Raw genomic sequence first — 56326 nt, 5'->3', positions numbered from 1 at the left:
TCCTGATGCGTCAGGACCCGCCGTTCGACATGGCCTATGTGACCGCCACCTATCTCTTGGAAACGATCCACCCTTCGACCCTGGTGGTCAACGATCCGGCCGAGGTGCGTTCGGCGCCGGAGAAGCTCTTGGTCACGCGCTTCCCCGACCTGACCCCGCCGACCCTGATCAGTTCCGACCCCGTCCAGCTGGGCGACTTCCACCGGCGCCACGGCGAGGTGGTGCTGAAGCCCCTGCATGGGGCCGCAGGCTCGGGCGTGGTGCGGCTGAAGGCGGACGATCCCAATCTGGACGCCCTGATCGAAATCCACGCCATGGGATCGCGCGATCCTCTGGTGATCCAGAAATTCATTCCCGCCGTGTCCAGGGGCGACAAGCGCATCCTGCTGGTGGACGGCGAGCCGGTGGGCGCCATCAACCGAATTCCGGCCAAGGACCAGGTCCGGTCCAACCTGCGGGTCGGAGGCACGGCCGCGCCGGTCGAGCTGACGCCGCGCGATCTTGAAATCTGCGCCGCCATCGGTCCGACCCTCAAGGCGCGGGGTCTGATCTTCGTCGGGATCGACGTGATCGGCGACTGGCTGACCGAGATCAACGTCACCTCCCCCACAGGCGCCCAACAGTTGAAGACCTTCACCGGCGTCGACGCCACGGCGCGGATGTGGGAGGTCATAGAAGCGAAACGCGCCGCACAGGTTGCGTAATCGCCACTTGAATTAGAGTTCAGTTCATGGTTCGTTCCTCGCTCCAAGGGGGGACGGAGCCATGGTCGCGCGAGTCGTTACGGTCGCCTTTGACGGGGTCGAGGCGCGGCGTGTGGACGTCGAGGTCCAGCTGGTCGGCCAGGATCAGCAGACGGTGTTCAACATCGTCGGCCTGCCGGACAAGGCGGTGGCTGAAAGCCGCGAGCGGGTGCGCGGCGCCTTCGCCGGGATCGGTCTGGCCCTGCCCTCACGGCGAATCATCGCCAATCTGGCCCCCGCCGACCTACCAAAAGAAGGCAGCCATTTCGACCTGCCCATCGCCCTGGCCCTGATGGCGGCCATGGGGGTGATCGGGCCGGACGCCCTGGACGGCTGGGCCGCCATCGGCGAGCTGGGGCTGGACGGGCAGATCGCCAGGGTCGGCGGCGCCCTGCCGGCCGCCGTGGCCGCCGACGCCCTGGGCCTGGGTCTGATCTGCCCGGAAGCCACGGGGCCGGAAGCCGCCTGGGCCGGCGGGGCGCGTATTCTGGCGCCGCGGTCCCTGATCGCCCTGATCAATCATTTCAAGGGAAGCCAGGTGCTGCGCGCGCCTGAGCCCGGTCCCCTGGCCGGCGGCAAGGCCGTGCCCGACCTGCGCGAGGTCAAGGGCCAGGAAGGCGCCAAGCGGGCGCTGGAGATCGCGGCGGCGGGCGGCCACAATCTGCTGTTCATCGGCCCGCCCGGATCGGGCAAGTCGATGATGGCCCAGCGCCTGCCCGGCCTGTTGCCGCCCTTGACCTCGCAGGAGCTGCTGGAGACCTCCATGGTCTGGTCGGTCGCCGGCCTGATCGAGCGGGGCACCCTGACAAGGGACCGTCCCTTCCGCAGCCCGCACCATTCAGCCTCGATGGCGGCCTTGACCGGCGGGGGTCTGCGGGCCAAGCCGGGCGAGGCGTCGCTGGCCCATAACGGCGTCCTCTTCCTGGATGAACTGCCCGAATACAGCGCCCAGGCCCTGGACTCGCTGCGGGCGCCCCTGGAGACGGGCGAGATCGTCGTGGCCCGCGCCAACGCCCATATCCGCTATCCGGCTCGGTTCCAGCTGGTGGCGGCGATGAACCCCTGTCGCTGCGGCATGGGCGGGGCCGGGCGCGGCGCCTGCGGCAAGGGGCCCCGCTGCCAGCGGGATTATCAGAACCGGGTGTCCGGCCCGATGTTCGACCGGATCGACCTGACGGTCGAGACGCCGCCCGTCACCGCCGCCGACATGATCCTGCCGCCCCCGTCCGAGGGCACGGCCGAGGCCAAGGCGCGCGTCGCCGCTGCACGCGCCCTGCAGGAAGACCGGGTGCGGGCCGCAGGCCTGGATCCCGCCCAGGGGCTGAACGCCCGGGCCTCCGGCGAGGCGCTGGACCGGTTCGCCACGCCGGACGAGGCGGGGCGGATGCTGCTGATGCGGGCGGGCGAGGCCGGGGGGCTGACGGCGCGGGGCTGGACCCGCACCCTCAGGCTGGCCCGCACCATCGCCGACCTGGACGGCTGCGACGGGGTCTTGCGCCGCCATGTCGCCGAGGCCCTGATCTATCGCCGCAACACGGTCGGCGCCGAGGCCGATTTCGACCGCCGCGTCGCCGCCCGCTCCAGCCTGGCCGAGGCCGCCGGTCGGGCGGCCTTCATCCACGATTGATCCAGGGCCTCTTGAAGCGTCCTTAACTCCGCTCGGCTTAGACGTCGTCCCCTCGCAGAGACGGAACAGACCATGGCGCGGCGGGCGGCGACGAAACGAACCGAAGGCTCGGCGGCGACGGCCGATCCGGCCCAGCAGTTCCTGCGCCTGATGAGTCACGAGATGCGCACCCCCCTGAACGGGGTGCTGGGCATGATCCATCTGTTGCAGCGGACCCGATTGGACGGCGCCCAGCGCGCCTATGCCGAGAACGCCCGCCAGTCGGCCGAACACCTTTTGGGACTGGTCAACGACCTTCTGGACTATGCGCGGCTTGAGGCCGGGGCGCTGGAGTTCGACCTGGCGCCGGTCGATGTGGAACCCCTGGTCCGCAGCGTCGCCGAACTGCTGAGTCCGCGCGCCCATGACAAGGGGCTGGAGATCGTCTGGTCCGTCGGCGCCGACGTGCCCGACATCAGGGCCGACGAGGGCCGGCTGAAGCAGGTTCTGTTCAACCTGGCCGGCAATGCGGTCAAGTTCACCGAGACCGGCGGCGTCTACATCGCGGTCGAACGGCGAAACGGCGCCGGCGGGGCGGCGCACCTGGCCTTCATCGTCGATGACACGGGCCCCGGCGTGCCGCACGAAGCCCACACGCGCATCTTCGAAGAGTTCGGCCACGCCGACGTTTCCGACGCCGTGCGACATGACGGGGCGGGCCTGGGGCTGGCGGTTGTCCGGAAACTGGCGCGGGCCATGGGCGGGTCTGTCCAGGTCGCAGACCGCCCGGGCGGCGGCGCCCGCTTCTGTTTCGAGGCCGCCTTCGATGTCGTTCCCGGTACGCGAGGCCAGCCTCTGGCGGGCCTGACCGTCGCCGTCCGCTCGCCCAACCCCTTCGTCCAGGCCGCCGCCATCGCCCAGATCGAGGCGTCCGGTGGGCGGTTCGCCGCATCGGCGCCGGTCGTTCTGGTCGATCACGTCGGCGCCTTGTCCGGCGACTTGGCGCTTCCGCCATCGGACGGCCGGGGCGTGATCCTGCTGAAACCGTCCGAGCGCGATCTGATCGCGCGCTACCGCGCCCAGGGCTTCCACGGCTATCTGATCAAGCCTCTGCGCCGCGCCTCCCTCGCCGAACGGGTGCTGGCCGTCGCGGCCCAGGACGATCCCATGCGCGAGGCCGGCGCCGCCTCTCCGGCGGCTGAGGACGACCGGGTCGTCCCTGCCCGCTTCGCCGGGACGCGGGTCCTGCTGGCCGAGGACAATCCGGTCGGCGCCCTGCTGGCCCGCACCCTGTTGCAGCGCGAGGGCTGCATCGTCGAAAGCGCCGCCAGCGGTCAGGAGGCCGTCGCCGCCCTGGCCCGCGCCCGTTATGATCTGGTCTTCATGGACATGCGGATGCCGGGCATGGACGGCCCCGCCGCCGCCCGCGCCATCCGCGCCACAGGCGACACCACCCCCATACTGGCCCTGACCGCCAACGCCTTCGCCGAAGACCGCCGCCTGTGCCTGGAGGCGGGGATGGACGACCATCTGGTCAAGCCGCTGGACGCCGAGGCCCTGCGCGCCGCCCTGACCCGCTGGACGAAGCGCGACATCCGCGCCAAGGTCGGCTGAGTTAACGGCGTCCGTCTCCGGCCGCCGCCGGAGCCGTGCATGACCGACCAGACCACCCCCGCCGAACCCGCAAGCCGTTTCGGCGGCCTGGCCGTCTATGGCGAGCGGCGCGTCTTCATCATGCTGCTGCTGGGGTTCTCGGCCGGTCTGCCCAATCTGCTGATCTTCGACACCCTGACAACCTGGCTGCGGGAAAGCGGCCTGACGCTGGAGGTGATCGGCTTCTTCGCCCTGGCCACCCTGTCCTATTCGCTGAAGTTCGTCTGGGCGCCCCTGATCGACCGGACCGCCGTCCCTCTTCTGACGCCCCTCCTGGGTCACCGTCGCGCCTGGATGCTGGTCACCCAGGGCGTGATCGTCTTCGGCCTGTGGTCGATCTCCACGCTGAACCCGGCCGACGCCCTGATCGCCGTCGCCGGTTTCGCCGCCCTGGTCGGATTCTTCGGCGCCACCCAGGACATCGTCATCGACGCCTGGCGGATCGAGGCGGCCGACGACAGCCGCCACGGCGCCATGGCCGCCGCCTACCAGATGGGCTACCGCGTCGCCATGATCGTCGCGGGCGCCGTCCCCCTGATCCTGGCCGATCTCTACAACTGGAACCTGTCCTACGCCGTCATGGCGGCCCTGATGGGTCTTGGGATCGCCGGCGTCCTGTTCGCGCCCCGCGAAAAGGCCCATTCGATCCGCCCCATCCCCGTCGGCGACGTGCCGTCGCGGCCTAGGCTGGAGGTGCTGGAGTGGGTCGCCCGTCTGGCGATCATCGGCGTCGCCGCCATGTTCCTCGGCTCGGGCCTGACAGGCCAGTCCGCGCCGCTGAACGCCCTGTTCGGTCTCTTCGGCCTGGGGGCGGAGGGCCAGGCTGCGGTGAAGGCGGCGTTGTCGGCCAAGCCCGAAGGCGTCTATCTGCAGTTCGTCTCGGTCTTTCTGGGCCTGGGCGTCATGGTTCTGGCCTGCTGGCCTCTGCCGGGACTGAAGACCCGCCCCGGCGCCTATCTGGCCGGATCCTTCGGCCAGCCGGTGGCCGACTTCTACAAGCGGTTCGCCGGCGTCGCGACCCTGATCCTGGCCCTGATCTGCGTCTATCGCCTGGCCGACTTCGTGCTGAACATCATGCCGCCCTTCTATATCGACCTGGGCTTCACCAAGACCGAGCTGGCCGAGGTGCGCAAGGTGTTCGGCGTGGTCATGACGACGCTCGGCGTCTTCATCGGCGGCTGGTCGGTGGCGAGGCTGGGCCTGATCCGCACCATGGTCATCGGCGCCTTCATGAGCCCGGTCTCCAACCTGGTCTTCGCCTGGCTGGCGACCCAGGGGCACAGTCTGTCGGCCCTGACGGTGGCCATCGGCGTCGACAACGTCTCTGGCGGCTACGCCGGGACGGCCCTGATCGCCTATATGTCCAGCCTGACCTCGATCGGCTTTACGGCCACCCAGTACGCCCTCTTCACCTCGCTGTACGCCCTGCCGGGCAAGCTGATCGCCTCGCAGTCGGGTCGGATCGTGGAGGCCTCGGCCCGGGCGGCGGAAGGGAACGGCCCCTTCGCGGGCCTGCGCGGCCTATTCGCCAATCTACAGGAGGGCGTGTTGACCACCGGTGCGGCGGCCAGCGGCGTGACGCCTGCGGCCCTGGGCGCCGGCTATGTGGCCTTCTTCCTCTATTCGTTCGTCATCGGCCTGTTCGGCATCGTCCTGGCCTTCGTCGTGGCCGGAAAACAGACCGCGCTTCAGGCCCGTCAGACGGCCGAAGACGTGGATCCCGCCGTGGCGGCGACCGAGGGCCAGCCGTCCTGAAATGCGAAGGCCCGCTGGTACGGACGGGCCTTGCGGATCATCCGATCAGTGTTTCGCCCGTTCCGCGCCCGAGCTGACGGCGGATCCGGCGGCCGAAACGTCGCGGCCGACGCCGGCGATGGTGTTGCAGGCCGAGACGGCCAGGGCGGCGGCGACGAGAGACAGGGTGATGATCTTGCGCATGGCGAACCTCGTTTATGGTCAAGCTCCGCACGAACGCCCAAGCTTGGCCTTGGTTGCGCATCTCTGTCGCAAACAATGGATTTTCGCCGTCGTTCGAGGCTAAAGGGCCGCCATGTCCTTCACCGCCTCCCCTTTTCTGGCCACCGTCCTGACCATGTTCCCCGAAGCCTTTCCGGGCCCGCTCGGCGTGTCGCTGATCGGCACGGCCTGGCGCGAGAAGGGGCTGTGGACCCTGGATACGGTTGACATCCGCGCCTTTTCCACAGATACGCGCGGCTTCCTGGACGACACCCCTGCGGGGGGCGGTCCGGGAGCCGTGCTTAAGGCGGACGTGGTGGCTCGGGCGGTCGATAGCCTGCCGGGGCCGAAACGGCCGCTTTTGTACATGAGCGCCCGGGGTCGGCCCCTGACCCAGGCGCGCGTCAAGGAATGGGCGACAGCGGACGGAATCGTCGTGCTGTGCGGCCGTTTCGAGGGGGTGGATCAACGGGTGCTGGACGCCCGGGGGTTCGAGGAGGTCTCGGTCGGAGACGCGGTCCTCGCCGGCGGCGAGGCGGCGGCCATGGTCGTGATCGAGGCGTGCGTAAGACTGATCCCCGGAGTGCTCGGTTCAGGCGACAGCCTGTCGTCCGAAAGTTTCGAGGACGGGCTTCTGGAGCATCCGCAGTACACGCGACCGCGGACGTTTGAGGGGCTTGAGATTCCCGAGGTGCTGCTGTCGGGCGACCATAAGAAGGTCGCCGAATGGCGTCAGGCGCAGCGGGAGCAGACCACGCGGGAGCGACGGCCGGACCTCTGGCAGGCGCATCTCGCCAACTCACAGGTAAAGAGCGCCAAGCTCGAGGAGAAATGACATGAACATCGTTCAACAGCTGGAAGCTGAAGAAAAAGCCCGCGTCCTGGGCGACCGCAAGATCCCGGACTTCCAGCCCGGCGACACCCTGCGCGTCAATGTGAAGATCAAGGAAGGCGAGCGCGAGCGCGTCCAGGCCTTCGAAGGCGTCTGCATCGCCCGTGACGGCGGCGGCGTGAACGAGACCTTCACCGTCCGCAAGATTTCGTTCGGCGAAGGCGTCGAGCGGAAGTTTCCCATTCTGTCGCCGAACGTCGAGTCGATCGAGGTGAAGCGCCGCGGCGTCGTGCGTCGCGCCAAGCTCTATTATCTGCGCGACCGTCGCGGCAAGTCGGCCCGGATCGCCGAGCGTCAGACGGTTCGTCCCGCCAAGGGCGTGGTGGTCCCGGAGACCGGCGCCGCCGACAAGGGCGACGAAGCCTGATCCCAGGCGCGTTCGCAAAACGATAAGGGCCCCGGCGGCGACGCCGGGGCCTTTTTCTTTGTCCGGCGCGCGCCCCCTTACTGCGGAAACAGCGGATTGGACGCATCCCTCTGGCCTTCCAGACTGTGTTTCAGGCCTTCCATCTGATCATGGCCCGTCTTGATGGAGGCGTAGGCGCGGCGAATGGTTTCGCGGGTGGTGGCCGAGATGGCCGTGTCATCCAGAGCCTTGTCGAACTTTGCGGCGATGAACCCCTCGCCGCTGTTGATCGACCCCACCACGCTGTCGTCATTCCTCAGCAGGGCGTGTTTGACGTCCAGAAAGGCGCGGTGGGCCTTGGCCAGGATGGAGCCGTGAGCCTCGGGGTCGCCGCCCAGTCCGGACACGGCGGCCGACAGATCCTCGACCACCTGGCGGCGCTCCTCGCTGCGGCGTTCGAACAGGCTGCGGAAATGGGGGTCGTTCGTCTCTTCGGCCGCCTGGGCGTAGCCGTCGGCGCTGTCCAGGGTGGTCTCGATCAGGCCGTTCAAGACCTTGATGTCATGGGCGTTGGGATTGCTCATTGCGTCGGCTCCTCCGCTTAGGCGGTCAAGCGGACAATGGCCGGACGCGGCGAAGGTTGCCGGATGCGGCGCCGCGCCCGATCAACAGGCCGTCAGAGGGCGGTCCGCAGCGACCACAGCTCAGGAAAGCACCGCTTGGTCAGGGTCGTGGCCAGATAGGCCGCCCCTTCCGTTCCGCCCGTCCCACGGCGCCGGCCGATGATGCGCTCGACCGTGACGACGTGCTTATGTCGCCAGGTCAGCAGGGCGTCGTCCAGGTCGACCAGCTTCTCGGCCAGCTGATACAGGGCCCACCAGCGCTCTGTGTCCCGATAGACCTCGAGCCAAGCCGCCTCTACCGCCTCGGACGGTTCATAGGGCTGGGTCACGTCGCGGTTCAGCACGGCCTGCGGCACCGGCAGGCCGGCCTTGGCCAACTGGGCCAGGGCGTCGTCATACAGACTGGGCGACGCGATCGCCGCCTCCAGCGCCGCATGGGCCTGGGGTCGGTCCACATGGAACTTCAGGAAGGCGGGGTCCTTCAGCCCCAGCATGGCCTCGAAGCGACGGAACTGGTCGCTCTGGAAACCGGAGGACGCGCCCAGCACGCCCCGGAACCGCAGATAGTCGGCCGGGGTCATGGTCGCCAGAATGTCCCAGCTCTGGGTCATCACCGCCTGGATGCGGCTGACCCGCGCCAGGCTCTTATAGGCGGGGACCAGGTCGCCGGCCCGCACCAGGGTCTGGGCCAGGGCCACTTCGTGCAGCATCTGCTTCAGCCACAACTCCTTGGTCTGGTGGATGACGACGAAGAGCATTTCGTCGTGCTGATCCGACAGCGGATGCTGGGTCGAAAGCAGATCGTCCAACGCCAGATAGCCGGCGTAGGTCATGTCGCGGGATTGGGTCATGCGCCGCTATCGCCCGCGGCCGGGAAAGGCGCAAGTCCGCCTATTGCTGACCCTGGCCCGACACATTGGCGGCCATCTGGCGGCCAGCGTCGAAGGCGTCGCGCGCGCCCTTATAGATGAAGCCGTAGGTCGGATAGACGGTCGTGCCCAGGCCGTTGATCGGATTGTACCAGACCTTGACCTGGGACCAGTCGTTGGCGGGCGAGACGTCCACGACGGTGACGTTTTCCTCGACCTTGCCGCGGCTGCCGCCCCAGTTGGCGTGGGTCACGCGCACCACCCGGTCGGTCAGAATGTCGGAAACGACGGCGACATGGCCGCGGCTCATACGGCCTTCGGGGCGGAAGACCAGGACCGAACCGGTCTCGGGGGCCTTGCCCGTGCGGAACTTCTCGGCGGCTTGACGCCACCAGGTCCAGGCGTCGCCGAAGATGTTGATGCCCGAGAACATGCGGGCGAAGGTCACGCACTGCCAGTAGGGCTCGTCAGCCTTTGCATGGGAGGGAACTGCGCCCAATGCAAAAAAACCGAGGGTCGCCGCAACCGCGGCGGCTTTGAGCCGTTTTGTCATGCTGAGGCCGTATCCCGACTGCCGATGGTGTTTTTAGAACACAGGCTCTCAGGATTCGACAACCGTTTTCGACATACCGCCGTCAGGCGACGGATGATGTGCCGTGGCGCTTGACACGGGTTCGCGTCGCTTAGTCAACCCCCTCAAAGCCTGTCGCGCCGGGCGTTCGACCAGGTGATAGGAGACAGCGGCGACGACCGGTAAAAGGGCCAGAATCGCCAGCCACACGAAAATTTGAAGTTGCTTGTCTGGAGCCTCTGTCAGCTTCGCCGCCAGACCTACGGCCAGCAGATTCCATGGCACGCAGACCATATAGACCGAATAGCTGATCTCCCCCAGATAGACGGCCGGGCGCGAGGCCAGCCAGCCGGCCCTCGCATTGGGCAAGGCGGCCAGGGCGAGGATCAGAGCGCCGGCGCACAGGACAGTGATCCCATCCCACAGCCCCAGGGCCGCACTGCCCATCATCAGGACGAAGGCGATCGCCGCGCCTGCCCCCGCCGCCGGGGCGGACAGCTGCGCCCCGGCCTTGCGATAGACCAGATAGAGGGCGCACCCCAGGGCGAAACAGGGGACGATCCGAAGAGCGCCCCAGCGAATGGTGGCCTCCGTCAGGGGAAAGCCCGCCGTCTGTTCGAACACGAAATAGAGCACCGTCAGAAAGGCCGCCGTTCCCACCACGGCCGCGACCGGCTTGTCGCGCAGACGCCAGAAGACGAAGGCGAACAGGGGAAAGCACAGATAGGCGAACCATTCCGCCGAGATCGACCAGGACGGATGGTTCCAACCGGCCACCGGCGCCAGACCCCAGGCGTGGAGCATCAGCAGATTGGCGGGAAGCGACGACCAGGACAGGACGTTGGCGTCCACGCTCATTCCCGCGATCAGGGCCGCCGCCGCCAGCCCGCCGACCCCGATCAGGGTGGCGAGATGCAGCGGATAGACCCGGGCGATCCGCGCCCACAGGAAGCCGCGATAGGAAAACCGCTTCTCGCCCGCCGCCTGAAGATAGACGTGGCTCAGAATGAAGCCGGACAGGACGAAGAACAGTTCGACGCCCAGATAGCCTTTGGCGACCACGGCCGTCTGCGGCGCCCCGGCCAGATTGGGCCAGAAGGTGTAGACGGCGACCCACAGGGCTGCGGCGAACCGCAGGGCGGTCAGGGGACGAAGGTCGGCAGGCGTCTGAACCGGGGTCATGGTCTCACCTTGGCACGTCAGGCTTTGCGAACCATGAAGGGCGCAAGAACGGCGCCTGCCGCCTTTTGCCCCGACCGGAGCCCTAGCCGACCCATGCCCCGTGGAAGCCGGCCGGCAGGGCGAAGTCCGCAGCCCAGCTGACCACCGGACCCTCCTCGATCCGGGCGGCGTCGAACACATGCAGTTCGGTGCGACCGGCGTCCAGATTGACGGAGGGTCCGATCAGCCAGGCGTCCCGCTCGGTTGTCACGCCGGGCTTGGGCGCGAACAGCACCTCTTCAACGACCTGATGGCGGCCGAAGGTGAAGCCTTCGGATCGACCCGTCTCCCAGTCCTGCAAGGCCAGGCCGGTGGGCAGAGGCCGACCGCGCGTTTCTCCGCCCGTATGGACGGTCAGGCGGCGCCTCAGCCCCCGACGGCGCGGATCGCTTTGGGGAAACTCCCCGACCGCGTTGGAGCGCGTCATTTCGGCCCGCCCGTCAGGTCGAAGGGTGATCAAGGCCAGGGTCGCCGGATCCCCTGGAACTGTGCCCTGCCCCTCCACCAGCACCCTCGCCCCATCGACGGCGAAGCGCGGATCCTCGCCGGCGGCGACGTCGAAGCGAATGGTCCCGTCCGCCTCGGCCCAGGCGTCGCCCAGGTGGAAGTGGAAGAAGCCGGGCAGTTCATAGATCCTCCGCCGGCTCAGATCGTCCTTGTCCAGCACCATGACCTGGGTTCCCGCCTCAGGCCGCCAGACCAGGCCGTTGATGATCGGCGTCGCCTGGGTCTCGAACAGCCAGGGCTGCATCACCAGGATCAGATGCCGGTCCGTCGCCGTGAAATCGTGCATATAGCTGGCGCGCGGCAGACGCAGGACCTCCGCCTGATTCAGTCCCCCGTCGGGATTTAGCCGCCAGATCACCGCCCGATCGCCTGCCGCGCCGACGTTCCAGATCGAGCCGTCCGGTCCTCGACGCGGGTGGGCCTGGAAGGGCATGCCCTTCAGATCGCTCCGCAGGGTGACGAACGCCTGGGTGGACAGGTCGGCGGCGTCCATGGCCAGGGGCGACCCGCCCTCCCACAGGGCCCAGATCCGATCGCCCGCGGGCATGACCCCCGTATTGGCGGCGTTGGCGTCGTCATTGGAGCCGACTCGCGCGCGGGCGTCGCCGCGTGTGCCGAAGCCGGGGGTGACGACGGCGTCCAGCTCCGTCTCGGTTCGGCGCTTCGGCGTATCGGCGAAACGAGCCTCCAGCGTGGCCTGACCGTCCTGAATCCTAAAGGCCCGCATCAGGCCGTCGCCGTCGAACCAGTGGGTCGCCGATCCGCCCGGCCGACGGAAGCGCCCCGGCCCATTGCGATAAAGCACGCCCTCCAGACCCGCCGGCGCGCGGCCGTGGATCAGGCGCAGGGCGTGACGGGGCGCGTCGGCCTCGACATCGCGCGTCGCCAGGGCCCAGTCGGCCTTCAGTTCGGCGACGGCGTTCAAGGCGGCGGCCGCGCGCGTCATTTCGGGTGTGGCCACGGCGGCGGACAGGGCGGCGGCGCCCATCAGAAAGGCGCGGCGGGAGGGGATCATGATCAGGCTCTTGAAGTTGAAAACGGCAGGTCGGCGGCGGGATCTATTTCAGCGTAATCGTCTGTTCGACCGACCCGGCCGCCGGGAAGCGGGCGCGGTCCCAGGAGGCCGGGCCCATATTGCCGACCGCATTGTTGGAGAAGGCGAAGGGCTCGGTCGGCATGCCGAAGGGATTGGTGTTCATCCGCCCGTCTGCGTTCAGATCGTGGAAGGCGCGCACCGCATAGTCGCCGTCGGGCAGGTCGTCGAAGGTGACGCGGGTCTCACCTGCTGCGGCGTCCAGCTGGGCCGCCTTGACCGGTCGGCCCGCCTGATAGGCCTCGGCGCTGTCGAAGACGGCGACCATGATCCGGCCTTCTGCGGCCGCGTCCGGAAAGACGATGGTCAGGTCGGCGGCGAAGGCGGGCGCGGCGGCGAGAGCGGCGACGGCGGCGGAAAGGATGAGGGCGGAGAACTTCACGGCGGCGATCCTGTCGGGGTGAGAACCGACGGCCGGCTCTCGATGACCGAACCGTGCCGCCCGTCAGCCGCCGCCGCCAGCGGACTTGCGGCGCTGGACAGCCGGTTTTCGCCAGTGACCGTGCGCCGCCGCCGGCGAAGCGTGAACGCCCACGTCGGATCCGCCGCGCAAAGAAAAAGGCCCGGAACCTGGGTTCCGGGCCTGTCTCTGTGTGTGCTTGCAAACCCGGACCTAGTCCAGGGTGCGCTTGATCTCTTCGACCGTGAAGCACTCGATGTAGTCGCCTTCCTTGATGTCCTGGAAGCCCTGGAACTGCATGCCGCACTCCTGGCCCGAGGGCACCTCGTTGACCTCGTCCTTGAAGCGTTTGAGCGTGTTGAGCACGCCCAGCTCCAGCACCACCACGTCTTCGCGGATGATGCGGACGCGGGCCCCCTTGCGCACGACGCCTTCGGTGACGCGGCAGCCGGCGATCTTGCCGACCTTGGAGATGTCGAAGACCTGAAGCACCTGGGCGTTGCCCAGGAAGGTTTCGCGTTGCAGCGGCGCCAGCATGCCCGAGAGCACGCCTTTCATGTCGTCCAGCAGGTCGTAGATGATCGAATAGTAGCGGATCTCGACCCCCTCGCGGTCGGCCAGATCGCGCGCCTGTTTCGAGGCCCGGACGTTGAAGCCGAGGATCGGCGCCCCGGCCGACTTGGCCAGGTTGACGTCGCTCTCGGTTATGCCGCCGGCGCCGGAATAGACGATGCGGGCGCGGACCTCGTCGTTGCCCATCTTCTCCAGCGAGGCGGCGATGGCTTCGCCCGAACCCTGGACGTCGGCCTTGATGACCACCGGCAGCTCGTTGATCTTCTTGGAGCCCAGCTTGGCCATCATGTCGACCAGCGAGACCGAGCCGCCCGAAACCTGGGCCTTTTCGCGCTTCACCCGCTGACGATATTCGGTCAGCTCGCGAGCGCGGGCCTCGGAATCCACCACGGCGAAGACGTCGCCCGGCGACGGCGCCTCGTCCAGACCCAGGATCTCGACCGGGACGGAGGGGCCGGCGTCGGCCAGCTGTTCGTTGCGTTCGTTCAGCAGGGCGCGAACCTTGCCCCAGGCGCCGCCGGCCACGACGATGTCGCCGCGCTTCAGCGTGCCGCGCTTGACCAGGACGGTGCCGACGGGGCCGCGGCCCTTGTCCAGCTTGGCCTCGATGACCACGCCCTCGGCCGAACGGTCGGGGTTGGCGCGCAGGTCCATGACCTCGGCCTGGACCAGGATGGCCTCCAGGAGGCCGTCCAGGTTCATCCGCTCCTTGGCGGAGACCTCGATGATCTGGGTGTCGCCGCCCAGGCTCTCGGCGATGACTTCGTACTGCAGCAGTTCGTTGACGACCTTCTGCGAAGTAGCGCCGGGCTTGTCCATCTTGTTGACGGCGACGATCAGGGGGGCCTCGGCCGCCTTGGCGTGCTGGATGGCCTCGATCGTCTGGGGCATGACGCCGTCGTCGGCGGCCACGACCAGAACCACGATGTCGGTCACATTGGCGCCGCGCGCCCGCATGGCCGAGAAGGCGGCGTGGCCGGGGGTGTCCAGGAAGGTGACCTTCTGGCCGTCTTCCAGACGCACCTGATAGGCGCCGATATGCTGGGTGATGCCGCCGGCTTCGCCGCCCGCCACATCGGTGGTGCGCAGCGCGTCCAGCAGCGAGGTCTTGCCGTGGTCGACGTGGCCCATGATGGCCACGACCGGGGCGCGGGTCTCGGTGGCGCCCTCGTCGTCCGCCTCGGCGATGAAGCCGGTCTCGACGTCGGATTCGGACACGCGCTTGACCGCCATGCCGAACTCCTCGGCCACCAGTTCGGCGGTGTCGGAATCGATCACGTCGTTGATCTTCATCATCATGCCCTGCTTCATCAGGAACTTAATGATGTCGACGCCGCGCACGGCCATCCGGTTGGACAGCTCCTGCACGGTGATGACGTCGGGGATGACCACTTCACGCGGACGGTTCGGCGCGTCGGTCGATCCGCCCTTGCGCTTTTCCTTCTCGCGTTCACGGGCGCGGCGGACCGAGGCCAGCGAGCGCATCCGCTCGGCGGCGTCGCCGTCGCCGACCACGGACTGGATGGTCATCCGGCCTTCGCGGCGCTTGGGTTCGCCGCGGGTGCGGCTGACCGCCTTGCCGGCGTCGGAGAAACGCTTCTCACGATCGTCGTCGCGACCCACGGGACGGCCGAAGCCGGCGCCGGGCGCGCGGCTGGGACGGGCCACTTCGGGGGTGGCGGGCGGGGCGTTCGGAGCCGCTCGGCCGCCGGGGCCGGTGCGCGGGCCGCCGGGACGGGCGGCGCCGGGAGCCGGGCGGGGGTTCAGGGCCGAATAGCGGACCGGCTCGGCCGGCTTGGCGCCCTGGGGACGCTGGCCGCCGGGGCCGGGGCGGCCGCCCTGGGGACGGTCGCCTTGCGGACGCTCGGACGACTGGGGACGATCTGAATAGGACCGGTCGCCGCCGCCCATGGCCTGTTCGCGGGCCGAACGGCCGCCGAAGGCGGGGCGTTCCGGCGCCGCACGCTGCGGATTGCCGGGCTTGGGCGCGCGTTGGCCGAAGTTGACGGTCGGACGCGCCGGGGCGGCGGGACGGGCAGGCGCCGGCGTCGGAGCGACCGGCGCCGGGGCGGGCGCGGACGCAGCCGGCGTCGGAGCTGGGGTCGGCTTGGGCGCAGTCTTGACCGGCTGAGGCGCGGCGGCGGCCAATTTGGCGGCCTCGGCGCGGGCGGCCTCGGCTGCGGCCTTGGCGGCGGCGGCCTCTTCGCGCGCGGCCTGGGCGGCGCGTTCATTGGCGGCGGCGCGCTCACGCTCGGCGGCTTCGCGCGCGGCCTTTTCAGCGGCGGCGGCGCGTTCGCGTTCGGCGTTGGCCTGGGTCGCCAGGGCGATGGCGCGGCGACGGGCCTCCTGCTCCTCAGGCGACAGACCCCCGCCGGCGGGCTGGGCCGGGCGCTGGCCCTGCGGACGCGGCGCCTGTCCCGCCTGCTGCGGGCGAGCGACATCGAAGCCTTGCGGGCGTTGCGGCCCGCCGGCGCCGGGGCGTCGCTTGGTCTCGACCACCACCGTCTTGGATCGGCCATGGCTGAAGCTCTGCTTCACGGTGCCGGTCGAAACCGATCCCGCGGCGCGCGGCTTCAGGCTCAGCGGCGCCCGCGGCCCCGTCTGGGACGGCGTTCCGCCGGTGTTCGAACCCTGGCCTTGGTTGGTCTTGTCGTTTTCGTCGCTCATCCGGTCGCTTTACTTGGGGCGGAAAAGCCCGCCGTCGTCTCAATACCCATAAACGGCCGTGAGCCCGTCTCCGCCCCTGGAGACAGGCCCTCGGCCGCCAAAATCCTCAGCTCGCCCCACCGTGATTAAAATCAGTCGGGGGTGCGCCCGCCGGTCCGTCCTCGACACCGGAAATCTCCCAGTGAAGGGGGCGAAGCGGCCGAAATCCAGCCAGTCGTTCGACCTCTAGGGTCCACCGATCGGCGCGTCCGCCCGCAAGCAGGACGGCGTGTATCGCATTTTCCAGCCCAAGGGCCAAACTCAAATCGTCCGCCGTAAAGGCGCCGCAGACCTTGGCGGTCTGATGGCGGGCCAATGCGAGGATTTTGCCACGGCCGTCGGCGGCCCCGTCGGAGGCCTCGATCACCCAGTCGGCCTTGCCGGCCCGCAGGGCCGCAGCGGACTTTTCGAAGCCTGAGATAAGCACGCCTTCGCGCCGGGCAAGACCCAGCTGGTCCAAACAACGCCGGACCAGCAGCCGCTCGACCAGATCCGCCAGATCGGCCGGCGCGGTCAGCTTCGTCTTTGCGGCGCGCGTGAAGCCGTTCTTCTTGACCGCCGCCTCGACCGAGGCGCGGCTGGCTTCGACCCACAGGCCGCGACCGGGCAGTTTGCGCCCCAGGTCGGGAACCACCTGACCCTCGGGCCCGGCGACGAAACGGATCAGACGAGATTCGTCCATGACCTGGTGGCTGACCAGGTCCCGGCGTTCCCTATCGATCGTCGCGTCGCGCAAGCTCATGAAAGGCCAGGTCTCCCATCACGTGTTCGACGGTTCGGCGTCGTCGGACACCTGGCCTTCGCCACCGGCCTCGCCGAACACCTGGTCGGGATCGTACTCGCCCTCGGCGTAGTCGCCCTCGTCCTCATACTCCGGCTCGGGCTGCGGCAGTTCCGAGGCGTCGATCCAGCCGGCGGCCACACGGGCCTGCAGGATCAGCAGCTCGGCCTCTTCCTGGGCCAGGTTGAAGCTTTCCAGAACACCCGGGACCTTGACCCGTTCGCCGTTCTTCACCTCGTAGCCGCCGCGAATTTCGTCGGTCGCCAGATCGGCCAGATCCTCGACGGTCTTGACCCCGCCTTCGCCCAAGGCGACCGCCATGGCGAGAGTCACGCCCGGCACGTCCAGAACCGCGTCCTCAACGCCGAGTTCAGTGCGCTTGGCGTCCAGTTCGGCGGCCTTCTTGTCCAGATATTCGCGGGCGCGGGTCTGAAGCTCCTCGGCCGTCTCCTCGTCGAAGCCCTCGATTTCCGAGACCTCGTAGGGGTCGACATAGGCCAGGTCTTCCACCGTGGCGAAGCCTTCGGTGACCAGCAGCTGGGCGATGACCTCGTCCACGTCCAGGGCTTCCTGGAACAGGGCGGTGCGCTCGCCGAACTCGCGCTGGCGACGCTCGGAGTCCTGGCTCTCGGTGATGATGTCGATCTGCCAGCCGGTCAGCTGGCTGGCCAGGCGCACGTTCTGGCCGCGACGGCCGATGGCCAGCGACAGCTGTTCGTCGGGCACGACCACTTCCACCCGGCCGGCTTCTTCGTCGAGCACGACCTTGGAGACTTCGGCCGGGGCCAGGGCGTTGACGATGAAGGTGGGCTCGTCCGGGTTCCACTGGATGATGTCGATCTTCTCGCCCTGCAGTTCGGCGACGACCGCCTGAACGCGCGAGCCGCGCATGCCGACGCAGGCGCCCACGGGGTCGATCGAGCTGTCGTTCGACAGGACGGCCATCTTGGCGCGCGAGCCCGAGTCACGGGCGGCGGCGCGGATCTCGATCACCCCGTCATAGACTTCCGGCACTTCCTGGGCGAACAGCTTGGCCATGAAGCCCGGGTGGGCGCGCGACAGCATGACCTGCGGGCCCTTGGCCTCGGGCCGGACGTCGTAGATGTAGGTGCGGATCCGGTCGCCGATGTTGAACACTTCGCGCGGGATGGACTGGTCGCGGCGCATGACGCCCTCGCCCCGGCCCAGGTCGACGATGGTGTTGCCGTATTCGACGCGCTTGACCGTGCCGTTGACGATCTCGCCGACGCGGTCCTTGAACTCTTCGTACTGGTTGGCGCGTTCAGCCTCGCGGACCTTTCCGGTCACGACCTGGCGGGCCATCTGGGTCTGGACGCGGCCGAACTCGAACGGCGGCAGCTGTTCGACATATTCCTTGCCGACCTCGGCCTCGGGGTCGCGCTTCAGGGCGTCGCGCAGACGCACCATGGCGCTGTCGTTGAACTCCTCCAGCTCGTCTTCCGGCTGCCAGTCGTCCTCGACGATGGTGACGTGACGGGTCAGGGACAGTTCGCCGGTCTTGTGGTCGATCTTGGCGCGGATGTCGTGATGGGCGCCGTAACGCGACTTGGCGCCCTTCTGGATCGCCTCCTCGATCGCCTCGATGACGATCTCGCGGTCGATGTTCTTCTCTCTAGCCACGGCCTCGGCGATCTGCAGCAGTTCGAGGCGGTTGGCGGAAATACCGGTGACGGCCATCAGGCTTTGTCCTCAGAAGGGGTCGTGGTGTCGGTGTCAGCGTCGTCGGCTTCCCCTTCGGGCAGGCCGTCGTCTTCAGGTTCGCCGCGAGCGGCGCGGATGGCGGCGCCCCGTTTCATCAGGGCGTCGGTCAGGACCAGCTTGGCGTCGGCCAGCCAGTCGAAGGGGATCAGGGCGGTGTCCTCCTCGCCCTCCAGGTCGATCAGGACATTGCCGTCCTCGAACCCGGCCAGCACGCCCTTGAAGCGTTTGCGGCCCTCGATCATCCGGTCCGTCTCCAGCCGCGCCTCCTCGCCCTCGAACAGGTCGAAGTCGATGGGACGGGTCAGGGGCCGGTCGATGCCGGGAGAGGAGACCTCCAGCAGATATTCGCCGGAGATCGGGTCGGCGGCGTCGAACACCTCCGACACGGCCCGGCTCAGCTTGGCGCATTGCTCCACCGAGATGTCGTGGTCGGACGGGCGTTCGGCCATGATCTGCAGGCGCTGGCGCTTGGAGCCGCTCATCAGACGAACGCGCACGACCTCGAGCCCGAGCGACTCCGCGATCGGGTCGATCAGCTCCAGCAGTTGGCGGTCCTGGGCGGTCTTTGCGCGCAAGCGGCGAATGTCCAAAACAAAAGCGGCGGTCCGTCCGGGCCGCCGCTTTGAACGACGCCGTTGGACGCCGGTCTAACGATGTGGAGCGCCATATAGGCCTTTCACATTCGCTTGTCAGCCCCAATCGGCGCCCACCGACCGCGACAGAGGCGGAAATAGAGGGCGCCGGCCAGAAACCCGCTCGTCAATATGCCGGCCACGCTGGCCGCCAGCATCGCATCCCATGCGGAAAAAATCCCCTCGGAGCCCGGCTCGATCTGAGCTCGGAACATCCAGGGCGCCATCAAAAATCCGACGGCCGGCGCTGACGCGCGGCAGATCAGCGAAACAACGACGTAGGCGCCCGCGCTTGCACATCCGGCTAGGCCCCAGGCCCACCAGGATCGCGCTTGCAGGCTCCGCTCCGCGAGCCAACATCCGACGCCGCCGAACAGGAGGGCGGGGATGAGGCCCCACAGGGTCACAAGAATGAACAGGGCGATGAGGCTGACGACGCCCGAGAAGATTGCGTCGATCGACACGCCGCCGCCTTCGACGCCTCCGGTGAGCGCCTGCGGAATGGAGGCCAGCAAAACACAGGCGAAAAAGGCGATCAGGGAAAGACCCGGCGCGTAGAGGACGCAGGCCGCCAGGTGATGGATGTTTGGTCCGGGACTGCTTCGCTTCATTTCGCATTCCCCGGCGCCCGACACAGCCGACCGAAGAATGCCGCGCTCACCTCAGATTGCAACCTTCCCTACTCGATCAAACTGAGTCGCCCCAGATAATCCATCTTGCCCAACGGCACGCCCGCCTTGCGCAGGATGGCGTAGGCGGTCGTGACGTGGAAATGGAAGTTGGGCAGGACGAAACTGGTCAGATAGCCCAGGCCGTCGAAGTTCATCTCCCGGCTCGGCGTCTTCAGGCGGATCGGCCGGGCCTCAGCGCCGGCGAAGGCGGCGGGGTCGACGCTGTCGATGAAGGCCAGGGTGCGGGCGATCCGGTCCTTCAATTCCGCGAAGGTTGTCTCCGTGTCCGCCATGGAGGGATTGTCGACGCCGGCCAGCCGCGCCACGGCGCCCTTGGCCGTGTCCGAGGCCAGCTGCACCTGGGCGACCAGGGGGCGCATGTCGTCGTGCAGCCGGGCCTGGATCAGGATTGTCTCGTCGAAGCCCTCCGCCAGGGCCTTGTCCAGGAAACCGGACAGATTGGTGAGGCCGCGCGCCAGAACGGGCGTGGCGAAGTCGTAGATCGAGAGGGTCATTCAAGGGCTCCGGTGAAGACGGCCTAAGCTGGTCGGTTCATCGCCGCCGCGCCAGACCGTCATCGACGAAGCCGCCTAGAATTCCTCCCAGCCGTCTTCGGCGGGAGCGGCCTGTTGGGCGGGCGCGGCGCCGCCGCGGCCCAGGGTCTTGAGGGCTTGGACCATTCGATGGGCCGGCTTGGCCGGTGCGGAAGACGCAGGCGCGGGCGCAGGGGCGCGGGCGGGGGCGGCGGCGACCTGGGCCGCTGAGCCGACCTTGAACCGGGCCACCGAGGCCTGGAGCGACTGGGCCTCCTGGGCCAGAGAGTGGCTGGCGGCGGTCGACTGTTCGACCATGGCCGCATTCTGCTGGGTGACCTGGTCCATCTGGTTGACGGCCGTATTGACCTCGGCCAGGCCGATCGCCTGTTCCTGGGCCGAGGCCGCGATTTCCGACACCAGTCCGTCGATCTCGGCGACACGGTCCACGATCCGCTGCAGGGCCTCGCCGGTCTGGCCGACCAGTTTCACCCCCGAACCGACCTGGGTGCTGGAGGTCGAGATCAGGGTCTTGATCTCCTTGGCGGCCTCCGCCGACCGCTGGGCCAGGGCGCGGACCTCGGAGGCCACCACCGCAAAGCCGCGACCGGCCTCGCCCGCACGGGCCGCCTCGACCCCGGCGTTCAGGGCCAGAAGATTGGTCTGGAAGGCGATCTCGTCGATGACCCCGATGATCTGGCTGATCTGGTCCGACGAGCCCTCTATGGCCTGCATGGCCTGGACGGCGTCGCGAACGATGACGCCCGAGGTCTCGGCGTCGCCCTTGGCGGCCTGGACCACGTCCGAGGCCTGGCGCGCGCCCGACGCCGTCTTGTTCACCGTGGCGGTGATCTCGTCCAGAGCCGCCGCCGTCTCCTCCAGCCCCGCAGCCTGCTGTTCGGTGCGCCGCGACAGGTCGTCGGCGGCCTGAGAAATCTCTCCGGCGCCGGAGCGGATGCCGGCGATATTGGCCACCACCACCGAGACCGCCTGTTGCAGCTGGGCGATGGCGGCGTTGAAGTCGGACTTCAGTTGGGCGGCCTTGGGCGCGAACTCGGTGTCGATCCGATAGGTCAGGTCGCCGTCCGCCATGGCCGCCAGACCCCGGCCCAGGGCCTCGATCGTCACCCGGTCGGCTTCGGCCTCCGCTGCCTTCTCGGCCTCGCGGGCGGCCCGCTCCTGCTCGCTCATCGAGCGCTGCGAAAGCGCCTCCGCCGCCAGACGCGCCTTCTCAATGGCGGCGTCGCGGAAGGTCGCGAGCGCCAAGGCCATCTTGCCGATCTCGTCGCCGCGCGCGACGCCCGGAATCTCGGAGGCCGTATCTCCCTCCGCAAGGCCGCGCATCCGCCGCTCGAGCGCCACCACGGGCCCCGACACCGACCGGCCGATGAACCAGCCCGCCGCCCCGACCGCCAGCAACACCAGCAGGGCCATGGAGCCCAGGGCCAGGGCCGACTTGCCCACAGCCGCCGCGATCTGGTCGGTATAGACGCCTGAACCGATCACCCAGCCCCAGGGCGCAAAGCCCTTCACATAGGAGATCTTCGGCGAGGCCCCGTCCTGGTTCGGCTTGGCCCACTGGTAGTGGACGAAGCCCTCGCCGTCCTTCTGCACCACGGCGACGAATTCCTTGAACATCAGCACGCCGTCAGCGTCCTTGTTCTCGCTCAGATCCTTGCCGTTCAGCGCCGGCTTCATCGGGTGCATCACCATGGTGGGATGCATGTCGTTGATCCAGAAATAGTCGTCCTGGCCGTACCGCATGGCCCCGACCGCCGCCTTGGCCGCCGTCTGGGCCTGATCCCGGCTCATCCGTCCGGCCGCCTCCTCGCCCTGGTAATAGGCGACCACGCTGTGGGCGATCTCGACGGACTTTTTAGTGCGGTCGGCGATGTCGTCACGCATGACCGCATCCAGCCGGAAAAGGGCCAAGGCCGTCACCACCAAAAGGCCCACCACCGTCACAAGCGCCAGCAGATTAATCCGCCCGCCGATCGTCAAAGCCTTCATGGTTGTTTCCCTAAGCATCGGACCATGCCTAAAGAACGAGGTTAAACGGGGGGCTATGAGGGGGCTAGGTAGATACCCTTATGCGACAATCAGCCCCGCACAAGTTCCCTCAGGCCGCCTTCTGATATTCCAGGAAGATCGGCGCGGTGTCGCCCAGTCGCTTTTCCTCATAGCGGGTGATCACATGGTCCGACGGGGCGACATGCCAGTCGGCCTCGGCCGCTCCGATCCGCTTCAGCCCCGGCGCCCTCTCCAATCGCTCCAGCGTCCATTCCGCATAGTCCCGCCAGTCGGTGACGAACCGCAGCGTCCCGCCGGGCTTCAGAATGCGGGCGAAGGCCTGGGCCGTCTCGTCCTGCAACAGGCGGCGCTTGTTGTGCCGGGCCTTGTGCCAGGGATCGGGAAACAGGATCAGCACCCGATCGACCGAGGCGTCGGGAAGGGCCTCGACCAGGTCGCGCGCGTCGTCGGCGTGGATGCGGACGTTCTCCAGCCCGCCTTCCTCGACATGGCGCAGGGCCGAGGCGACCCCGTTCAGAAAGGGTTCGCAGCCGATCACCAGGACGTCCGGCCGCCGCGCCGCCTGGGCCGCCATATGTTCGCCCCCGCCGAATCCGATCTCCAGCCAGACCTCGGCGGCCTCGGGCATCATCCTCAGGGGGTTCACCGGCCCCGCCTTCGGGTCCGGCGTGGCGATCCGGGGGAGCAGGGTCTCCATCAGGGCGGCCTGACGCGGCTTGATGGGTCGGGCCTTGATACGGCCGAACGACCGCAGCGGCCGCTCCAGATGCGGATTGTCGTCCTCGGGGGGCAGGTCGGGCTTCATCCGCCTGCCGTTAGCCGTCCGGAACCCCGGCGTCCATAAGCGACGCCTCAGCGCGTGGCGCCCGGCTTCCACTTGACGTCATTGGCGCCGTTGGCGTTGGCGCGGCGCCCGGCGACGAACAGATGGTCCGACAGCCGGTTCAGATAGCGCAGGGCCGCGCCGTTGACCGCCTGCCCCGCCTCGACCAGACGCACGGCGTCCCGCTCGGCGCGACGGCACACGGTGCGCGCCACATGCAGATGGGCCGACAAGGGCGAACCGCCGGGCAGGATGAAACTGTCCAGCGGCTTCAGGCTCTCGTTCATCCAGTCGATCTCCTGTTCCAGCCGCTCGACCTGGCTGTCCAGAATTCGCAGCGCCTCCCAGGCTGGGGGCGGGTCCAGCGGCGTGGCCAGATCGGCCCCCAAATCGAACAATTCGTTCTGAATCCGCCCCAGCATGGCGTCGATCCGGTCGTTCTGGCCGCTGCTGAGCCGGGCCACCCCCAGGACGGCGTTCAGCTCATCCACCGCCCCATAGGCCTGGACCCGCAGATCGGTCTTGGACACCGGCGCGCCCGAGGCCAGCCGCGTCAGGCCCTCGTCCCCGGTCTTGGTGTAGATCTTGTTCAGCGTCACCATGGACGACCCCCGCTCAAGACGCCGTCGCCTTCCACAGCATGCCGATCACCAGAAGCAGGACCGCCAAGGCCTGCAATCCGACCCGCCAGCGCATCAGCCGGTTGGAATGGCTGCGCGCATAGGCGCCGCCGCGAAACAGAGAATACAGCCCCAGGCCCAGCGTCACCGTCACGGCGGCGATGGCGAGGAGGATCAGAATGTCCAGCATCTGCATGGACATCCTTTTAGGCGTGTCGCGCTTCCGGCGCCAGCATCGGTCGAATTGGCCGCCAGCTAAGCCATTGGTGACGATTTGTGGTGCAAGGTGCCGGGCATGACCGATCGCGCCGTCCGAAATCTCGATCACCTGAGGGGCTCGGCCTCCACCGCCCGCGTGCTGAACCTGCTGAAGGTGTGGGAAGAGAACGGCGACAGCCGGGCAGACGGCGCCCTGCGCAATCCCGACTGGGCCGCACGCCCGATCTTCCGCACCCCGGTGCTGAACCGATCCCTGATCATCAAACACCGGCTCCGACGCAACGAGACGGACCTGTTCACCGGCCGTCGCCATGTGGCGACCAAGGTGATCATTCCGATCGACGACGAGGATCTGAAGACCGGCGGCCGCTATGTCTTCGTCAATCAGATCGGCTTCGAACGGATGATGATGGAATCGTTCGGCGTCCCCGCGACCCACGCGGACATCGTCACCCTGCGCCAGATCGACCGCCTGCCGTCGCTCGACCCCTTTTTGCTTCGCGAACAGCTGCGCCGGTGCGGCCTGGAGCCGGCGCCCTGCTATTTCTCGATCAGCGAGAGCGATCTTCAGCGGATGACCACCTTCGTCCGGGGCGAGATCGAACCCCTGGTCAGCCTCAGCCTGGGCGCAGGCAACAGCGAAGCCGCCGATTCAGCGGCGCGGATGACGGCCAAGATCCTGTCCAACACCCCTGGCGACCAGCTGGAGGCCCTGCGCGAGACCCTGCGTCTGGCCCCGGAACAGTATCAGGAAGGGGTCTTCTGCTGGAAAGGCTTCCTCTACTACAAATGGACCCTGTCGACCCTGCTGGGCGAGGTGGCGGCCGTCGCCGAGGCGGTGCGCACCATCAAGCCGGTCGGTAAGGTCGATCGACAGGCCCGCGAATATCTGGACCGCAGCCGCGCCGTCCTGCGGGGCCGCATCATTCGCACCTGCGACGAGGTCAGCCGCACCCTCAGCGTCTATGACGACGCCTACGCCCGGCTGACGCGCGAGGGCAAACCCATCGCCTTCCGCGACTTCCTGCTGGACGCCCCGTCGATGTTCGCCCGCCTGGGCGACCAGCTGGGCGCGGTCCAGCACATCGTCAGCTATTGGCGTTTCCGCTTCGGCGCTGGCGCCCATCCGGCGGGGGTGGCCGAGCTGCTGGACATTTTCATGGACTTTGAAACCGGCCTTCTGGGGCGCGGCGAAAGCCCCGACGACATCATCGTCCTGGCGGCCTGAACGCCGCCGCGCCGGCGTCTCAGTGCGCCTCGTCCCAGTTGGGGGCGGCGCGGGCGTCGACCACCAGGGGCACGGTCAGGGCGACGGCGGGGTCCGAAGCGGTTTCCATCACGCGCTTGATGACGGGAATGGCGCGCTCAGCCTCCGCTTCTGGAGCCTCGAACACCAGTTCGTCATGGACCTGCAGCAGCATGCGGGTCTTCAGTCCCGCCTCGGCCAGGGCCGCGGGCATGCGGATCATGGCGCGACGGATGATGTCGGCGGCGGCGCCCTGGATGGGGGCGTTGATGGCGGCGCGCTCGCCGAACTGGCGTTCGGCGCCGGATTTGGAATGGATGGCCGGGATGTGGATGCGGCGGCCAAAGACGGTGGAGACGAAGCCGGCCTGGCGGACCTCGGCCTTGGTCTTGTCCATATAGGTTCGAATGCCGGGGAAGCGGTCGAAATAGGTCTTGATATAGGCGCCGGCCTCGCCCTGATCGATGCCCAGCTGGGCGGCTAAACCAAAGGCGGAGATGCCGTAGACGATGCCGAAATTGATGGCCTTGGCGCGGCGGCGGGTCTCGGACGGCATGCCCTCGACGGGGACGCCGAACATTTCGCTGGCGGTGGCGGCGTGGATGTCCAGCCCGGCCTTGAAGGCGCGTTTCAGCTCGGGGATGTCGCCGATATGGGCCAGAAGGCGCAGTTCGATCTGGCTGTAGTCGGCGCTGATCAGCAGATGGCCGGGGGCGGCGATGAAGGCCTGGCGGATTTCGCGGCCGGTCTCGGTGCGTATGGGGATGTTCTGGAGGTTGGGATCGCTGGAGGCCAGACGGCCGGTCGAGGCGGCGGCCAGCTGATAGGAGGTGTGGACGCGGTCGGTCCGGGGGTCGGCGGCGGCGATCAGGGCGTCGGTATAGGTGCCTTTCAGCTTGGACAGCTGTCGCCAGTCCAGAAGGACACGCGGCAGGGCGTGGGTCTGGGCCAGGTCCTCCAGAACGCTGGCGTCGGTGCCCCACTGGCCGGAGGCGGTCTTCTTCCCGCCCGGCAGATTCAGCTCGCCGAACAGGATGTCGCCGATCTGGCGGGGAGAGCCGATGTTGAAGGGACGGCCCGCAATCTCATGGGCCTGGGTCTCCAACTCGGCCATGCGCAAGCCGAATTCGCTCGACAAACGCTTGAGGCGGTCGGGATCGATGCGGACGCCGGCGGTCTCCATCTCGGCCAGGACGGCGGGCATGGGCCGTTCAAGGGTCTCATAGACGGTGGACAGGCCCTCGCGCGCCAGCCGGGGCTTTAGAATGCGCCACAGACGCAGGGTGACGTCCGCATCCTCGGCGGCGTAGGTGGTGGCCGACTTCAGAGCGACGTGCTTGAAGGATTTCTGGCTCTTGCCGGTCCCCGCCACGCTCTTGAAGGGTATCGGCTCGTGGCCGAGGTGGAGCCGCGCCAACTCGTCCATCCCGTGACCGTGCAATCCGCCTTCCAGCACATAGGAGAGCAGCAGGGTGTCGTCATAAGGCGCGACCCGGATTCCGCGCCGCGCCATGACCGCCAGATCATATTTGGCGTTCTGCAGCACCTTCAGGACCGACGGGTCTTCCAGCAGCGACTTCAGCTTCGTCAGGGCCGTCGCCTTGTCCAGTTGCTGAATAGGCTCGCGCGGCTCGCCCGCTTCCCCGAACAGCCCGCCCTCGCCCGCCTGGGGCTCATGCTCATGGGTCAGGGGGATGTAGCAGGCTTGGTTCGGTCCGACCGCCAGGGATACGCCGCACAGGCCGGCGTGGGTCGCTGACAGGGCGTCGGTCTCGGTGTCGAAGCCGACCACACCCGCCTCGGTCGCCCGCGCGATCCAGCGGTCCAAAGCCTCTTCGGTCTGGACGCATTCATAAGCCTCGAGATCGAAGGACTGGGCCTCGGCCGGCCCGTCCGCCGTCTGGCCATAGCGGGGCGTGGCCACCGGGGCGTTCAGATTGGGCGCGCGTTTGGGCGCGAAGGCGGAGGTTTCGCTGGGCCCCGCCTTGCCGTCTCCGACCCGACGCTGCAGCGACCGGAACTCCATCTTGTCCAGAAAGGCCGACAGGGTCTCGGGATCGGGATCGCGCACGGCGAAATCCTCGATCGGCTCCGGCGCCGGCGCATCGCAGGTCAGGCGGACCAGTTCGCGCGACAGGCGGATCTGGTCGGCGAAATTGATCAGGGTCTCGCGGCGTTTGGGCTGTTTGATCTCCCCAGCCCGCGCCAGCAGGGTGTCCAGGTCGCCGTATTCGTCCAGCAACTGCGCCGCCGTCTTCGGGCCGATGCCGGGCGCGCCCGGCACATTGTCGACGCTGTCGCCGATCAGGGCCTGAAGATCGACCATCTTTTCCGGCCCGACGCCGAACTTTTCGAACACCTCGGGCTCGGCCAGACGCCGATCCTTCATCGGATCCCACATGACGACGCCGCCGCCGATCAGTTGCATCAGATCCTTGTCGGAGCTGACGATCACCGCCTCGCCTCCCGCGTCGCGGGCCTTGCAGGCATAGGTGGCGATCAGATCGTCGGCCTCATAGCCGGGCAGCTCGACGCAATGGACGCCGAAGGCCGCCGTCGCCTCGCGCACCAGAGGAAACTGCGGCACCAGATCTTCGGGCGCCGGCGGGCGGTGGGCCTTGTACTGGTCGTACAGGTCGTTGCGGAAGGTCTTTTCCGAATGGTCGAAGATGGCGACCAGATGGGTGGGTCCGTCGGCGCCCTTCATGTCCTTCAGCAGCTTCCACAACATGTTGCAGTAGCCCTGGACCGCCCCCACGGGCAGGCCGTCCGACTTTCGCGTCAGGGGCGGAAGGGCGTGATAGGCGCGGAAGATATAGGCCGAGGCGTCAATCATCCACAGCCGCAGGGCGGGTCCGTCCTGGGTGAGCGGGCGGTCCTGGGAGGGGGCGGCGTCGGAAGCGGAAGCGTCGGTCATGGCCGGAACATAGGCGGCCCGAGCCGCCGCGTCAGCCGTCAGAATTCCGTCCAGCTCGATCCCGGATCGCGCTGACCCGGCTGCGCCTGTTGCTGGCCCCAGGTCACGATCATGAACAGCTTGTGGCTGCGAATCCGGTACTGTCCGATCATCGGCAGAACCGCGCCCAAGGGCGCTCCGGTCTTGGCCTCATAGAGAAAGCCGGAGAATTCGGCCACGCCCGCCCGGTCGCGATTGCTGTAAACCGACAGCTCCGGCAGCGAGACGACGTTGAAGTTCTCGTTGATCGGAATCCGCATTTCGGGAATGCCGAAGACGCGGCGCATCTGCTCCAGCGCCAGGGCGCCGGTGCGGATTTCGAACACGGCGTCGGCGTCCTCCCGGGTGCGGGTCAGCCGATAACCGGCGTCCGACAGGGCCCCGCGGATTGCGCTGATGGCGTAGCGGGAGTTTTCGGTCTGGAAATAGGTCTCATCGACAAACACGGTCGCGCCGGTCGGAAGCGGCAGGGACAGGCCCTCCACCGCCTTGTCTGCGGCCCGGGCCAGCAGCAGGTTTTCGGTCGCCGTGCGGCCGATGTTGGATTCCGTGGTTGAGGCGCAGGCCGAGGCCAGAAGGGCTGTCATCGAAAGGGCGGCGACGAGGCGCGCCGACGTCGCGCGAAATCCGCCCATCACCAGCTCCCCGTATTGGGCATGGACGCCCAGGGCTCGGCCGGCGTCAGGGGCGGACCGTCCTGAAGCAGTTCGATCGAAATACCGTCCGGTGAGCGGACGAAGGCCATATTGCCGTCGCGCGGCGGTCGGTTGATCACCACGCCCCCGTCCATCAGCCGCTGACAGGCGGCATAGATGTCATCGACCTTATAGGCCAGATGTCCGAAATTGCGGCCGCCCTGATAGGTCTCCGGATCCCAGTTGTAGGTCAGTTCCAGCTCGGGAGACCGCTCCGCCGCCGACTGCTCCAGATTCTTGGGCGCCGCCAGAAAGATCAGGGTGAAACGTGCCGCTTCATTCTCGGTGCGACGCACCTCCTGAAGCCCCAGCAGATCGCAGTAGAAATGCAGAGAGGCGTCGAGGTCGCGAACGCGGACCATGGTGTGCAGATAGCGCAACTCTGTCTCTTTTCAGTTCAAAGGCGGGGTCGAGCGTCTCTTACAGCGGCTGAGCGGCCAAACCGCAGCCTCAGTGCGCCTCGGCCGCGCGGGCGGCGGGGCTCAGATATTCGCTTTCGTCATGCGGCTGGGCCGACAGGACGAAGCGACGGTCGCAATAGCCGCATTCGACGAAATCATCCTCGCCCATGTCCATATAGACCAGCGGATGGCCCAGGGCGCCGCCGCCGCCGTCGCAGGCGACACGCTTTGTCGAGACCACGATCTCTTCGGGGGGCGGAATGATCGCATCGGGGTGGCGGGGCGGCATTATTCGGCTCGTATCTTGGCGAGGAGGCGTCGGACGCATACCTATGCGGCCCATTCGGCGGCGTCAAACCGCCGCGCCCCTTCCTGTCCGATCAAAGCCCGACCGAATGACCGACCCCACCACCCTGCCCGACAACGCCATTGAGGTGCGGGGGCTCAAAAAGACCTACGCCGGCTCCAAGAAGGCCGCCCCCAAGACCGCCCTGCACGGCGTGGACCTGGCGGTGAAACGCGGGTCCGTCTTCGGACTCCTGGGCCCGAACGGCGCCGGCAAATCGACCCTGATCAACATCCTGGCGGGGGTGGTCAAGAAGTCCGAGGGGACTGTGACCATCTGGGGCCGCGACATCGACAAGGAGCCGCGTGACGCCGCCGCCGCCTTGGGCGTGGTGCCTCAGGAGATCGTCGCCGACGTCTTCTTCACCCCGCGCGAGTCGCTGGAGGTTCAGGCGGGCTTCTACGGCGTGCCCAAGAACGAACGCCGTTCCGACGAACTTCTGGCTGCGCTGGGCCTGTCGGACAAGGCCAACGCCTATGTCCGCGCCTTGTCCGGCGGCATGAAGCGTCGCCTTATGGTGGCCAAGGCCCTGGTCCACAACCCGCCCATTCTGATCCTGGACGAACCGACGGCGGGGGTGGACGTCGAACTGCGCCGTCAGCTCTGGGCCTATGTGCGCCAGATCAACGCCGAAGGCGTGACCATCGTCCTGACCACCCACTATCTGGAGGAGGCCCAGGAGCTGTGCGACACGATCGCCATCGTCAATCGGGGCCGGGTGGTGGCCTGTGAACCCACGCCCCAGCTGCTGCGCCGACTGGACAGCCGCAATGTGGTGGTCACGCCCGAGACGCCGCAGGAGACGCCCCCGGTCCTGAACGGCTTCCAGGTCGCGCCGCGGGCGGGCGGAGCCTTCGCCGTGACCTATAAGAAGGGGCAGTCGTCGGTGGAGCAGGTGATCAATGCGGTCCGCGCCGCAGGCGTCACCATCGCCGACATCACCACCGAGGATCCCGACCTGGAGGACGTCTTCCTGGCCCTGACCTATGGGGACGCCAGTCAGGTCGATCCGACCAGGGACTAGAAGGGGGCGAAGACAATCAGACGACGGCGCCGAACGGCCCGCTCATGAAGGGGGCCGGTTAGAGGTCAAGAACCGGCGGATTCGTGCGACGCGAGCGAGAAAAAGGCGGCTCGCAAAGGGAGTGCGGCGGCCCCCGCCGCCGAGGCGTCGCCAAGGATCGGCGACGCCTCGACCTTCGGGACAGGGCGGCAATGCCCGCGACGTTGCGGGTTGGTGAAGCGCAGCCGTTCGATCAGGCGAAGAGCCAGGGCGTGAGGCAGCCGCCCGCCCAGGACGATCCCGCCGGGATCCAGCACGCCCGATATGGCGGAAAGCACCAGGTTTAGCGGCTGTTCCGCCGCGTCCAGCCACTGGTCGATGATCGGATGATCGGCGGGGAAGTCGGCCAGAAGGTCGCCGAGCGACGCCCACCGGTCGCCGTCGCCAGCCTGCATCATCCGGAGCAGGGCGGTCAGATTGGGTTGGAACCAGTCAACGGGTATGACAGAGGCGAACTCGCCTGCATTGCCGTTGTCGCCGCGCAGGGGTTCGCCTCGCACGACGACGCCACCGCCGAATCCTGCCGAGAAGTACAGATAGGCGAAATTGTCCAACCGGCGCCCGACGCCGAACATGGCCTCGCCGATGGCCGCCGCCGTGCCGTCGTTCTCGATCCACACCGGGCCGTCGAAGGCCTTGGAGAGAATCCCGTCCAACGGTTGAAGGGCCCAGGCGTCCAGCGCAGGCGGCGGGTTGAGGCGGGCCCCGTCACCGATGAAATATCCCGTCACGGCGGCGCCGACGCCGATCCTTTGAGAGGCGGACACGCTCGCCTGGGTTTCCAGATCTCTGACGAGCTTCTGCATCTCGGCGATGGCGGCCGTCAGGGACACGTCGCGGATCGGGATCTGGCGACGGGCCAGGATCGAGCCGCTCAGATCCATGACGGCTGCGGCGACGGCGTCGGTCATGACGGAGACGCCGACCGCGTGAAGCGCCTTTGAATTGAGACTCACGGGAAGACCCGGCTTCCCACGACCTGCCACGACGGGCGCGCCTTCGATCAGCAGGTCGCGCTGCAAAAGAGATTCGACCAACCGAGCGATCGACTGTTCCGTAAGCTCAGTGGCGCGCGCCAGTTGCGCGCGCGTCATCGGCCCGTCCCGGCGCAGCAGGGACAGCAGCCGACGTTCGTTGGCCGTCGCCGTGCGTACGCCGTCCTCACGCAGGAAACGCGGCGCGATTGATCCGTAACCGACTCCCACCATAGACGGATGCATAGCGGAAACGGCCAGCTAAGCACCTACCTTATGGTCGGGGCGGCGCAGGAATCCACCGCACCTTGTACAAATGCATGTCGTTGATCGGGACACGGACGACGCGGCCGTCTTGCATGACCGAGAAGCCGAACGCCCACCAACGTTCCTCAGCCTTGACCCAGGCCAGACGACCCTCGGCGTCGACGTCGACGGATTTGACCTGCAGCGCAGGATTCAGCGGCTCCAGAGCCTTGAAGGCGTTGGCTTCGGGATCGAAGCGCCAGGCTCCGTCGTGGGTCGTGACCAGATAATCCGATCCGTCGGCTGCCCTGGACAGATCATGTCCGTCGCGGGCGCCGGGCAGCGTCCACCGCGCCGTCTCCTGAAGTCGCGGCTCGTCACCCTCCCAATCCACCAGGGCGAAGGCCTGGATGGTGTCGTGCGATAGGGCGAAGAGACGTTGACGCTCTGCGTCCCAAACCGCCCCATGACCCGACGGCAATGGCAGGCTGAGAACCGGCTTTTCGCCGTCCGTGAGATCGTAAACGTTCAGTCGATCACCCCTGTCGTGAATCGAGAGCGCCACGGCGATGCGATCGCCGGGCAGGACGGCGGCCGAATGCGCCATGGGCGCTTCAGCGCGAAAAAGCACGTCTCCAGACGCACCGTCCAGCAGTACCACGCCCCCCGTTGAGGCTGTGATCAGCACACGACCATCGGCGACGGGCTTGCACTCATCGATCTTTTCCAAGAGCCCCGCGCGAAACCCCTGCGGCAGGTTTTCGGCCTCCGAGGCGTCCCAGCGCCAGGTCTCGCGCGGTCCTTCGGCGGCGAGTTCATAGCGCCGGACCTGATCATCTCCACAGGCCAGAAGGGCGGGCGAAGCGGAGAGCGCCGATGCGAGGGTGAAGAGGGCGGAGAGGATCATGGAGGCTCCTGAAAGTGACCCGGAACCTATAACGACGGATCATGTCATAAATATCTCACTATGAGTGAGTAAATGGAGCGCATCCCGATCACGGAGGCCCACATGTCGGTTCGCCACTCTTCGCTTCGTCAACTCTGGTTGGCGTCCACCGTTCTCTTCGCAACGCCGACGGTGGCCCAGACGGTCCCGACCGCTCCCGCCGCCCAGTTGGATGAGATCGTCGTCACCGGGGTTCGACTACAGGCGCAGAACGAAATCTCGACGAAGCGCACGGCCGCGATCATCTCGGATTCGATCAGTTCGGACGAAATCGGCAGCTTGCCGGACTTTGGTCTGGGCGAGGCGCTCGAACGGGTTCCAGGGGTCTCGACGGTTCAGAACAATGACCGCGGCGAAGCGCAGTTCTTGTCCATTCGCGGCTTGAACGCCGATTACAATCTGGTCCAGGTCGATGGGGTCGCCCTTCCGGCCAACGAACTCGGGCGCCGCAACGTTTCGCTCGACGTCATCCCCTCGTCGCTGGCGCGGCGGGTCGATGTCTCCAAGTCCGTGACCCCGAACATGAACGGAAACGCCATCGGCGGCGCGGCCGACCTCGTGACCCGCAGCGCCTTTGACGGACGCGGCGATCTGTTCATCGCTGGACGGTTCGATATTGGCGTTTGGGACAACGAACGGCATTTCAGAGACGGCGGACCGTCCGGTCAGGGCGAGGTCGTGGTCTCCAACACCTTCGGTCCCAACAACCGATTTGGCTTCGTCGTGTCGGCGAGCCGCTATATCCGCGATTCTTCGTCACTGAACTCGGCCGTCGACAACTATAGTTTCTTTGATCCGGTCACCCATGCGCGACTGGCTTTGACGGCGCCGGGTCTTGATACGGCGGACGTCGCGCCTCAGCGTCGTCGTTGGCTGGCCTACGACAACGTGCGTAAGCGAGAGGGCGTGTTCGGCAAGTTCGAATACCGTCACGGCGGCCTGGAGGCGCGCCTCACGGCGGCGGACTTCACCCATACCAACGATGAGGACCGCCAGAGCAACATCCTGATAGCGAACGGCAATCCGGTATCGGCCAGCATTTCCGCCACGGGGGGAAGCGTGACTTCCGCCAACGCCCAAGTCGATCTGGTCCAATATGACCAGGCGCGCGGCATCCGATATGTCGATTTCCGGGTGCGCTGGGCGCCCGGCGCGCGTCAGTTCGTCGATTTCGGCTTGAACGACGCCGTGGCCACCTACCGCCAGGACGCGCGTCTGGCGACTTATCGCATCGCCAATACGACGAACCTCGCCTTCACCTATGAGATCGAGCGGGGCGCGTTTCCTTATTTCGACGTGGCCAACCCGGCCTTCGCCTTCGATCCCGCCAACTACCGGCAGTTTGAATACGGCACCACGCTGGACGACGCCCGCGAACAGGCCAAAACCGCGCATCTCGACTGGGGCTTCAACGTCGATCGAACCGACCGCGGCCTGGGTCTGCAGACAGGGGCCTATGCGCGTCGCCTTGAGCGCAGCTACGATAGGGGCGTTGACAACTACCGGCCGCTGAGCTCCAGCGACTATCGCCTGTCCGCAGTAGGCCGGTTGTCCGACTACTCGCCCTTCAATGCGTGGGGGACACGAATTCTGATCGTTGATTCAGGCCTGGCCCGGGCGTTCTTCGAAGCCAACCGGGCGGGTTTCGCGGCGACCCCGACGAATGCGGCCGGCAGCATCTCCGCCGACTATGACATCGACGAGGATATTGACGCGGGCTACGCCATGGCGCGGTTCGGCGCCGATCGCCTCACCGTCTCAGGCGGCCTGCGCTACGAGCACACGAAACTCCGGTCCGGTTCCGCCGCCCTGACCGCCGGCGCCTACCTTTATGGCGTTCAGGAGACAGACTATGACGACTGGCTTCCGTCATTCCAGGCCAACTACGATCTGACCGAAAACCTGAAAGTCCGCGCCGCCTGGAGCCGGACCATTGGGCGGGCCAACTATGACGACCTCGCTGCGCGCGAAGTGCGGACGGTCAACACCGAGGGCGACTACACCATTCAGGGCGGCAATCCCTTTCTCAAACCGCGCCGGTCGAATAACGCGGATCTGAGCCTGGAATATTACGCGGGCCGTGACACCATGGCCTCGGTCGGCGTTTTCGAGAAGGATGTTTCGGACGAGATCATCGTCCTGCGGTCCACGGCAGACGAAATCATCGACGGCTCGCTGGAATCCGTCACTCGCGTACGTCCCGTCAACGCTGGCGACTTCAAGGTCCAGGGGATCGAGTTCAACCTGGTGGTTTCGCGCATGGACTTCCTGCCGACCCCGTTCCAAGGGTTAGGGGTGTCCGCCAATCTGACGTTGTTGGACGGGACGCCGCCCAGTGTCGCCATGAGCGACTTCACGCAACGTCGCCTGCCGGGGCTGTTTGAAAGCGCCGACCGGGTCGGCAACCTCAAGGTCTTCTACATCTCAGGCCCCTTCACGGTGCAGGGCGCCTGGAATCATGTCGGCGACATGCTCTATTCGGTGTCCAGCAGCGACCCGCTGCAGGACCGGATCGTTGAAGCCAATGACAGGTTCGACGCCCAGGCCCGGTATCGCCTGAGCCGGAACCTCACGCTCGTCGCCCAGGCCAAGAACCTGACCAACGAACGCCGCCGCAGAATGTTCGGCCCCGACTTCGGCCTCTTGCGCGAGGAGCTCGACAACGGCCGCGCCTTCTATGCCGGCGCATTGTTCAGGTACTAGTTCAGCTCAGCCAGAAATTCGAAAATGGCCGCCTTGGCCTCCGGCTCGTCCAGCATGGGGGCGTGGCCGATCTGGGGAACCTCGACATAGGCCATGTCCGGCGCCGCCTTACGCATGCGCGCGGCGATGTCGGCGCTGAGCAGGTCCGAGACGCCGCCGCGCACCAGCAGGGTCGGCCGGTTGCGGGCCAGCCGCCGGAACATGGGCCACAGATTGGGAACCAGGGCCTTGGCGCCCGCCGCCCGGATGGGCACGGAGATGTCGGGATCATAGTCCAGGCCGATCTCGCCGTCCGGCCCCTGGCGGAAGATGCGTCGCGCGAAGGCGTCCCAGTCCGCATCCGAATAGTGGGGGAAGGCGACGGCGTTGATCCGCTTCGCATAGGCCGCCGCGTCCGCCCAGCTGTCGATCTCGACCGGCTGTCCGCTGTAGGCGGCGATGCGCGACAGACCCTCGGGCGCCACTTCCGGGCCGATGTCGTTCAATATGGCGGCGACCACCGCCTTCGGCCGCAGGGAGGTCAGGGCCATGGTGATCAGCCCGCCCATGGAGGTGCCCATGAAGACCGCGCGGCCCACGGCCGCCTGGTCCATCAGCGCCAGCACGTCGGCCGCATAGACGTCCGGTCGATAGGTCATCGGATCGGGCGCGCGGTCCGACAGTCCGCGTCCGCGCACATCGACCGCCAGGACCCGCCGCCCGCTCTGGGCCAGAAGCGGGGCTATCGCTTCGAAGTCGGCGCTGTTTCGCGTCAGCCCGTGGATGGCGATGACCGGCGGCCGCGCCGGGCCGGGACCGGGCGCATAGTCGCGGGCGAACAGATCCAGGCCGTCCGGCGATTTCCAGCGACGTTCGACATAGGCGGCGGCCATAGTCACGGGCGGTCTCCTTGAACCGAGAAGCCGCCACAGTAATTCACCGCGCGAAGAATTGCGATGGCGTCAGGCGCCGAGCAACTCCTTCACAAAGACGTCCAGGTCGCCGCCCTCGAACAGAAAACCCGAGACCCCGGCGGCGCGGGCCGCCGCCATGTCGGTCTGCTGGTCGCCGATCATGAAGGACCGCGCAGGGTCGATCTGATGGTCCGCGATCGCCCTCAGCAGCATGCCGGGGTTGGGCTTTCGGTCAGGGTGATCCGGATGGCGATAGCGTTCGTCCTGGGCGTCGGCATGGAAGGGACAGGCGTAGACGGCGTGGATCACCGCCCCGTCCTGGGCCAGCCGTCTGGTCAGCAAACCGTTGAACGCATGCATCTGATCTTCGCTGAACAGACCGCGCGCGACGCCCGACTGGTTGGTGACGATCACCGCCAGATAGCCCAGCCGATTCAGCCGGCGCACCGCCGCCGAGGCGCCGGGAATCAGTCTCAGATGCTCAGGCAGATGGGGATAGCCCGAATCCTCGATCAGAACCCCGTCGCGATCCAGAAAAACCGCGGGAACACCAGTCATGCGTCTTGTCTCGAACGTAGTCGCATCGACGCCGCAGGGCGCGGCGCAAAGGGACGATTAGAAAAGGAAGCTGGCTTAGGATGCGGACGAGCCGGCGCCAAGAGCGGCCGAACGCCGCCCTAGAGCATGATCGTTTCAGGCGGAGCCGCGAGGCGGTTCCTCCTCAACGGATCAGGCTCTAACGTTGCAAAGGGCAACGCGAAGTGACGCAGCCCCGTTTGGCCCCTGGGACTGATCTTGCTAGGAGGGCGGCCATCCTCGCGGCCGATCCGTCGGTCCGCCGCCCCCGAATCACCGTGGAGAGCGCCCGCATGATCCCCTTCATTGACCTCCAGGCCCAACGCCTGCGCCTCGCCGGCAAGATCGAGGCCGCCGTTCAGGACGCCGTCGTCGGCGGCGCCTGGGTCATGGGGCCCCAGGTCCGTCAGTTCGAGGCCGACCTCGCCGTCTTCGGCCAGGCCAAGCATGCGCTCGGCTGCGCCAACGGCACGGACGCCCTGGCCCTGCCGCTGATGGCCTGGGGCGTCGGACGCGGCGACGCGGTCTTCGTGCCCAGCTTCACCTTCGCCGCCACAGCCGAGGTCGTGCCATGGTTCGACGCCGAGCCGGTCTTCGTCGATGTGGACGCGAACACCTACAACATGGATCCGGCCGCCCTGGAGCGCGCCATCGAAGGGATCAAGGCCGAGGGCCGCCTGACCCCGCGCGTGGTCATCGCCGTCGATCTGTTCGGCCAGCCGGCGGACTATCCGGCGATCAAGGCGATCTGCGACAGGCACGGGCTGAAGCTGATCGCGGATTCGGCCCAGGGTTTCGGCTGCACCGTCGGCGGGGAGCACCCGCTGAAATGGGCCGACATCACGACCACCAGCTTCTTCCCGGCCAAGCCCCTGGGCTGCTACGGCGACGGCGGGGCGGTTCTGACCAATGACGACGAACTGGCCCAGCTGATCGATTCCGTCCGGGTGCACGGCAAGGCCGTGGCGGTGGACCTGAAGGACCGCGTCTTCGATCACGACCCCAAATATCTGAACATGCGCATCGGCCTGAACAGCCGTCTGGACACGATCCAGGCCGCAGTCCTGATCGAAAAGCTGAAGGTCTTCGGCGAGGAGATCGAATGGCGCAACCGCATCGCCGCCCGCTACAATGAAGGCCTGCGCCCCCACGTCGCCAAGGTTCCCGACGTCCCGGCGGGCAATGTCTCCAACTGGGCGCAGTACACGATCGAACACCCCGACCGCGACGGCCTGATCGCCCATCTGAAGGCCCATGACGTGCCGACCGCCGTCTATTATCCGATCCCGCTGCACCTGCAGCCGGCCTATCAGCGCTTCCCCCAAGGCGCCGGGGGTCTGCCCGTCACCGAGCGGCTGAAGGACGTCGTCGTCAGCCTGCCCATGCACTCGGACCTGGATGAGGCGACCCAGGACCGGATCATCGCCGCCGTCGCCGGCTACAAGGGCTGAACCATGCCGAACACCCCCGTCCTCAAGTTCGGCGTCGCCGGCGTCGGCGTCATGGGCCGCAACCATGCCCGCGTCGCGGCCGAGATGCGCGAGTTCGACCTGACCACGGTCTTCGATCCCGATGCGGTCGTCGCCGAGGGCGTTGCGGCCGCCTATGAGGCGACCCCGGTCACGACGGCCCAGGCCTTCGTCGACGCCGGCCTGGACGCCGCCGTCGTCGCCACGCCCAACCGCTTCCACGCCGAAGTCGGGGTGGCCCTGTTGGAAAAGGGCGTCCACGTCCTGGTCGAAAAGCCCATCGCCGCCACCGTGGCCGACGCCCAGCGGATGATCGACGCCGCCAAGGCCAATGACCGCGTCCTGATGGTCGGCCAGGTCGAGCGGTTCAATCCGGCCGTCGAGACGGTCAAGCGGGCCGTCGCCGACGACGAGATCATCTCCATCCAGATCACCCGCGTCGGCCCCTTCCCGCCCCGCATGGGCGAGGTCGGGGTGGTCATCGATCTGGCGGTTCACGACATCGACATCATCCGTCACCTGACCGGCTCGGAAATCACCGAGGTCCAGCCGCAACTGGCCCGCACCCGCGCCGAGCGCGAGGACACGGCCCTGCTGCAGTTCCGGCTGGACAACGGGGTGATCGCCCACATCACCACCAACTGGGTCACCCCCTACAAGACCCGCACCCTGCAGGTGGCCACCAAGACCAAGTTCGTCGTCGCCGACCTGATCACCCGCCAAGTTACCGAATATTTCGGCCAGCAGCCCGACGGCTCCTATTCGACCAAGATGCTGAACAGCTGGCCCGCCGAACCGCTGAAAAAGGAGCTGGAGGCCTTCGCTCGCGCCATCCACACGGGCGAGACCCCGGCGGTCACGGGCGAAGACGGCCTGCGCAATCTCGAGGTCGCGCTGCGCTGCCTGGGCGAACACTGATCGGGACGAGGCCTAAAGTCGCCGCAATGGAGAGGAAGGAAGGAGGCATGCGCACGCCCCTCGCCGCCCTTTCCGTCGCCCTGCTGACCCTGTCGGCGGCCGCCCCTGCCCATGCCGACACCCGCTATTTCTCCTACAACGCCACAGATCGGATCACCCAGGCCCTGACCAAGGGGATCACCCTTCAGGTGAGGCGCGGCCTGTTCGGAGCGGTCGCCATAGAGCGGCTGTTTTCGACCACCGCCCGTGGATCGGCCGACCTGTCGCGCGGCGGCCCTGATGCGGCCCGCCGGCTTCTGCCGGAGGGGGCCAAAGGCGCGGACCTCTATGAAGTCCAGCAGGTCGGCGACGGGCGCGGTCTGGCCCGCGCCCTGTGTCCGGGGGCCGATCAGGTCTGGCTGGCGGCAAGCCGCATCCGCGCGCCACGCCCCCTGACCTTGAACGCAGTCGGTCGCTGGGCCGACGGGACCCACCGCCATTGCGTGACCCTGACCTATGAATGGCGTGGAGAGTGGCAGACGGCGCCGGCCTCCCCCTTCGCCGACGCCCCCGGCGCCTGATTGGGCGAACCCGCCTTCCAACCGCACCGCTTGATCGCCTAGTCTGGCGATCGGCCGAACCTTCGGAGATGACGGCGATGCGATGGGCCCTGCCCCTGGCGGTTTTGATCGGCCTTGTCGCCGCCCTTCTGACCTGGACCCGCCTCGGTCCGGCCGCGCCGCCGGTGACCGACGTCCCGATCGTGGTCTATCTTCTGGACAACGGCTTTCATTCCGATCTGGCCTTGCCGCGCGCGGCGCTTGAACGACGAGGCGGCGCCCTGGGACGGGCGGTTGAGACCCTGGCGCCGGGTGACTGGATTCTGGTCGGCTGGGGCGACGCCCGATTCTATGTCGATCAGAGCCCGATCTCCGACCGCCTGCCCGACGGCGCGCGCGCCTTCTTCCGGCCCGGCAATCCGTCCGTCGTCATGTTGGACCCGGAGGCGGACGACCCGCGCGCGCGACACGCCCCCGATCGGCGGGCCGCCCTTCATCTGACGCCCGTCGCCTTCGACCGGATGGCGGATCGGATCGAGGCGTCGCTGGACCTGTCGAGCGGCGCGCCCCGCGTCGCCGCCGCCCGCCCCGGCGACGACGCCCGCTTCTTCGCCAGCCGCGAAACCTTTTCCATCCTGCATCTTTGCAACCACTGGACGGCCGGCGTCCTGAACGCCGGCGGCGTGACGATCCGCCCCGCGCGGTCGATCTTTTCCAGCGAGGTGATGCGGTCCGTCCGGGCCGCAGAACTGGACACGGCGGTCCCACACGCCTAGACCGCCCGCCTTTCGCTTATCCGGCCGGGTCCGAACCCCGGCGGGCGATGAAGAAGGAGCGGCCGATGGCCCGTAAGCAACACACCCGAAATTCATCCGGCCTTGCCGGTCCCAGCCAGCGCCAGCTGCGCGCCGGCGAACTGATCCGCCACGCCCTGGTCGACATCCTGCGCGAGGAGGACATCCACGACGAGGCCCTGTCCGGGGTCTCGGTCACCGTGACCGAGGTCCGCCTGTCGCCGGACCTGAAACACGCCACCTGTTTCGTCGAGCCCCTGGGCGCGGGCGTGGAGACCGCCCCGGTCGCCGGCCATGAGAGCGAGATCATCAAGGCGCTGAACGTCCACGCCAAGTTCCTGCGCGGCCAGCTGGGCCGCCGGCTGGACATGAAGTTTACTCCCGACCTGAAGTTCCGCCACGACGAGAGCTTCGACGCCGCCAGCCACATTGACCGTCTGTTCGACGACCCCCGCGTCCGCGCCGACCTGGAACGCCGCGACGAGGACGAGGGCCAATGATCGTGTGGTGCGCCCGGTTCTCCACCTTAGCGCTTGCGGCTTTGGTGTCAGGATGCGGAAGCATCAAGGAAGGAAACCCTTTGCTACTGCCTCTCGCTATACCCGTGATCGTCGGGGCCGAGGCGGCGATGATGCTCGGCAACCCGAACAACGGTGCGTCCCGCATAGAATTTCTTCCCCCAACCTGGGATCCCTTCGTCGGCGATGGTGCTTGGACAGACTCTCGTGGGCAGCGCCTGATCGTCGGCGATGGTCGCGTTCGCGCTGAATTCAAGAAGTGCATCTTAACCGCGCGCCTCGCTGGAGCACGCACAGCGACCGACCGATCCGGACTTCAGTATCCTCTCGAAGAAGTCGTCCTCACGTCCAATGCTCAGGATGGATGTCAAAATTGGCCGGTTCCCGCAAAGGTCGATATCGAGATGTGGCGGACTCCGGGCTATCAAGACGAAATCCAGGTGAGTTTTTCTAACCTGGGGCTGACAATGATCTATTATCCGAAGGGCAAGTGATGGGCCGTCGGAAGAAGGGCGACGTCGTCGACGGCTGGGTCTGCCTGGACAAGCCGTTCGAGATGGGATCGACCGAGGCGGTCAGTCGCATCCGCCGCCTGTTCAACGCCCAGAAGGCCGGTCACGCCGGGACCCTGGATCCGCTGGCCAGCGGCGTCCTGCCGATCGCCCTGGGCGAGGCGACCAAGACCGTGCCGATGATGATGGAGGCGAAGAAGGTCTATCGCTTCACGATCAACTGGGGCGTCTCGACCGACAGCGTGGACCGGGAGGGCGAGATCATCGGCCGCTCCGACGTGCGCCCGACCCTGGACCAGGTGAAGGCCGCCTTGCCGGCCTTCGTCGGCGAGATCGACCAGACCCCGCCGCGTTTCTCGGCCATCAAGGTGGACGGCGCCCGCGCCTATGATCTGGCCCGCGACGGGGTGGATTTCGAACTGCCGTCCCGGCGGGTGGTCATCCATTCGGCCGAGGCGACGGCCGCGCCGGACGCCGATCATGTCGAGATCCGCATCCTGACGGGCAAGGGCGTCTATGTCCGTTCGCTGGCGCGCGACCTGGCCTTGGCCCTGGGCGCGGAGGGTCATGTGTCAGCCCTGCGGCGCGAGCGGGTCGGGCCCTTCAGCACGGAAAACGCCGTCACTCTGGATTCTCTGGAGGAAATGGTGCATAGGGGCGCCGCCTCGGAAGGCTTGCTTCCCGTCGCGACCGCTCTGGACGACATCCCGGATCTGGCCGTGACGGAACAGGACGCCTTCTCGCTTCGGCAGGGACGACCGATCGTTCTGCTCCCCCGTCAGGTGGAAACCCTCAAGACCCGTCTGTCAGACGGCTCGCGAACGGTTTCAGCCTTTCAGGGCCAGACCCTCGTCGCCCTCTGTCAGTTGCGGGCCGGCCGGTTAGAACCCGACCGCGTTTTCAACCTCTAGGCCCGGGCCATTCGGCAAGGGCCGAGACCCCACGGCCTCAAGCAGCGCGAAGCGCGATAGGCCAAGAAAGGACTCCTTCGATGTCGATCACTGCTGAACGCAAGAACGAAATCATCGCCGACAACGCCCGCACCGCCGGCGACACCGGCTCGGCCGAGGTTCAGGTCGCGATCCTGTCGGAACGCATCGCCAACCTCACCGAACACTTCAAGACCCACAAGAAGGATAACCACTCTCGCCGTGGCCTTCTGAAGATGGTGTCGCAACGCCGCCGTCTGCTCGACCACCTGAACAAGGTCGACGCCGGGCGCTATCAGGCGCTCATCGCCAAGCTGGGTCTGCGTCGCTAAGGGCGCGGCTCTGTGTAAGACTGTATGACGAGGCGCGGGCGGTCACGTCCGCGCCTCGTTGTGCGATTAGAACCGACCTGCGCGCCGCAGGACTTTAACGGCGCAGACGCGAGGGCCGAGCCGGTCCTCACCCGGGTCTCCGCGATGGCGCGGCGACCTTTGGATCGAAGGACTGAACGCCGACGCATCCGCCCAATGATGGGACCCCGCACGGAATACGCCGTCCGGGATACGAAAGACGAAATATGTTCGATATCAAACGCAAGACGATCGAGTGGGCCGGACGCCCGCTGACTCTGGAGACGGGCCGCATCGCCCGCCAAGCCGACGGCGCCGTGCTGGCGACCTATGGCGAGACCGTGGTTCTGGCCACCGTCGTCTACGGCCGTTCGCCCAAGCCGGGCCTGGATTTCTTCCCCCTGACGGTCAACTATCAGGAAAAGACCTTCGCCGCCGGCAAGATCCCGGGCGGCTACTTCAAGCGTGAAGGCCGTCCGACCGAGAAGGAGACCCTGGTCTCCCGCCTGATCGACCGCCCGATCCGCCCCCTGTTCGTCAAGGGCTTCAAGAACGAGACCCAGGTCGTCGTCACCGTGCTGCAGCACGACCTGGAGAATGATCCGGACGTCCTGTCGATGGTCGCCGCCTCCGCCGCCCTGACCATTTCCGGCGTGCCCTTCATGGGTCCGATCGGCGCCGCCCGCGTCGGCTTCATCGACGGCGAGCTGGTGCTGAACCCGACCGTGGACCAGATGGAAGGCTCCGAGCTGGACCTGGTGGTCGCCGGCACCCAGGACGCCCTGATGATGGTGGAATCCGAAGCCAAGGAGCTGTCGGAAGAGACCATGCTGAAGGCCCTGATGTTCGCCCACGCCGGCATGCAGCCGGTGATCGACGCCATCATCGACCTGGCCGAACACGCCGCCAAGGAGCCGTTCGACTTCCAGGCCGAAGACCATTCCGACGTCGTCGCCGCGATCAAGAAATTGGTCGGCGAGGAAATCAAGGCCGCCTACGCCCATCCGGGCAAGTACGAGCGCCGCTCGGGCGTCGACGCCGCCAAGAAGAAGGCCGCCGAAGCCCTGGTCAAGACCGACGACAAGCCCGAGGGCGTCGACAGCTCCAAATTCTCGGCCGCCTTCAAGGAGTGCGAAGCCGAGGTCCTGCGTCGCGACATCATCGAGAACGCCCACCGCGTCGACGGCCGCGCCCTGGACAAGGTCCGCGCCATCGTCTCGGAAGTCGGCGTCCTGCCGCGCACCCACGGTTCGGCCCTGTTCACCCGCGGCGAAACCCAGGCCCTGGTCGTCGCCACCCTGGGCACCGGCGAGGACGAGCAGTACATCGACAGCCTGCAGGGCACCTATAAGGAAAGCTTCCTGCTGCACTACAACTTCCCCCCCTATTCGGTGGGTGAAGCCGGCCGCATGGGTTCGCCCGGTCGTCGCGAAATCGGTCACGGCAAGCTGGCCTGGCGCGCGATCCGTCCGATGCTGCCGAAGAAGGAAGACTTCCCCTACACCATCCGCCTGGTCTCCGAGATCACCGAGTCGAACGGCTCGTCCTCGATGGCCACGGTCTGCGGTTCGTCCCTGGCCCTGATGGACGCCGGCGTGCCGCTGGTCCGTCCGGTCTCGGGCATCGCCATGGGTCTGATCCTGGAGCCGTCGGGCGAGTTCGCCATCCTGTCGGACATCCTGGGCGACGAAGACCACCTGGGCGACATGGACTTCAAGGTCGCCGGCACCTCGGAAGGCATCACCTCGCTGCAGATGGACATCAAGGTCCCCGGCATCACCGAGGAGATCATGAAACAGGCCCTGACCCAGGCCTCGGCCGGCCGCCTGCACATCCTCGACGAGATGTCCAAGGCCATGGACGCCCCGCGCGCCTCGCTGGGCGAGCATGCGCCCAAGATCGAAACCATCAAGATCGCGGTCGACAAGATCCGTGAAGTGATCGGTTCGGGCGGCAAGGTGATCCGCGAGATCGTCGAGAAGACCGGCGCCAAGGTCGACATCGCCGACGACGGCACGATCAAGATCGCCGCCAACGACCAGGAGAAGATCGACGCCGCCAAGGCCTGGATCCAGTCCATCGCCTCGGAACCGGAAGTGGGCGCCATCTACTCCGGCAAGGTGGTCAAGGTCGTCGACTTCGGCGCCTTCGTGAACTTCTTCGGCGCCAAGGACGGCCTGGTCCACGTGTCCCAGATTGCTCTGGAACGCGTCGCCAACCCGGCCGACGTCCTGTCGGAAGGCCAGGAGGTCAAGGTCAAGTTCCTGGGCTTCGACGACCGCGGCAAGACCAAGCTGTCGATGAAGGTCGTGGACCAGACCACCGGCGAAGACATCACCGACAAGATCAACGCCGAACGCGCCGAACGCGGCGAGGAGCCCCTGTCGGAAGACACCGGCGGCCGTCCCAAGCGCGAAGGCGGCGATCGCGGCCGTCGCCGTCGCGACTGAGCCTCGGCCTGAGGTTTGAATGACGAAGGCCCCGCCGGCGACGGCGGGGCCTTTTTCATAACAGCCGTCTCAAGAGCGGCATTCGGCGGGCGGATCCTTGTCCCACAGCTTGCAGGACCGGTCGATCTCGCCCCGGATCAGGGCGCAGGGATTGTCGGCGTGGCAGGGCGGATGGGTGGCCGGGCTGACCTTGATGCAGCGCTCGACCAGACGCGCCGCCGCCGCCTCGCCGATATCCGCGCGGCATGCGGTCTGGGCTGCGAGGCCTCGTTCAGCGCCCGTATCGGGCTGATCCGAAGACGCCGGACCCGGAGCCGTCTCTGCTATGGTCTGCGCGCCCGAACCGGGGTCCGCAGCGGGCGCGGTCCTGTCCTCCCCGGACTGGCAGGCGGCGACCGCGAGGGCGGCCGACAGGGCGAAACAGGCGGACAGGAAAGGGCGCATCGACATCTCCGGGCTGAGGGTCATAGCCACGATGACCCGCCTGTTGAACGCACGAAACCCCTTAAGAGCGCACCGCCTCCAGCGCCGCCTTCTGCAGGGCGAACAGTTCGGCGCAGCCGGTCTCGGCCAGGGCGAACAGGCGGTCGAACTCGGCGCGGGTGAAGCCGCGCTTTTCGCCCGTGGCCTGGATCTCGACGATCTGGCCCGAACCGGTCAGGACGAAGTTGGAATCGGCCTCGGCCTCGGAATCCTCTTCATAGTCCAGGTCCAGCACCGGAACCCCGTCGCAGACGCCGCAGGACACCGCCGCCACCTGGTCCAGGATTGGATCAGCCTTCAGCACGCCTTCGTCGCGCAGATAGTTGAGGGCCGAGGCCATGGCGACCCAGGCGCCGGTGATGGCGGCGGTGCGGGTGCCGCCGTCGGCCTGGATCACGTCGCAGTCCAGCACCACCTGACGCTCGCCCAGCGCCTTCAGATCGACGACGGCGCGCAAGCTGCGGCCGATCAGGCGCTGGATCTCCTGCGTCCGACCCGTCTGTTTGCCGGCGGCGGCTTCGCGGCGGCCGCGGGTGTGGGTGGCGCGGGGCAGCATCCCGTATTCGGCCGTGACCCAGCCCTGGCCCTTGCCCCGCATCCAGCCGGGAATGGTCTCCTCGACCGAGGCCGTCACCAGAACCTTGGTGTGGCCGAAGGTGATCAGGCACGAGCCCTCGGCGTAGCGATTGACGCCGGTCTCGATGGTCACGGGACGCAGCTGGGCGTCGGTGCGTTGCGAATGGCGCATGAGATGAGTCCTTGGAAGCTGGGGCGGCGGTGATTATCCTGAAAACGTGAGCCTGTATGCCCCCAAAACCCCGCCGTTCGACGGCGGTCCGGCGACGGGCCAGTCTCTGGCGGGGCTGGCCGGCCTGGACGCGCGCGCGCGCGACATCTTCCGGCGCATTGTGGAGAGCTATCTGGAGACGGGCGAGCCGGTGGGGTCGCGGACCCTGTCGCTGGGCGGGATCGCCCTGTCGCCGGCCTCGATCCGCAATACGATGCAGGACCTGACCCTGGCGGGCCTTCTGGCCTCGCCCCACGCCTCGGCGGGGCGGATTCCCACCCATGCGGGTCTGCGCCTGTTTGTCGACGGCCTCTTGGAAATCGGCGACCTGACCAAGGAGGAGCGGCGCGAGATCGACGCCCGCCTGGCCGGCCGGGGCCGCAATTTCGAGGCCGCCCTGGACGAGGCGTCCAATCTGCTGTCGGGCCTGGCGGGGGGCGCAGGCGTGGTCTCCAGCCCGGTGCGCGACGCCGGGGTCAAACATGTTGAGTTCGTGGCGCTTGGCGGCGATCAGGCCCTGGCGGTCATCGTCGCCGACGATGGCACGGTGGAGAATCGGATCATGACCCTGGCGGCGGGGGTCACCCCCTCGACCCTGACGGAGGCCTCCAACTTCCTGAACGCCCGGCTGCGCGGCCGGCCCTTCGCCGAGGCCAAGCGGGAAATGACCCAGGAGCTGGAGATCGCCCGGCGCGAGCTGGACCAGGCCGCCGCCCGGCTGGTCGAGGACGGTCTGGCCGCCTGGTCCGGCGGGCCGGACCGCGAGCGGGCCCTGATCGTGCGGGGTCGGGCCAATCTGCTGCAGGACGGCGAAGGCCTGGCCGATCTGGAGCGGGTGCGGGTCCTGTTCGACGATCTGGAGCAGAAGGAACAGCTGATCGGCCTGCTGGACGGTGTGGATGCGGCGCAGGGGGTGCGGATTTTCATCGGCGCCGAAACCCGTCTGTTTTCACTTTCGGGTTCCGCCGTGATCGCGGCGCCCTATATGAGCGGCCGACAGCGGGTTCTGGGCGCCATAGGCGTCATAGGACCGGCGCGACTGAACTACGCCCGTGTCATTCCGTTGGTGGACTATACCGCCCGGGTGCTGGGCCGGATGCTGGACGGGAAAGAAACGTGAGCGACAAACCCCAGAACGATGAGCTGAACGGAATGGAAGAGGCGGAACTGAACGCCGAACACGGACTGGACGCCGAGCCGTCGGACAATCTGGCGCCGCTGGACGCCGTGATCGCCGAGCGGGACGAGTGGAAGGACCGCGCCCTGCGCGTCGCCGCCGAGATGGAGAATCTGAAGCGCCGTTCAGAGGCCCAGCAGAACGACGCCCGCGCCTACGCCATCCAGCGCTTCGCCAAGGATCTGCTGGGCGTGGCCGACAATCTTGAGCGCGCCCTGATGGCCGCGCCCAAGGACGCCGAAGGCGCCACGGCCGGTCTGGTGACGGGTCTGGAAATGACGCAGAAGGCCCTGCTGCAGGCGTTCGAGACCAACGGTCTGAAGCGGGTCGCGCCCGAGGCCGGCGAGGCCTTCAATCCCCATCTGCACCAGGCCATGATCGAACAGCCGTCGGACACGGTGCCGGGCGGAGCCGTGGTCCAGACCATGCAGTCCGGTTTCGAACTGTTCGGCCGCACCATCCGCCCGGCCATGGTGGTGGTGGCCGCCAAGGGATCGGGCGCCCAGCCGTCGAACCCCTATGGCGGCGGCGGCGAACCCCAGACTCACGCCTTCGACGGCAAGGCTTGATCACCGCCCTCCTCTGAGGGAGTTTGAGCTAGTGAATAGTGCTGGTGAGCGGCAGGTGAGCGAGGCGTTCGGCACGACGTTCGAGGCCGCACAATTCTCGCTCACCTTCACCAGCGCCGACACCCCCTCAGAACCGGCGTCGCCAGCCCCCGATCAGGGCGAACTCGGGCGCGGCGTCGGCGGTGTGGCGCGGCTCGCGGCTGGCCACGGCTTGCAGTGACAGGCTGGAGCCGTCCCTCAGACTGCGTTCGCCGCCCAGGATGAAGTCGATCTGACGCCCGCTGGGCGCCGCCGAGAAGCGGCGCCGCGAATAGGTCAGGGGGGCGAAATAATCGACCGGCACGTCCGCCAGCCAGGCCGAAAAGGTCCCCCGCTCCATCCGGAGCGGCTGTGAGACGGTGAAGCTGATCCGATCGCACAGGGCGGTGCAACCCGTCAGCAGGGCCAGCCGCCAGTTGGAGCTGATCGCCGCCCCGTCCGTCGAGAGGAAACGGCCTTCGGTCTCGGTGGCGCCCACGCCGACCTCGCCGAGCAGGGCCAGACCCGGTCGCAGGGCCCAGTCCCCGCCGACCGCATAGAAGCGGGTCCGCGACGGCAGGGCGAAGTCGGAACCGCCCGGGATGAAGGCGCCCAGGGGCCCCAGCCGTTCGTCCAGGGCGCCCAGGCTCAGCGACAGGCCGCCGTCGGCGCCGCGCCAGGCCAGGGTGGCGCGGCTGTAGGTCGAGGCCTCTTCTTCGACCCGACGCAGCGGCATGCGGCGGTCGCCCCCGCCGCTCTCGGCCGCCAGGGTGAAGGCGCCGAGCCGAACCTGACCGCGCGCAGCATGATCGGCCTGGGCCAGGGCGGCGAAACCGTCGCCCGCCGCGCCCTTGAACGGAGAGACGGCGCCGCCGCGGCCCTGCCAGGTCGCAAAGTTCAGGCGGCCGATCTCCAGATCCAGCAGGGCCTCCTGGCGGGGCTCCTCGCCCAGCCAGGGCGCGTCGGTCAGGTCGCGGCGGCCCGTCACCGCCTCGACCGGTTCGTCAAGCTGGGCCGCCGTCAGGCTCAGCCGCCCGCCACGGGGCAGGCTGAGGCTGGTCGTGGCGGTGCGGCTGGGTTCGAAAGGCGCCGCCTGATAGGAGCGGCTGGGCGCCGTCGGATAGGCGCCGCCCAGTTGGACCGCGAACATTCGGTCGTAACTGTCAAACAGCACCGTTTCGAGCGCCGTCTGGCGCGCAAAGGCGTCGCCGAAGGCCGAGCCGACGAAACTGCCGGGCTCCGTCGCGGCGACCAGGGTCGCGCCGTCCGCCAGGGGCACAGAGGTGGTCCCCGCCGGCTGGAAGGCGCGCGCCAGGTCCAGAAGGCCGCGGCCATAGACGACGTCGGTCCCGGCGTCCCCGGCGTCCCGCGCGGTCTCTATCAGCAGGGACAGGGCTTGGCGCCCCGTCAGATTGGGAAAGGCGTCCATCAACAGGGCCAGGGCGCCGGCGACGTGCGGGGCCGAGAAGGAGGTGCCGCTGACCCGCCAGCAGCTGGTCGTATCGCAGCCTGTGACGATGGCCTCGCCCGGCGCCGAGATATACCCCGCCGCGGCCACCCCGGCCCTGTTCGAAAAGCTGGACATGGCGTTGGAAGCGTTGTGCGATCCCACCGCGATCACGGCGCCGGCGAAACGGGGATCGACGGCGTAACGCGCCGGCCAGCCGGGATTGGCCTCGCCGTCGTTTCCGGACGACGCCACGATCACCGCCCCGGCATTGACCGCCCGCAGAAGCGCCGCCTCGAAGGCCGAGCCCAGACGGTCGTCGCCGCCCAGGGACATGTTGATGATCTTGACGCCCTTGGCCACGGCGTAGTCCAGGGCCCGGACCAGATCCGAACTGCTGAAACAGACGTCGGTGTTCTTCTCCTCGCAGTCGGAAATGTCAGTGCGGATCGACAAGATCGTCGATTCATAGGCGACGCCGATCGTGCCCTGGCCGTTGAAGTTGGAGGCGATCACCCCCGAGACCCGTGTCCCGTGGCTGCTGTCGGCGACATAGGGCGTATTGCGGCCGGGAACCACGTCGGTCGAGGCGGCGGAAATCCGCCCCGCCAAATCCGCCGTGTCTCGGCTGACGCCGGAATCAACCACGGCGACCGTCACACCGCTCCCGGTGGCGCCCGCCCGCCACGCCGCCTCAGCCTTCACATTGGCCACGCCATAGTTGCGCTCATATTCGGCGGACGTGGTGGACGGCGGCGCAGGGGGAGGTGGCGGCGGTGGAGGCGGGGGAGGGGGAGGAGGAGGAGGAGGAGGGGGAATCACCGGCGTCACCGAACCGGAACCGCCTCCTCCGCCGCCACCCCCGCCGCAGGCCGCCAGCGGCAGGGCCAGAAGACCGACGCTCAGCAGAATCGTCCGCTTCAACCGTTTTCCGACCACGTCGTTCCTCCCGAGCCGCGCGGTCGGTCGCCGCGCCTTCACCCAGTAACCGCCTAATTCTTTAACGCTTTATCGAAAACCGCGAGCAGTTTGGCCCAACCGTCCTTGGCCTCCGCCTCGGCGTAGCTGGCGCGGTAGTCGGCGTGGAAGCCGTGCGGGGCGTCGGGATAGACGTCGATCCGGCTCTGGGTCTGACCGGCGCGGGCCAGGGCTTGGCGCATCCGCTCGACGCTGGCCAGGGGAATGCCCTGGTCCTGACCGCCGTAAAGGCCGAGCACCGGCGCCTTCAGGTCGTCGGCCAGATCGACCGGCCAGGGCTGGCCGGACGAGACCTGGGCCGGGGTCGCGTCCGCCGCCGGCGCCAGACGGCCGTACCAGGCCACGCCCGCGCCGATGGCGGCGAAGCGCGCCGCCGCCTGCCACACCACCTTGCCGCCCCAGCAGAAGCCGGTGATCCCGACCTTGCCGTCGCGCGCCCACAGCTGCTGGCTGGCCCATTCCAGGGTGGCCGATAGGTCGCCCATCACCTGTTCATAGTTCGCCGCGCCCACGATCTGCATGATCCGGCCCATGTCGGACAGGGGCGCCGGATCCTCGACCCGGACGAAGAAGGCCGGGGCGATGGCGGCGTAGCCCTGTTTGGCCAGGCGGCGGCAGACGTCCTTGATATAGTCGTGGACCCCGAAGATCTCGGACACGACGATCACGACGGGGAAGGGGCCGTCTCCGGCCGGACGCGCCACATAGGCCGGCAGTTGAAACCCGTCCGGCGCCGGATAGGCGACCTCCGCCGTCTCCAATCCGGCGGCGTCGGTGGTGATCGGCTTGGCCTCCCTGGCCAGGGCGGCGACCGCATAGCCGGAAAAGAACAGCCCCCCAAGCGCCCCCACCGCCCCCACCGCCCTGCGGCTGAGCTTCAGATCATCGGCGGTCTGGCCTTCGGGACGGATCAGGGTGGTCATGGGACGGCTCCAGAAACGGGGGAGCCGCCAGACCATCACGCCCTCGTTTCAGCGTCCAGTCACGAACGCGAGGACGCCGACTATGGGAAGAAGGGCGCTCAAGCAGCGAGCGACCGCGTCGCGAGCGATAGCGCCCTTCTTCCCCAAGAGGTCAGTGCCGGAAGACCCGCACGCCCGTGAAGGCCATGGCGATCCCCTTCTCGTCGGCGGCGGCGATGACTTCGGCGTCGCGCATCGAGCCGCCGGGCTGGATCACCGCCGTGGCCCCGGCCGCGACGGCTTCCAAGAGGCCGTCGGCGAAGGGGAAGAAGGCTTCCGAGGCGCAGGCCGACCCCTCGGCCAGCGAAGTGGTCAGACCCTTGGCCTCGCCGGCCTCCTTGGCGCGGATGGCGGCGATACGGGCGCTGTCGCGGCGGTTCATCTGGCCCGCGCCGATGCCGGCGGTCTGGCCGTCCTTGGCGTAGACGATGGCGTTGGACTTGATGTGTTTGGCCACGGTGAAGGCGAACAGCATGTCCTGGATCTCGGTCGGCGTCGGCTGGCGCTTGGTCACGATCTTCAGGTCCGACGGCTTGATCAGCGACCGGTCGCGGCTCTGGACCAGGAAGCCGCCCGCGACGGAGCGGAAGACCTCGCCCGGCCCGTGCGGATCGGGCAGGCCGTCGGTGATCAGCAGGCGCAGGTTCTTCTTGGCGGCGAAGACGGCCTTGGCCTCGTCGTCGGCGCCGGGGGCGATGACCACTTCGATGAAGATTCCAGTGATGGCGCGGGCGTCGTCGCCGTTCAGCGGCCGGTTGACGGCGATCACGCCGCCGAAGGCCGAGACGGCGTCGCATTCCAGCGCGCGGGCATAGGCTTCCGACAGATCCTTGCCCACGGCCACGCCGCAGGGGTTGGCGTGTTTGACGATGACCACGGCGGGCTGTTCGAACTCGGCGACCAGCTCATAGGCGGCGTCGGCGTCGGCGATATTGTTGTAGCCCAGCTCCTTGCCCTGGACCTGGGTCGCATAGGCCACGCCCGGCCGGCGCTCGCCGGTGCGGTAGAAGGCGCCGGTCTGGTGCGGGTTCTCGCCATAGCGCAGGGTCTGGGCCAGAGAACCGGCGATCGACTTGCGGGCCGGGGCGGCGTCCTCGACCTGCTGGGCGAACCAGGCGGAGACGGCGGCGTCATAGGCGGCGGTGCGGGCGAAGGCGCGGGCGGCCAGCCGCTTTCGCAGGGCCAGATCGGTCGAGCCTTCCGCCTTCAGCGCCTCAAGGATCAGGCCGATGCTCTCGCCGTCGACGGCGACGGCGACATAGCCGTGGTTCTTGGAGCCCGAACGGATCATGGCCGGGCCGCCGATGTCGATGTTCTCGACCGCCGCCTCGAACGAACCGCCCGCCGCAACGGTTGATTCAAACGGATAGAGGTCGATCCAGACGACATCGATGGTGCCGATGCCGTGGTCGGTCATGGCCTGGGCGTGGTCGGCCGCGTCGCGCACGCCCAGCAGGCCCCCGTGGACCACGGGGTGCAGGGTCTTGACCCGGCCGTCCATCATCTCGGGGAAGCCGGTCAGATCGGCCACGTCCTTGACCGGCAGGCCCAGTTTGGCGATCGCCGCCTTGGTGCCCCCGGTCGAGACCAGTTCGACGCCCAGGTCGTTCAGGGTGCGGGCGACCTCTTCCAGCCCGGCCTTGTCGGACAGGGAGATCAGGGCGCGTTGCGGCTTGACCCGATCAGGGGCGGGGGGAAAGTCGGGAGCGGCGGGCATGGCGGCGTCCGTGAAGGCTGGGGGAGGATGGGGCGCCCTCTAGCGCCAAACGGCCGCCTCGTCACCCCACGGACGGTTTCTGACGAGGATCAACTCGGATCGCCGCTCGCGCCCGCCGGGCTCAGCTTCCAGCGGATCTTGGTCTCGCTGTCGGTGCGGGCCGATCCCCGCACGACGATCTGCAGCGATCGGCGGGTCAGCCCGGCGTCGATATGGACGCTGGGCTCTATGGCCACGTCGGGGCCGTCGGTGCGGAACCACCAGCCCCGGCCCGAGGCGCCGCGCAGCAGGATCGAGCGACGGTCCCGCGCCAGCGAGGCCTGAACCCCCGGCTCCAGATGGAAGCGGATGGCGTAGGGGGCCGCGATCTGGCGGATCACCTCCTTGCGGCCGGGCGTCGGGAAAAGCTTCTCCTCCGCCCGCAACTCGTCCAGCCTCTGGTCCAGATACAGGCGCCGCTGATGGTTCAGGCCGAAGGCTTCGTTCCAGCCGTCATGCTCCATCTCCAGCCAGACCGCGCCCTCGGCTTCCCTCTGGTCGGTGGTCACATGGATCGGCGGCCCGACCAGGCGCGGTCCCAGAAGTTCGCCCTTCCAGCCGCCCAAGGGTTCGTTCAGCGACCGCTCGCCCAGGGTCAGGGTCGAATGGCCGGGGGTCAGGCGCAGGGCCTGACGATCGGTGGCGGCGGGGGTCCAGCCGGAGCCGGTGACCAGACGGTCCTTGCCGCAGGCGATCTCCAGCGCCAGCGGCTGGGCGCAGGCCGTGGCGCCCCAGGCGCCGCGCGCGGGCGAGGCGGCGTCAGCGATGATGGACAACAGGGGGCTGGCGATCCGCACCAAGCCGCCGATCCGGCCGACGGGGGGATGGGTCCGATCGGCTGAGCGCGCCGTGGCGGCGGCCTCGTCATGGGCGCGGGCGGCGGCCACGCGGCCGGCCGATGAGGGACCGCCGCCTTGAAAACCGGCCAGCCGCCCGTCGGGCAAGGTCAGAAGGCGCAAGCCCTGGGTCAGGCGGTCGATCGCCTCCGACACAGGCTGCGGCGTCGGTTCAGACAGCTGGGCCAGGGCGTCGTCGAGGGTCAGGAGGTCCAAGAGCAGCTCCAGCCCCGCCTCCGGGCTGCGCGACGCATGCGAACCGTCGTCGTGAACCGTGACGCGCAGCGCCCCCGCCAGACCGCCCAGCGCGCGGCGTCTCAGCCCCTGACCCGGCGCGCCGGCCAGGACGCAGCCCCCGATGGCGGCGGCGGTCAGACGCTCGGCCCGGGTGGCCAGGCCGCCCGGCGGACGCAACAGCTGGCGCGTCTGGCGCGCCAGACTGTCGGCCAGCCTCAATCGTTCCGCCTCGGTCGCCACCGCCCCCATGCGGCGGGCGGCGCAGGCCAGGTTGATCACCCGGCGCGGCAGAATCTCCGGCCCCCAGGCGAAGGGCGACCAGCGGGCGAAGGCGTCAGCCCAGGCCAGGGTCAGGCGCAGGGCCTCGCGCGCGCCGCGCTCGCCCTGGGCCATCAGGGCCGGCAGCCAGTTGAAGGCGTGCAGTTCGACGGCGAAGGGCCGCGACGGACTGGGTCGGTTCCACGGATCGGACGGCGGCTCCACCTCCATGGAGGCGCCGGCCAGGATAAAGCGCCCGACCAGCAGGTTCTTGCCCGGGGCGGAATCGTGCGGCCGGAAATCTCTCGGCGTCGCCGCAAAGGCCGTGACCTTGCCCCCGCCCAGCACCGGGCCCAGGGTCAGACCATAGCCGGGAAGGCCGTAAAGCTCGATCCACAGTTGACGGGTGATCAGACGCCCGGCGATGGCGGGCCAAAGACCGGCGCTGGTCGCCGCCTGCCCCGCCCGGACGGGCGTGCGGACCGGCGCGCCCGGAAGGCCCGGAATCTGGCCCGAGGCGACGTCCGGCGTCTCGGCCTCGCGCCGCGGAGCGAAGGGACCCAAGGGGCTCACCCGGCGGTCCAAGGGTTCGGAGCGGACTTCAGGGCCGCGATATTGGCCGCATAATCGCCCTTGAAGACGAAGGAGCCCGCGACCAGGGCGTCAGCCCCTGCGGCGACGCAGGCGCCCGCATTGGCCGAGGTCACGCCACCGTCCACCTGAAGATGAGCCGCCGACCCGGCCCGATCCAGAATGGCGCGCGCCGTCTCGATCTTCTTCAGCGAACTGTCGATGAACTTCTGGCCGCCGAAGCCCGGATTGACCGACATGATCAGAACCAGATCCACCAGATCGACCACCTCTTCCAGGATCGACAGCGGGGTGGCGGGATTAAACACGACGCCCGCCTTGGCGCCGAGCTGGCGGATGCGGCCCAGGGTGCGGTGCAGGTGCGCTCCGCTCTCAGGGTGGACGGTCAGGACGTCTGCGCCCGCCTCGCGGAACGCTTCCAGCCACGGATCGACCGGCGCGACCATCAGATGGACGTCGAACGGCAGACGGGTGTGCGGTCGGATCGCCTTCACGATGTCGGGACCCAGGGTGATGTTGGGCACGAAATGGCCGTCCATCACATCGATGTGGATCCAGTCGGCGCCGGCGGCTTCCAGAGCGCGGACTTCTTCACCCAGGCGCGCGAAATCGCTGGCGAGGATGGATGGGCAGATCAGGGGTGCGGCCATGGCCCCTCGGATAGGACGGCTTGCCCACGGGGGCAAGCCGCCGACCGTCAGGAAATCCGCTCCAGCCGTGCGGCGAAGAAGCCGTCCAGGCCGCCGCGTTCGGCCCATTGGGACGGCAGAATGCGCAGCCAGCCTTCCGGCGTCAGGGCCTCAGCCGGGGCGCCGACGGCGGCGGGGTCGGCGGGAACCGTGCGAAAACCGGGGTTGCGGCGCAGGAAGGCGATCACCTGGGTCTCCCCTTCCTCGCGCTCCAGCGAACAGG

General features: G+C 67.8%; 53 protein-coding genes (2 of these 53 only partly in view). 20 read left to right on the top strand and 33 right to left on the bottom strand.

What is annotated here, in order from left to right; translation table 11 throughout:
• From gshB to ACW178_RS03220, 4 genes are all read left to right on the top strand, one after another.
• On the top strand, positions 1-704 hold the 3' portion of the coding sequence (gshB, locus tag ACW178_RS03235; protein ID WP_191558779.1) for a glutathione synthase. It extends 253 nt beyond the left edge of the window; 704 of the gene's 957 nt are visible here — the last part of the coding sequence; its start codon lies beyond the left edge, outside the window; it ends in the stop codon at positions 702-704.
• A gap of 61 nt (positions 705-765) precedes the next feature.
• The gene (locus ACW178_RS03230; RefSeq protein WP_287106221.1) at positions 766-2370 is read left to right on the top strand and encodes a YifB family Mg chelatase-like AAA ATPase; all 1605 of its coding nucleotides are present in this window, start codon (positions 766-768) and stop codon (positions 2368-2370) included.
• A gap of 72 nt (positions 2371-2442) precedes the next feature.
• Entirely contained in the window at positions 2443-3963 is a 1521-nt protein-coding gene (locus ACW178_RS03225; protein WP_287106219.1) for a response regulator, read from the top strand.
• A 39-nt stretch (positions 3964-4002) separates the two neighbouring features.
• Positions 4003-5757 (top strand): AmpG family muropeptide MFS transporter, encoded by a 1755-nt coding sequence (locus tag ACW178_RS03220; protein ID WP_287106217.1) that lies wholly within the window; start codon positions 4003-4005, stop codon positions 5755-5757.
• A 45-nt stretch (positions 5758-5802) separates the two neighbouring features.
• Here ACW178_RS03220 and ACW178_RS03215 read toward each other — a convergent pair whose 3' ends face one another.
• Positions 5803-5940, bottom strand: coding sequence for an entericidin A/B family lipoprotein (locus ACW178_RS03215; RefSeq protein ID WP_054764494.1), 138 nt, complete (start codon positions 5938-5940; stop codon positions 5803-5805).
• Between the two features lie 112 nt (positions 5941-6052).
• Between ACW178_RS03215 and trmD the strand changes: the two genes are divergently transcribed.
• Together trmD and rplS are read left to right on the top strand one after the other, a co-directional pair.
• Positions 6053-6793, top strand: coding sequence for a tRNA (guanosine(37)-N1)-methyltransferase TrmD (trmD, locus tag ACW178_RS03210; RefSeq protein ID WP_492024851.1), 741 nt, complete (start codon positions 6053-6055; stop codon positions 6791-6793).
• 1 nt (position 6794) lies between these two features.
• Entirely contained in the window at positions 6795-7217 is a 423-nt protein-coding gene (gene rplS / locus ACW178_RS03205) for a 50S ribosomal protein L19 (protein WP_054764492.1), read from the top strand.
• 77 nt (positions 7218-7294) lie between these two features.
• Here rplS and ACW178_RS03200 read toward each other — a convergent pair whose 3' ends face one another.
• The 16 genes from ACW178_RS03200 to ACW178_RS03125 form a co-directional block, all read right to left on the bottom strand.
• Complete coding sequence (locus ACW178_RS03200) at positions 7295-7780, bottom strand: PA2169 family four-helix-bundle protein (RefSeq protein WP_287106209.1); 486 nt, start codon at positions 7778-7780, stop codon at positions 7295-7297.
• Positions 7781-7872: 92 nt separating this feature from the next.
• On the bottom strand, positions 7873-8670 hold the full coding sequence (locus tag ACW178_RS03195) for a tryptophan 2,3-dioxygenase (RefSeq protein WP_054764490.1): 798 nt from the start codon (positions 8668-8670) through the stop codon (positions 7873-7875).
• A gap of 40 nt (positions 8671-8710) precedes the next feature.
• Positions 8711-9136 (bottom strand): CHAP domain-containing protein, encoded by a 426-nt coding sequence (locus ACW178_RS03190; RefSeq protein WP_231681390.1) that lies wholly within the window; start codon positions 9134-9136, stop codon positions 8711-8713.
• A 153-nt stretch (positions 9137-9289) separates the two neighbouring features.
• Positions 9290-10441: an acyltransferase family protein gene (locus tag ACW178_RS03185; RefSeq protein WP_287106205.1), complete on the bottom strand. Its 1152-nt coding sequence runs from the start codon at positions 10439-10441 to the stop codon at positions 9290-9292.
• Between the two features lie 82 nt (positions 10442-10523).
• On the bottom strand, positions 10524-12002 hold the full coding sequence (locus tag ACW178_RS03180) for a carotenoid oxygenase family protein (protein WP_287106203.1): 1479 nt from the start codon (positions 12000-12002) through the stop codon (positions 10524-10526).
• Between the two features lie 43 nt (positions 12003-12045).
• Entirely contained in the window at positions 12046-12462 is a 417-nt protein-coding gene (locus ACW178_RS03175; protein WP_197273341.1) for a DUF2141 domain-containing protein, read from the bottom strand.
• A 231-nt stretch (positions 12463-12693) separates the two neighbouring features.
• A complete protein-coding gene (infB, locus tag ACW178_RS03170) occupies positions 12694-15720 on the bottom strand; it encodes a translation initiation factor IF-2 (RefSeq protein WP_492024850.1) in 3027 nt (1008 codons plus the stop codon).
• A gap of 106 nt (positions 15721-15826) precedes the next feature.
• Complete coding sequence (locus tag ACW178_RS03165) at positions 15827-16501, bottom strand: RNA-binding protein (RefSeq protein WP_054764484.1); 675 nt, start codon at positions 16499-16501, stop codon at positions 15827-15829.
• An 18-nt stretch (positions 16502-16519) separates the two neighbouring features.
• Positions 16520-18238, bottom strand: a complete 1719-nt coding sequence (gene nusA, locus ACW178_RS03160) for a transcription termination factor NusA (protein ID WP_191554837.1) — start codon at positions 18236-18238, stop codon at positions 16520-16522.
• Entirely contained in the window at positions 18238-18837 is a 600-nt protein-coding gene (gene rimP, locus ACW178_RS03155) for a ribosome maturation factor RimP (RefSeq protein WP_191554836.1), read from the bottom strand. Before rimP ends, nusA begins: the two co-directional genes overlap by 1 nt.
• 101 nt (positions 18838-18938) lie before the next feature.
• Complete coding sequence (locus tag ACW178_RS03150; protein WP_492024849.1) at positions 18939-19529, bottom strand: hypothetical protein; 591 nt, start codon at positions 19527-19529, stop codon at positions 18939-18941.
• A gap of 44 nt (positions 19530-19573) precedes the next feature.
• Entirely contained in the window at positions 19574-20080 is a 507-nt protein-coding gene (locus ACW178_RS03145; protein ID WP_287106612.1) for a DUF1993 domain-containing protein, read from the bottom strand.
• Between the two features lie 75 nt (positions 20081-20155).
• On the bottom strand, positions 20156-22108 hold the full coding sequence (locus tag ACW178_RS03140) for a methyl-accepting chemotaxis protein (protein ID WP_287106614.1): 1953 nt from the start codon (positions 22106-22108) through the stop codon (positions 20156-20158).
• A 109-nt stretch (positions 22109-22217) separates the two neighbouring features.
• A complete protein-coding gene (trmB, locus tag ACW178_RS03135; RefSeq protein WP_287106616.1) occupies positions 22218-22934 on the bottom strand; it encodes a tRNA (guanosine(46)-N7)-methyltransferase TrmB in 717 nt (238 codons plus the stop codon).
• 47 nt (positions 22935-22981) lie between these two features.
• Positions 22982-23554, bottom strand: coding sequence for a cob(I)yrinic acid a,c-diamide adenosyltransferase (locus ACW178_RS03130; RefSeq protein ID WP_054764479.1), 573 nt, complete (start codon positions 23552-23554; stop codon positions 22982-22984).
• 13 nt (positions 23555-23567) lie between these two features.
• Complete coding sequence (locus tag ACW178_RS03125; protein ID WP_054764478.1) at positions 23568-23768, bottom strand: twin transmembrane helix small protein; 201 nt, start codon at positions 23766-23768, stop codon at positions 23568-23570.
• A 99-nt stretch (positions 23769-23867) separates the two neighbouring features.
• Between ACW178_RS03125 and ACW178_RS03120 the strand changes: the two genes are divergently transcribed.
• The gene (locus tag ACW178_RS03120; protein ID WP_152949311.1) at positions 23868-25019 is read left to right on the top strand and encodes a hypothetical protein; all 1152 of its coding nucleotides are present in this window, start codon (positions 23868-23870) and stop codon (positions 25017-25019) included.
• Between the two features lie 19 nt (positions 25020-25038).
• On the opposite strand, the gene polA is transcribed toward ACW178_RS03120, so the two are convergent.
• The 4 genes from polA to ACW178_RS03100 all read right to left on the bottom strand — a co-directional run bounded on the left by polA (position 25039) and on the right by ACW178_RS03100 (position 29378).
• Positions 25039-27954 carry a DNA polymerase I gene (gene polA / locus ACW178_RS03115; protein WP_191558832.1) on the bottom strand — a complete coding sequence of 972 codons (2916 nt, stop codon included), beginning with the start codon at positions 27952-27954 and terminating at the stop codon, positions 25039-25041.
• Positions 27955-27992: 38 nt separating this feature from the next.
• Complete coding sequence (locus ACW178_RS03110) at positions 27993-28628, bottom strand: DUF6655 family protein (protein ID WP_054764475.1); 636 nt, start codon at positions 28626-28628, stop codon at positions 27993-27995.
• Positions 28628-29068, bottom strand: coding sequence for a VOC family protein (locus ACW178_RS03105; protein WP_191558833.1), 441 nt, complete (start codon positions 29066-29068; stop codon positions 28628-28630). Before ACW178_RS03105 ends, ACW178_RS03110 begins: the two co-directional genes overlap by 1 nt.
• Positions 29069-29138: 70 nt before the next feature.
• Positions 29139-29378 (bottom strand): zinc-finger domain-containing protein, encoded by a 240-nt coding sequence (locus ACW178_RS03100; RefSeq protein ID WP_054764473.1) that lies wholly within the window; start codon positions 29376-29378, stop codon positions 29139-29141.
• A gap of 106 nt (positions 29379-29484) precedes the next feature.
• Here ACW178_RS03100 and ACW178_RS03095 point away from each other — a divergent pair, with 106 nt between their 5' ends.
• Entirely contained in the window at positions 29485-30459 is a 975-nt protein-coding gene (locus ACW178_RS03095) for an ABC transporter ATP-binding protein (protein WP_191558834.1), read from the top strand.
• Between the two features lie 65 nt (positions 30460-30524).
• Here ACW178_RS03095 and ACW178_RS03090 read toward each other — a convergent pair whose 3' ends face one another.
• Both ACW178_RS03090 and ACW178_RS03085 read right to left on the bottom strand, forming a co-directional pair.
• Positions 30525-31409: an ROK family protein gene (locus ACW178_RS03090; protein WP_492024848.1), complete on the bottom strand. Its 885-nt coding sequence runs from the start codon at positions 31407-31409 to the stop codon at positions 30525-30527.
• Positions 31410-31746: 337 nt separating this feature from the next.
• Positions 31747-32625 (bottom strand): DUF6528 family protein, encoded by an 879-nt coding sequence (locus ACW178_RS03085; protein ID WP_054764470.1) that lies wholly within the window; start codon positions 32623-32625, stop codon positions 31747-31749.
• A gap of 72 nt (positions 32626-32697) precedes the next feature.
• Here ACW178_RS03085 and ACW178_RS03080 point away from each other — a divergent pair, with 72 nt between their 5' ends.
• On the top strand, positions 32698-35367 hold the full coding sequence (locus tag ACW178_RS03080; protein WP_287105000.1) for a TonB-dependent receptor: 2670 nt from the start codon (positions 32698-32700) through the stop codon (positions 35365-35367).
• Here ACW178_RS03080 and ACW178_RS03075 read toward each other — a convergent pair.
• Together ACW178_RS03075 and ACW178_RS03070 are read right to left on the bottom strand one after the other, a co-directional pair.
• On the bottom strand, positions 35364-36239 hold the full coding sequence (locus ACW178_RS03075; RefSeq protein ID WP_287105006.1) for an alpha/beta fold hydrolase: 876 nt from the start codon (positions 36237-36239) through the stop codon (positions 35364-35366). The genes ACW178_RS03080 and ACW178_RS03075 overlap by 4 nt on opposite strands.
• A 69-nt stretch (positions 36240-36308) precedes the next feature.
• Positions 36309-36818, bottom strand: a complete 510-nt coding sequence (locus ACW178_RS03070; protein WP_201463522.1) for a D-glycero-alpha-D-manno-heptose-1,7-bisphosphate 7-phosphatase — start codon at positions 36816-36818, stop codon at positions 36309-36311.
• Between the two features lie 311 nt (positions 36819-37129).
• Here ACW178_RS03070 and ACW178_RS03065 point away from each other — a divergent pair, with 311 nt between their 5' ends.
• The 9 genes from ACW178_RS03065 to pnp all read left to right on the top strand — a co-directional run bounded on the left by ACW178_RS03065 (position 37130) and on the right by pnp (position 45315).
• Positions 37130-38287, top strand: coding sequence for a DegT/DnrJ/EryC1/StrS family aminotransferase (locus tag ACW178_RS03065; protein WP_287105001.1), 1158 nt, complete (start codon positions 37130-37132; stop codon positions 38285-38287).
• Positions 38288-38290: 3 nt separating this feature from the next.
• The gene (locus ACW178_RS03060) at positions 38291-39223 is read left to right on the top strand and encodes a Gfo/Idh/MocA family protein (protein WP_287105002.1); all 933 of its coding nucleotides are present in this window, start codon (positions 38291-38293) and stop codon (positions 39221-39223) included.
• 47 nt (positions 39224-39270) lie between these two features.
• A complete protein-coding gene (locus tag ACW178_RS03055) occupies positions 39271-39783 on the top strand; it encodes a hypothetical protein (protein WP_287105004.1) in 513 nt (170 codons plus the stop codon).
• Positions 39784-39860: 77 nt separating this feature from the next.
• Positions 39861-40538 (top strand): DUF2459 domain-containing protein, encoded by a 678-nt coding sequence (locus tag ACW178_RS03050; RefSeq protein WP_287105005.1) that lies wholly within the window; start codon positions 39861-39863, stop codon positions 40536-40538.
• Positions 40539-40603: 65 nt separating this feature from the next.
• Complete coding sequence (gene rbfA, locus ACW178_RS03045) at positions 40604-41056, top strand: 30S ribosome-binding factor RbfA (protein ID WP_152949303.1); 453 nt, start codon at positions 40604-40606, stop codon at positions 41054-41056.
• Positions 41053-41568 (top strand): hypothetical protein, encoded by a 516-nt coding sequence (locus tag ACW178_RS03040; RefSeq protein ID WP_152949302.1) that lies wholly within the window; start codon positions 41053-41055, stop codon positions 41566-41568. The genes rbfA and ACW178_RS03040 overlap by 4 nt, the downstream gene beginning before the upstream one ends.
• Positions 41568-42497 carry a tRNA pseudouridine(55) synthase TruB gene (gene truB / locus ACW178_RS03035; RefSeq protein WP_287104137.1) on the top strand — a complete coding sequence of 310 codons (930 nt, stop codon included), beginning with the start codon at positions 41568-41570 and terminating at the stop codon, positions 42495-42497. Before ACW178_RS03040 ends, truB begins: the two co-directional genes overlap by 1 nt.
• 80 nt (positions 42498-42577) lie before the next feature.
• Positions 42578-42847, top strand: coding sequence for a 30S ribosomal protein S15 (gene rpsO, locus ACW178_RS03030; RefSeq protein WP_054764461.1), 270 nt, complete (start codon positions 42578-42580; stop codon positions 42845-42847).
• Positions 42848-43092: 245 nt separating this feature from the next.
• Complete coding sequence (gene pnp, locus ACW178_RS03025; protein ID WP_492024847.1) at positions 43093-45315, top strand: polyribonucleotide nucleotidyltransferase; 2223 nt, start codon at positions 43093-43095, stop codon at positions 45313-45315.
• Between the two features lie 69 nt (positions 45316-45384).
• Here pnp and ACW178_RS03020 read toward each other — a convergent pair whose 3' ends face one another.
• A complete protein-coding gene (locus ACW178_RS03020) occupies positions 45385-45759 on the bottom strand; it encodes a hypothetical protein (RefSeq protein ID WP_156314142.1) in 375 nt (124 codons plus the stop codon).
• A gap of 61 nt (positions 45760-45820) precedes the next feature.
• Entirely contained in the window at positions 45821-46546 is a 726-nt protein-coding gene (gene rph / locus ACW178_RS03015) for a ribonuclease PH (protein WP_054764458.1), read from the bottom strand.
• A gap of 106 nt (positions 46547-46652) precedes the next feature.
• On the opposite strand from rph, the gene hrcA reads away from it, so the two are divergent.
• Together hrcA and grpE are read left to right on the top strand one after the other, a co-directional pair.
• A complete protein-coding gene (hrcA, locus tag ACW178_RS03010; protein ID WP_054766799.1) occupies positions 46653-47705 on the top strand; it encodes a heat-inducible transcriptional repressor HrcA in 1053 nt (350 codons plus the stop codon).
• 32 nt (positions 47706-47737) lie between these two features.
• A complete protein-coding gene (grpE, locus tag ACW178_RS03005) occupies positions 47738-48331 on the top strand; it encodes a nucleotide exchange factor GrpE (protein WP_492025045.1) in 594 nt (197 codons plus the stop codon).
• Positions 48332-48458: 127 nt separating this feature from the next.
• Here grpE and ACW178_RS03000 read toward each other — a convergent pair whose 3' ends face one another.
• The 6 genes from ACW178_RS03000 to ACW178_RS02975 form a co-directional block, all read right to left on the bottom strand.
• A complete protein-coding gene (locus tag ACW178_RS03000) occupies positions 48459-50510 on the bottom strand; it encodes a S8 family peptidase (RefSeq protein WP_492024846.1) in 2052 nt (683 codons plus the stop codon).
• 278 nt (positions 50511-50788) lie between these two features.
• Positions 50789-51697 carry a dienelactone hydrolase family protein gene (locus ACW178_RS02995; RefSeq protein WP_228184819.1) on the bottom strand — a complete coding sequence of 303 codons (909 nt, stop codon included), beginning with the start codon at positions 51695-51697 and terminating at the stop codon, positions 50789-50791.
• Between the two features lie 151 nt (positions 51698-51848).
• Positions 51849-53453 carry a bifunctional phosphoribosylaminoimidazolecarboxamide formyltransferase/IMP cyclohydrolase gene (gene purH / locus ACW178_RS02990; protein ID WP_492024845.1) on the bottom strand — a complete coding sequence of 535 codons (1605 nt, stop codon included), beginning with the start codon at positions 53451-53453 and terminating at the stop codon, positions 51849-51851.
• Between the two features lie 89 nt (positions 53454-53542).
• The gene (locus ACW178_RS02985) at positions 53543-55396 is read right to left on the bottom strand and encodes a heparinase II/III family protein (protein ID WP_191559054.1); all 1854 of its coding nucleotides are present in this window, start codon (positions 55394-55396) and stop codon (positions 53543-53545) included.
• Positions 55393-56064: a ribulose-phosphate 3-epimerase gene (rpe, locus tag ACW178_RS02980; RefSeq protein WP_191559055.1), complete on the bottom strand. Its 672-nt coding sequence runs from the start codon at positions 56062-56064 to the stop codon at positions 55393-55395. The genes ACW178_RS02985 and rpe overlap by 4 nt, the downstream gene beginning before the upstream one ends.
• A 47-nt stretch (positions 56065-56111) precedes the next feature.
• Positions 56112-56326, bottom strand: the final stretch of a protein-coding gene (locus ACW178_RS02975) for an RsmB/NOP family class I SAM-dependent RNA methyltransferase (RefSeq protein WP_191559059.1). 1141 nt of this gene lie beyond the right edge of the window; the window shows 215 of its 1356 coding nt (coding positions 1142-1356); the start codon falls outside the window, past its right edge; the stop codon is at positions 56112-56114.

This window comes from Brevundimonas sp. AVps4, from assembly GCF_058681525.1.
This window is presented reverse-complemented; position numbering and strand designations above follow the sequence as displayed.

What these genes read in the sequence shown, in the direction of transcription:
- ACW178_RS03195 (WP_054764490.1), bottom strand. Translation starts at nt 8,670, where the DNA reads ATGACCCAATCCCGCGACATGACCTACGCCGGCTATCTGGCGTTGGAC.
- rpe (WP_191559055.1), bottom strand. Translation starts at nt 56,064, where the DNA reads ATGGCCGCACCCCTGATCTGCCCATCCATCCTCGCCAGCGATTTCGCG.
- ACW178_RS03080 (WP_287105000.1), top strand. Translation starts at nt 32,698, where the DNA reads ATGGAGCGCATCCCGATCACGGAGGCCCACATGTCGGTTCGCCACTCT.
- grpE (WP_492025045.1), top strand. Translation starts at nt 47,738, where the DNA reads ATGGAAGAGGCGGAACTGAACGCCGAACACGGACTGGACGCCGAGCCG.
- ACW178_RS03055 (WP_287105004.1), top strand. Translation starts at nt 39,271, where the DNA reads ATGCGCACGCCCCTCGCCGCCCTTTCCGTCGCCCTGCTGACCCTGTCG.
- ACW178_RS03125 (WP_054764478.1), bottom strand. Translation starts at nt 23,768, where the DNA reads ATGCAGATGCTGGACATTCTGATCCTCCTCGCCATCGCCGCCGTGACG.
- ACW178_RS03075 (WP_287105006.1), bottom strand. Translation starts at nt 36,239, where the DNA reads ATGGCCGCCGCCTATGTCGAACGTCGCTGGAAATCGCCGGACGGCCTG.
- rph (WP_054764458.1), bottom strand. Translation starts at nt 46,546, where the DNA reads ATGCGCCATTCGCAACGCACCGACGCCCAGCTGCGTCCCGTGACCATC.
- ACW178_RS03110 (WP_054764475.1), bottom strand. Translation starts at nt 28,628, where the DNA reads ATGGGCGGATTTCGCGCGACGTCGGCGCGCCTCGTCGCCGCCCTTTCG.
- nusA (WP_191554837.1), bottom strand. Translation starts at nt 18,238, where the DNA reads ATGGCCGTCACCGGTATTTCCGCCAACCGCCTCGAACTGCTGCAGATC.
- ACW178_RS03020 (WP_156314142.1), bottom strand. Translation starts at nt 45,759, where the DNA reads ATGCGCCCTTTCCTGTCCGCCTGTTTCGCCCTGTCGGCCGCCCTCGCG.
- ACW178_RS03185 (WP_287106205.1), bottom strand. Translation starts at nt 10,441, where the DNA reads ATGACCCCGGTTCAGACGCCTGCCGACCTTCGTCCCCTGACCGCCCTG.
- truB (WP_287104137.1), top strand. Translation starts at nt 41,568, where the DNA reads ATGGGCCGTCGGAAGAAGGGCGACGTCGTCGACGGCTGGGTCTGCCTG.
- ACW178_RS03095 (WP_191558834.1), top strand. Translation starts at nt 29,485, where the DNA reads ATGACCGACCCCACCACCCTGCCCGACAACGCCATTGAGGTGCGGGGG.
- ACW178_RS03225 (WP_287106219.1), top strand. Translation starts at nt 2,443, where the DNA reads ATGGCGCGGCGGGCGGCGACGAAACGAACCGAAGGCTCGGCGGCGACG.
- rbfA (WP_152949303.1), top strand. Translation starts at nt 40,604, where the DNA reads ATGGCCCGTAAGCAACACACCCGAAATTCATCCGGCCTTGCCGGTCCC.
- ACW178_RS03090 (WP_492024848.1), bottom strand. Translation starts at nt 31,409, where the DNA reads ATGACCGACGCCGTCGCCGCAGCCGTCATGGATCTGAGCGGCTCGATC.
- ACW178_RS03100 (WP_054764473.1), bottom strand. Translation starts at nt 29,378, where the DNA reads ATGCCGCCCCGCCACCCCGATGCGATCATTCCGCCCCCCGAAGAGATC.
- ACW178_RS03060 (WP_287105002.1), top strand. Translation starts at nt 38,291, where the DNA reads ATGCCGAACACCCCCGTCCTCAAGTTCGGCGTCGCCGGCGTCGGCGTC.
- ACW178_RS03040 (WP_152949302.1), top strand. Translation starts at nt 41,053, where the DNA reads ATGATCGTGTGGTGCGCCCGGTTCTCCACCTTAGCGCTTGCGGCTTTG.
- ACW178_RS03120 (WP_152949311.1), top strand. Translation starts at nt 23,868, where the DNA reads ATGACCGATCGCGCCGTCCGAAATCTCGATCACCTGAGGGGCTCGGCC.
- trmD (WP_492024851.1), top strand. Translation starts at nt 6,053, where the DNA reads ATGTCCTTCACCGCCTCCCCTTTTCTGGCCACCGTCCTGACCATGTTC.
- ACW178_RS03145 (WP_287106612.1), bottom strand. Translation starts at nt 20,080, where the DNA reads ATGACCCTCTCGATCTACGACTTCGCCACGCCCGTTCTGGCGCGCGGC.
- ACW178_RS03140 (WP_287106614.1), bottom strand. Translation starts at nt 22,108, where the DNA reads ATGAAGGCTTTGACGATCGGCGGGCGGATTAATCTGCTGGCGCTTGTG.
- ACW178_RS03085 (WP_054764470.1), bottom strand. Translation starts at nt 32,625, where the DNA reads ATGATCCTCTCCGCCCTCTTCACCCTCGCATCGGCGCTCTCCGCTTCG.
- infB (WP_492024850.1), bottom strand. Translation starts at nt 15,720, where the DNA reads ATGAGCGACGAAAACGACAAGACCAACCAAGGCCAGGGTTCGAACACC.
- ACW178_RS03215 (WP_054764494.1), bottom strand. Translation starts at nt 5,940, where the DNA reads ATGCGCAAGATCATCACCCTGTCTCTCGTCGCCGCCGCCCTGGCCGTC.
- ACW178_RS03200 (WP_287106209.1), bottom strand. Translation starts at nt 7,780, where the DNA reads ATGAGCAATCCCAACGCCCATGACATCAAGGTCTTGAACGGCCTGATC.
- pnp (WP_492024847.1), top strand. Translation starts at nt 43,093, where the DNA reads ATGTTCGATATCAAACGCAAGACGATCGAGTGGGCCGGACGCCCGCTG.
- purH (WP_492024845.1), bottom strand. Translation starts at nt 53,453, where the DNA reads ATGCCCGCCGCTCCCGACTTTCCCCCCGCCCCTGATCGGGTCAAGCCG.
- ACW178_RS03220 (WP_287106217.1), top strand. Translation starts at nt 4,003, where the DNA reads ATGACCGACCAGACCACCCCCGCCGAACCCGCAAGCCGTTTCGGCGGC.
- ACW178_RS03065 (WP_287105001.1), top strand. Translation starts at nt 37,130, where the DNA reads ATGATCCCCTTCATTGACCTCCAGGCCCAACGCCTGCGCCTCGCCGGC.
- ACW178_RS03165 (WP_054764484.1), bottom strand. Translation starts at nt 16,501, where the DNA reads ATGAGCTTGCGCGACGCGACGATCGATAGGGAACGCCGGGACCTGGTC.
- polA (WP_191558832.1), bottom strand. Translation starts at nt 27,954, where the DNA reads ATGACCGACGCTTCCGCTTCCGACGCCGCCCCCTCCCAGGACCGCCCG.
- rpsO (WP_054764461.1), top strand. Translation starts at nt 42,578, where the DNA reads ATGTCGATCACTGCTGAACGCAAGAACGAAATCATCGCCGACAACGCC.
- trmB (WP_287106616.1), bottom strand. Translation starts at nt 22,934, where the DNA reads ATGAAGCCCGACCTGCCCCCCGAGGACGACAATCCGCATCTGGAGCGG.
- ACW178_RS03130 (WP_054764479.1), bottom strand. Translation starts at nt 23,554, where the DNA reads ATGGTGACGCTGAACAAGATCTACACCAAGACCGGGGACGAGGGCCTG.
- ACW178_RS03180 (WP_287106203.1), bottom strand. Translation starts at nt 12,002, where the DNA reads ATGATCCCCTCCCGCCGCGCCTTTCTGATGGGCGCCGCCGCCCTGTCC.
- rplS (WP_054764492.1), top strand. Translation starts at nt 6,795, where the DNA reads ATGAACATCGTTCAACAGCTGGAAGCTGAAGAAAAAGCCCGCGTCCTG.
- ACW178_RS02995 (WP_228184819.1), bottom strand. Translation starts at nt 51,697, where the DNA reads ATGACCACCCTGATCCGTCCCGAAGGCCAGACCGCCGATGATCTGAAG.
- ACW178_RS03230 (WP_287106221.1), top strand. Translation starts at nt 766, where the DNA reads ATGGTCGCGCGAGTCGTTACGGTCGCCTTTGACGGGGTCGAGGCGCGG.
- ACW178_RS03070 (WP_201463522.1), bottom strand. Translation starts at nt 36,818, where the DNA reads ATGACTGGTGTTCCCGCGGTTTTTCTGGATCGCGACGGGGTTCTGATC.
- ACW178_RS03050 (WP_287105005.1), top strand. Translation starts at nt 39,861, where the DNA reads ATGCGATGGGCCCTGCCCCTGGCGGTTTTGATCGGCCTTGTCGCCGCC.